The sequence below is a fragment of the Chitinophaga niastensis genome, assembly GCF_003014755.1.
Lineage (GTDB): Bacteria > Bacteroidota > Bacteroidia > Chitinophagales > Chitinophagaceae > Chitinophaga > Chitinophaga niastensis.
In genome coordinates, this window is sequence record NZ_PYAW01000004.1 from 1 (window position 1) to 57,671 (window position 57,671).

Annotated in this window: 54 protein-coding genes (1 of these 54 running past the window's edge); 37 read left to right on the forward strand and 17 right to left on the reverse strand. The window is 43.3% G+C overall.

Going from position 1 to position 57,671, the window contains the following annotated elements; genetic code table 11:
• From CLV51_RS18890 to CLV51_RS18915, 6 genes are all read left to right on the forward strand, one after another.
• Positions 1–1,070 (forward strand): RHS repeat domain-containing protein (locus CLV51_RS18890; protein ID WP_146151320.1); only part of this gene is annotated, 1,070 nt, incomplete at its 5' end.
• A gap of 29 nt (positions 1,071–1,099) precedes the next feature.
• Positions 1,100–1,600 carry a hypothetical protein gene (locus CLV51_RS18895; RefSeq protein WP_106529647.1) on the forward strand — a complete coding sequence of 167 codons (501 nt, stop codon included), beginning with the start codon at positions 1,100–1,102 and terminating at the stop codon, positions 1,598–1,600.
• A 552-nt stretch (positions 1,601–2,152) separates the two neighbouring features.
• On the forward strand, positions 2,153–2,860 hold the full coding sequence (locus CLV51_RS18900; protein ID WP_106529648.1) for a hypothetical protein: 708 nt from the start codon (positions 2,153–2,155) through the stop codon (positions 2,858–2,860).
• Between the two features lie 8 nt (positions 2,861–2,868).
• On the forward strand, positions 2,869–3,195 hold the full coding sequence (locus CLV51_RS18905; RefSeq protein WP_106529649.1) for a hypothetical protein: 327 nt from the start codon (positions 2,869–2,871) through the stop codon (positions 3,193–3,195).
• A 240-nt stretch (positions 3,196–3,435) separates the two neighbouring features.
• The gene (locus tag CLV51_RS18910) at positions 3,436–3,720 is read left to right on the forward strand and encodes a hypothetical protein (protein ID WP_106529650.1); all 285 of its coding nucleotides are present in this window, start codon (positions 3,436–3,438) and stop codon (positions 3,718–3,720) included.
• Positions 3,701–4,075: a hypothetical protein gene (locus CLV51_RS18915; protein ID WP_106529651.1), complete on the forward strand. Its 375-nt coding sequence runs from the start codon at positions 3,701–3,703 to the stop codon at positions 4,073–4,075. Before CLV51_RS18910 ends, CLV51_RS18915 begins: the two co-directional genes overlap by 20 nt.
• 260 nt (positions 4,076–4,335) lie before the next feature.
• Here the strand turns inward: CLV51_RS18915 and CLV51_RS18925 are convergent, their stop codons facing one another.
• Both CLV51_RS18925 and CLV51_RS18930 read right to left on the reverse strand, forming a co-directional pair.
• Positions 4,336–4,848, reverse strand: coding sequence for a DinB family protein (locus CLV51_RS18925; protein WP_106529653.1), 513 nt, complete (start codon positions 4,846–4,848; stop codon positions 4,336–4,338).
• 3 nt (positions 4,849–4,851) lie between these two features.
• Positions 4,852–5,280, reverse strand: a complete 429-nt coding sequence (locus CLV51_RS18930; protein WP_106529654.1) for a PaaI family thioesterase — start codon at positions 5,278–5,280, stop codon at positions 4,852–4,854.
• Positions 5,281–5,740: 460 nt separating this feature from the next.
• Between CLV51_RS18930 and CLV51_RS18935 the strand changes: the two genes are divergently transcribed.
• On the forward strand, positions 5,741–6,004 hold the full coding sequence (locus tag CLV51_RS18935; protein ID WP_106529655.1) for a hypothetical protein: 264 nt from the start codon (positions 5,741–5,743) through the stop codon (positions 6,002–6,004).
• A gap of 74 nt (positions 6,005–6,078) precedes the next feature.
• Here CLV51_RS18935 and CLV51_RS29625 read toward each other — a convergent pair whose 3' ends face one another.
• Positions 6,079–6,210 carry a DUF1349 domain-containing protein gene (locus CLV51_RS29625; protein ID WP_245898844.1) on the reverse strand — a complete coding sequence of 44 codons (132 nt, stop codon included), beginning with the start codon at positions 6,208–6,210 and terminating at the stop codon, positions 6,079–6,081.
• A 16-nt stretch (positions 6,211–6,226) separates the two neighbouring features.
• Positions 6,227–6,544, reverse strand: coding sequence for a DUF1349 domain-containing protein (locus tag CLV51_RS29630; protein WP_245898846.1), 318 nt, complete (start codon positions 6,542–6,544; stop codon positions 6,227–6,229).
• A 209-nt stretch (positions 6,545–6,753) separates the two neighbouring features.
• On the opposite strand from CLV51_RS29630, the gene CLV51_RS18945 reads away from it, so the two are divergent.
• The 5 genes from CLV51_RS18945 (at position 6,754) to CLV51_RS18965 (ending at position 11,145) form a co-directional block, all read left to right on the forward strand.
• The gene (locus CLV51_RS18945) at positions 6,754–7,413 is read left to right on the forward strand and encodes a PIG-L family deacetylase (protein WP_106529656.1); all 660 of its coding nucleotides are present in this window, start codon (positions 6,754–6,756) and stop codon (positions 7,411–7,413) included.
• Positions 7,410–8,552: a glycosyltransferase family 4 protein gene (locus CLV51_RS18950; RefSeq protein ID WP_106529657.1), complete on the forward strand. Its 1,143-nt coding sequence runs from the start codon at positions 7,410–7,412 to the stop codon at positions 8,550–8,552. The genes CLV51_RS18945 and CLV51_RS18950 overlap by 4 nt, the downstream gene beginning before the upstream one ends.
• A 9-nt stretch (positions 8,553–8,561) precedes the next feature.
• Positions 8,562–9,737, forward strand: a complete 1,176-nt coding sequence (locus tag CLV51_RS18955; protein ID WP_211302056.1) for a glycoside hydrolase 100 family protein — start codon at positions 8,562–8,564, stop codon at positions 9,735–9,737.
• A 92-nt stretch (positions 9,738–9,829) separates the two neighbouring features.
• Complete coding sequence (locus CLV51_RS18960) at positions 9,830–10,483, forward strand: hypothetical protein (protein WP_106529658.1); 654 nt, start codon at positions 9,830–9,832, stop codon at positions 10,481–10,483.
• 110 nt (positions 10,484–10,593) lie between these two features.
• Positions 10,594–11,145: a GNAT family N-acetyltransferase gene (locus CLV51_RS18965; protein ID WP_106529659.1), complete on the forward strand. Its 552-nt coding sequence runs from the start codon at positions 10,594–10,596 to the stop codon at positions 11,143–11,145.
• Between the two features lie 220 nt (positions 11,146–11,365).
• Here the strand turns inward: CLV51_RS18965 and CLV51_RS29180 are convergent, their stop codons facing one another.
• Entirely contained in the window at positions 11,366–11,707 is a 342-nt protein-coding gene (locus tag CLV51_RS29180; RefSeq protein WP_158267062.1) for a histone, read from the reverse strand.
• 191 nt (positions 11,708–11,898) lie between these two features.
• Between CLV51_RS29180 and CLV51_RS18975 the strand changes: the two genes are divergently transcribed.
• The 12 genes from CLV51_RS18975 to CLV51_RS19030 all read left to right on the forward strand — a co-directional run bounded on the left by CLV51_RS18975 (position 11,899) and on the right by CLV51_RS19030 (position 25,340).
• Positions 11,899–13,038, forward strand: a complete 1,140-nt coding sequence (locus CLV51_RS18975) for an NAD(P)/FAD-dependent oxidoreductase (RefSeq protein WP_106529661.1) — start codon at positions 11,899–11,901, stop codon at positions 13,036–13,038.
• Positions 13,029–13,742 (forward strand): methyltransferase domain-containing protein, encoded by a 714-nt coding sequence (locus tag CLV51_RS18980; RefSeq protein WP_106529662.1) that lies wholly within the window; start codon positions 13,029–13,031, stop codon positions 13,740–13,742. Before CLV51_RS18975 ends, CLV51_RS18980 begins: the two co-directional genes overlap by 10 nt.
• The gene (locus CLV51_RS18985; protein WP_106529663.1) at positions 13,739–14,791 is read left to right on the forward strand and encodes a type III polyketide synthase; all 1,053 of its coding nucleotides are present in this window, start codon (positions 13,739–13,741) and stop codon (positions 14,789–14,791) included. The genes CLV51_RS18980 and CLV51_RS18985 overlap by 4 nt, the downstream gene beginning before the upstream one ends.
• The gene (locus tag CLV51_RS18990; protein WP_106529664.1) at positions 14,785–15,582 is read left to right on the forward strand and encodes an SDR family oxidoreductase; all 798 of its coding nucleotides are present in this window, start codon (positions 14,785–14,787) and stop codon (positions 15,580–15,582) included. Before CLV51_RS18985 ends, CLV51_RS18990 begins: the two co-directional genes overlap by 7 nt.
• Positions 15,583–15,585: 3 nt before the next feature.
• The gene (locus CLV51_RS18995) at positions 15,586–16,032 is read left to right on the forward strand and encodes a 3-hydroxyacyl-ACP dehydratase FabZ family protein (protein ID WP_106529665.1); all 447 of its coding nucleotides are present in this window, start codon (positions 15,586–15,588) and stop codon (positions 16,030–16,032) included.
• Positions 16,025–17,302 (forward strand): beta-ketoacyl-[acyl-carrier-protein] synthase family protein, encoded by a 1,278-nt coding sequence (locus CLV51_RS19000; RefSeq protein ID WP_106529666.1) that lies wholly within the window; start codon positions 16,025–16,027, stop codon positions 17,300–17,302. The genes CLV51_RS18995 and CLV51_RS19000 overlap by 8 nt, the downstream gene beginning before the upstream one ends.
• A 10-nt stretch (positions 17,303–17,312) precedes the next feature.
• Entirely contained in the window at positions 17,313–17,567 is a 255-nt protein-coding gene (locus CLV51_RS19005) for an acyl carrier protein (protein ID WP_106529667.1), read from the forward strand.
• Positions 17,564–18,124, forward strand: coding sequence for a 4'-phosphopantetheinyl transferase family protein (locus CLV51_RS19010; RefSeq protein ID WP_106529668.1), 561 nt, complete (start codon positions 17,564–17,566; stop codon positions 18,122–18,124). The genes CLV51_RS19005 and CLV51_RS19010 overlap by 4 nt, the downstream gene beginning before the upstream one ends.
• Positions 18,125–18,348: 224 nt before the next feature.
• Positions 18,349–20,667, forward strand: coding sequence for a PSD1 and planctomycete cytochrome C domain-containing protein (locus CLV51_RS19015; protein ID WP_106529669.1), 2,319 nt, complete (start codon positions 18,349–18,351; stop codon positions 20,665–20,667).
• 2 nt (positions 20,668–20,669) lie between these two features.
• Positions 20,670–22,124 (forward strand): DUF1501 domain-containing protein, encoded by a 1,455-nt coding sequence (locus tag CLV51_RS19020; protein ID WP_106529670.1) that lies wholly within the window; start codon positions 20,670–20,672, stop codon positions 22,122–22,124.
• A gap of 19 nt (positions 22,125–22,143) precedes the next feature.
• Positions 22,144–23,169, forward strand: coding sequence for an NHL repeat-containing protein (locus CLV51_RS19025; protein WP_106529671.1), 1,026 nt, complete (start codon positions 22,144–22,146; stop codon positions 23,167–23,169).
• Complete coding sequence (locus CLV51_RS19030) at positions 23,169–25,340, forward strand: c-type cytochrome domain-containing protein (protein ID WP_106529672.1); 2,172 nt, start codon at positions 23,169–23,171, stop codon at positions 25,338–25,340. The genes CLV51_RS19025 and CLV51_RS19030 overlap by 1 nt, the downstream gene beginning before the upstream one ends.
• A 79-nt stretch (positions 25,341–25,419) precedes the next feature.
• Here CLV51_RS19030 and CLV51_RS19035 read toward each other — a convergent pair whose 3' ends face one another.
• The 3 genes from CLV51_RS19035 to CLV51_RS19045 form a co-directional block, all read right to left on the reverse strand.
• The gene (locus CLV51_RS19035; RefSeq protein WP_106529673.1) at positions 25,420–26,001 is read right to left on the reverse strand and encodes a hypothetical protein; all 582 of its coding nucleotides are present in this window, start codon (positions 25,999–26,001) and stop codon (positions 25,420–25,422) included.
• Positions 26,002–26,538: 537 nt separating this feature from the next.
• A complete protein-coding gene (locus CLV51_RS19040; RefSeq protein ID WP_106529674.1) occupies positions 26,539–27,891 on the reverse strand; it encodes a sigma-54-dependent transcriptional regulator in 1,353 nt (450 codons plus the stop codon).
• Positions 27,892–27,908: 17 nt separating this feature from the next.
• Positions 27,909–29,174: a histidine kinase dimerization/phospho-acceptor domain-containing protein gene (locus tag CLV51_RS19045; protein ID WP_106529675.1), complete on the reverse strand. Its 1,266-nt coding sequence runs from the start codon at positions 29,172–29,174 to the stop codon at positions 27,909–27,911.
• 255 nt (positions 29,175–29,429) lie between these two features.
• Here CLV51_RS19045 and CLV51_RS19050 point away from each other — a divergent pair, with 255 nt between their 5' ends.
• Together CLV51_RS19050 and CLV51_RS19055 are read left to right on the forward strand one after the other, a co-directional pair.
• Entirely contained in the window at positions 29,430–30,644 is a 1,215-nt protein-coding gene (locus CLV51_RS19050; RefSeq protein ID WP_106529676.1) for a low temperature requirement protein A, read from the forward strand.
• On the forward strand, positions 30,637–31,035 hold the full coding sequence (locus CLV51_RS19055) for a type II toxin-antitoxin system VapC family toxin (RefSeq protein WP_158267063.1): 399 nt from the start codon (positions 30,637–30,639) through the stop codon (positions 31,033–31,035). Before CLV51_RS19050 ends, CLV51_RS19055 begins: the two co-directional genes overlap by 8 nt.
• 157 nt (positions 31,036–31,192) lie before the next feature.
• Here the strand turns inward: CLV51_RS19055 and CLV51_RS19060 are convergent, their stop codons facing one another.
• The 6 genes from CLV51_RS19060 to CLV51_RS19085 all read right to left on the reverse strand — a co-directional run bounded on the left by CLV51_RS19060 (position 31,193) and on the right by CLV51_RS19085 (position 40,611).
• Positions 31,193–32,185 (reverse strand): c-type cytochrome, encoded by a 993-nt coding sequence (locus tag CLV51_RS19060; protein ID WP_106529678.1) that lies wholly within the window; start codon positions 32,183–32,185, stop codon positions 31,193–31,195.
• Between the two features lie 26 nt (positions 32,186–32,211).
• Positions 32,212–33,651 carry an aryl-sulfate sulfotransferase gene (locus CLV51_RS19065; protein WP_158267064.1) on the reverse strand — a complete coding sequence of 480 codons (1,440 nt, stop codon included), beginning with the start codon at positions 33,649–33,651 and terminating at the stop codon, positions 32,212–32,214.
• A gap of 39 nt (positions 33,652–33,690) precedes the next feature.
• Positions 33,691–35,220 (reverse strand): RagB/SusD family nutrient uptake outer membrane protein, encoded by a 1,530-nt coding sequence (locus CLV51_RS19070; RefSeq protein WP_106529680.1) that lies wholly within the window; start codon positions 35,218–35,220, stop codon positions 33,691–33,693.
• A gap of 19 nt (positions 35,221–35,239) precedes the next feature.
• The gene (locus CLV51_RS19075) at positions 35,240–38,593 is read right to left on the reverse strand and encodes a TonB-dependent receptor (RefSeq protein WP_106529681.1); all 3,354 of its coding nucleotides are present in this window, start codon (positions 38,591–38,593) and stop codon (positions 35,240–35,242) included.
• 147 nt (positions 38,594–38,740) lie between these two features.
• A complete protein-coding gene (locus CLV51_RS19080; RefSeq protein ID WP_146151321.1) occupies positions 38,741–39,946 on the reverse strand; it encodes a FecR family protein in 1,206 nt (401 codons plus the stop codon).
• A gap of 53 nt (positions 39,947–39,999) precedes the next feature.
• Positions 40,000–40,611, reverse strand: coding sequence for an RNA polymerase sigma factor (locus CLV51_RS19085; protein WP_106529683.1), 612 nt, complete (start codon positions 40,609–40,611; stop codon positions 40,000–40,002).
• 171 nt (positions 40,612–40,782) lie between these two features.
• Here CLV51_RS19085 and CLV51_RS19090 point away from each other — a divergent pair, with 171 nt between their 5' ends.
• The 3 genes from CLV51_RS19090 to CLV51_RS19100 all read left to right on the forward strand — a co-directional run bounded on the left by CLV51_RS19090 (position 40,783) and on the right by CLV51_RS19100 (position 43,193).
• Entirely contained in the window at positions 40,783–41,355 is a 573-nt protein-coding gene (locus tag CLV51_RS19090; RefSeq protein WP_106529684.1) for an NADPH-dependent FMN reductase, read from the forward strand.
• Positions 41,356–41,493: 138 nt separating this feature from the next.
• Positions 41,494–42,399 (forward strand): LytTR family DNA-binding domain-containing protein, encoded by a 906-nt coding sequence (locus tag CLV51_RS19095; RefSeq protein WP_106529685.1) that lies wholly within the window; start codon positions 41,494–41,496, stop codon positions 42,397–42,399.
• A gap of 131 nt (positions 42,400–42,530) precedes the next feature.
• On the forward strand, positions 42,531–43,193 hold the full coding sequence (locus CLV51_RS19100) for a DUF2306 domain-containing protein (protein ID WP_106529686.1): 663 nt from the start codon (positions 42,531–42,533) through the stop codon (positions 43,191–43,193).
• 36 nt (positions 43,194–43,229) lie between these two features.
• Here CLV51_RS19100 and CLV51_RS19105 read toward each other — a convergent pair whose 3' ends face one another.
• The 3 genes from CLV51_RS19105 to CLV51_RS19115 form a co-directional block, all read right to left on the reverse strand.
• Positions 43,230–45,188, reverse strand: a complete 1,959-nt coding sequence (locus CLV51_RS19105) for a sialate O-acetylesterase (protein WP_106529687.1) — start codon at positions 45,186–45,188, stop codon at positions 43,230–43,232.
• 216 nt (positions 45,189–45,404) lie between these two features.
• Positions 45,405–46,571: a hypothetical protein gene (locus tag CLV51_RS19110; protein WP_146151322.1), complete on the reverse strand. Its 1,167-nt coding sequence runs from the start codon at positions 46,569–46,571 to the stop codon at positions 45,405–45,407.
• Between the two features lie 262 nt (positions 46,572–46,833).
• Positions 46,834–47,619 carry a heparin lyase I family protein gene (locus tag CLV51_RS19115; RefSeq protein ID WP_106529689.1) on the reverse strand — a complete coding sequence of 262 codons (786 nt, stop codon included), beginning with the start codon at positions 47,617–47,619 and terminating at the stop codon, positions 46,834–46,836.
• Positions 47,620–47,814: 195 nt separating this feature from the next.
• Between CLV51_RS19115 and CLV51_RS19120 the strand changes: the two genes are divergently transcribed.
• The 8 genes from CLV51_RS19120 to CLV51_RS19155 form a co-directional block, all read left to right on the forward strand.
• Complete coding sequence (locus tag CLV51_RS19120) at positions 47,815–48,402, forward strand: AraC family transcriptional regulator (RefSeq protein ID WP_106529690.1); 588 nt, start codon at positions 47,815–47,817, stop codon at positions 48,400–48,402.
• Between the two features lie 94 nt (positions 48,403–48,496).
• Entirely contained in the window at positions 48,497–49,762 is a 1,266-nt protein-coding gene (locus tag CLV51_RS19125; RefSeq protein ID WP_106529691.1) for a hypothetical protein, read from the forward strand.
• A gap of 145 nt (positions 49,763–49,907) precedes the next feature.
• The gene (locus CLV51_RS19130; protein WP_211302057.1) at positions 49,908–52,181 is read left to right on the forward strand and encodes a heavy metal translocating P-type ATPase; all 2,274 of its coding nucleotides are present in this window, start codon (positions 49,908–49,910) and stop codon (positions 52,179–52,181) included.
• Between the two features lie 28 nt (positions 52,182–52,209).
• A complete protein-coding gene (locus tag CLV51_RS19135; protein WP_106529692.1) occupies positions 52,210–53,262 on the forward strand; it encodes a ferredoxin--NADP reductase in 1,053 nt (350 codons plus the stop codon).
• Positions 53,263–53,374: 112 nt separating this feature from the next.
• Positions 53,375–53,587 (forward strand): heavy-metal-associated domain-containing protein, encoded by a 213-nt coding sequence (locus CLV51_RS19140; RefSeq protein WP_106529693.1) that lies wholly within the window; start codon positions 53,375–53,377, stop codon positions 53,585–53,587.
• A 40-nt stretch (positions 53,588–53,627) separates the two neighbouring features.
• On the forward strand, positions 53,628–54,128 hold the full coding sequence (locus tag CLV51_RS19145; RefSeq protein ID WP_106529694.1) for a DUF3347 domain-containing protein: 501 nt from the start codon (positions 53,628–53,630) through the stop codon (positions 54,126–54,128).
• A 16-nt stretch (positions 54,129–54,144) separates the two neighbouring features.
• Positions 54,145–56,367: a multicopper oxidase domain-containing protein gene (locus tag CLV51_RS19150; RefSeq protein ID WP_106529695.1), complete on the forward strand. Its 2,223-nt coding sequence runs from the start codon at positions 54,145–54,147 to the stop codon at positions 56,365–56,367.
• A 191-nt stretch (positions 56,368–56,558) separates the two neighbouring features.
• On the forward strand, positions 56,559–57,671 hold the 5' portion of the coding sequence (locus tag CLV51_RS19155) for an ATP-binding response regulator (protein WP_158267065.1). The gene runs 585 nt beyond the window's last position; the window shows 1,113 of its 1,698 coding nt (coding positions 1–1,113); it begins with the start codon at positions 56,559–56,561; its stop codon lies off the right edge, out of view.

The following is a 57,671-nucleotide window of genomic DNA, read 5'->3' on the forward strand; positions in this document are numbered from 1 at the left end:
ACCTTGGGAATATAATGGCCACTATCTCCGATCAACAGGGAGCACAAAATGCAACGCTGTATTCGGCATCGGATTATGCGCCGTTTGGGATGCAGATGGTGGGGAGGAAGTGGAATTTGGCGGGTGTTTATCGTTACGGATTTAATGGAAAGGAGAATGATAATGAGGTGAAGGGAGAAGGGAATCAGCAGGATTATGGGATGAGGATTTATGATCCGAGAATAGGACGGTTTTTGAGTGTGGATCCGTTGATGAAATCATATCCGATGCTGACACCTTATCAGTTTGCAAGTAATAGCCCTATAGCAGGGATAGATCGGGATGGTTTGGAATTTGAGTGGTTTCAGAAAACCTGGAATAAATTGAAAAATTCAACTTATATTTTGTCTTCGGGGGGAAATAGTGCTGCAGGCCTTGGATATGGCGTCAACGCCGGACTTAGAGTAGGGACTGCATATGATGTGATTGGTAAAACTCAATTTCTTCTTACAACTGCCATCGGTTTTTGGAATCAAGACTTAAGCGATGGAAGTACAAATCCAACAGCGGTTATTGGAGTTGAGGCTGGAGTTGATGTAAGTGCTCAACTAGTTATGAAGCCAACGTTTGGCGAGGCAATGAATTCACTGTCAATGTCATCAGCTAGTTTTGATGGGAAGATTTCAATAGGGGCCGGAGGAGGACTTTCTATTGGTGAAGATAACATTGGTGTATCAGGTATATTCGGGGTTGGCGTTACGTTTAAGTCAGGAAATCAAACAGTTGTTCATACCTCAATATCTATCACGGATAAGGAGGTCAAAAATAAGACGACTGGAGCTGGTGAGTGGACTGTGGGTAATATTCTTCCTATGAAGGATGAGAATGGGAAAACCGTAGGGTTTATGGGTGAGTTGTTTGAGAAGTCAAGTAAGCCCGATAAATTAAGTATCCCCAAGAATACAGGTATTCGGGTTATGTCGGACCCTATATCAGTAAAGACGGAAGACAGTAAGGAGGTGGTAGTTCCTCTGCGTAATTGGAAGAGTTTTGATTATAAAGTTGAAGAGGAGAAAATTAATGATAGATAGAATTTTTATTTTAAAGCTTGATTATATATATGTTAACAGAACGACAGTTTAAGATATTGTTTGGTTCAATGCTGGTAATAGTGGTCTTATGGGTTGTATTGGGCCCTTTGTATTTTTTTTATTTGCGTTTTGATGGTAAGAGAATGTATGAACGCGTGAAAGATCACAAACAGATATATGTTCATGAAACCTATAGTGGAGCGATCAATCCTGTTATGTATGTTACTAGGGATAGTGACACCAGTGCATTGATTAAATTTTATTCAATAGAAGAATTGGGAGCCGGAGGAGGTATAATTAACTTTCCTATCAGAATGTTGCCATATAATGCAGTTTGTTATCTGATTAATGATACAGCACTGAATAATGGCTCTAAAGTAGTGGAGGTGGTACGTTTTAACACGGCATCCAAGACTAGAGATTACACAAGAGGATTGGTTTATAAAGGTACTGTGCATCTAAAGCCGCCGAGTGATAGCCTATTGAAAAAAGATAGTCTTATTAAAGCCCAGCATCCAAATATATGGTAAAGCTTGGATAAATAGGTGGATGAACCAGAGTTTTTTAGATATGAGAACATTCTTCGACGGTTTAAGAATGAATTGTAATATCGATTGTAAAGGTTTATATTATATCGCAAAGAATCGTACAACAAAAACGTAAATACAGGCGGGCATCCGGTGTACGCAAATTTTAGAGCAAGAAATAATTAATCACGTGAATGGTTTTAGTGCGTTATGACATTACACTAAAGCCATTTATTTTATTCCTATGATGAGGTGAATAGCTTTTTCGTTTATTTGATTTCATAATTGGATATGGTTTAATGCTATGATTATCGTTATGGATTTAATGGGCAAGAGAAGAGTGATGAGATAAAGGGAGAGGGAAATAGTTATACAGCTCAGTTTTGGGGGTATGATCCGAGGATAGGAAGGAGATGGAATCTTGATCCGAAACCAACAATTGGTATAAGCCAGTATTCAGCCTTTAATAATAGCCCAATTGGTATTAGTGACCCTTTAGGTGATACGTCGAGTGCAGGGACTAGGATTTTTGGAGGATTAAAAACAGTCGGCGGATTGGCTGAAGGTGCGGTAGGAGCAGCTGTTGGAGTATTCACAAGTTGGACAGGAGTAGGTGCAGTTGTTGGTGGTGCTGTGGTAGTGCATGGAGCGGATGTTGCATCACATGGTCTAACGGAACTTATAACAGGAGAAGACGCTGCGACTTATACTCAGCAAGGCATAAGTATGGGGCTACGGAGTGTTGGCGTTTCGCCACAAGTTGCAAATACTGCTGCCGGATATACCGATGCACTTATTAGTTTGGGACTATCTATGGGAGCAGGTATTAAAACTATGCCAAAGGTGCCCTTTACCTCACAGGCTGCTGCAGATGGCTCTACTGCAAAGTCAGCCACCTTTGCCCAGTTGACAAAGGCTGAGATGAGAGCGATTACTGGAGAATCGAAAGTACCACTACCTCTTCAACCAGCTAGTGCAAAAGAAATTGAATTTGGTTGCGAGAAGGTTGCCAGAACTATACAAAAAGCTATTGGTGGAGAATTTTTACAAGTGACACCTAAGTTTGGAAATCAGTTGGGACCAGTTAATTATGCAGCAGGAGCAGGTCCTGCATGGTATCGTCATGTTGCAGTGCTTAAAGAAGGAATGGTTTACGATATGATGACAGGTTCAGAAGGGATGGATTTAAATAAGTATAAACAGATGTTTGAGTATGCTGATGATTTACTTTTCCAAACAGTTCCCAAAATAACAGTTAAATAAGTTTTGTTATGGATATAACGAATAAGGTTTTAGGATGGATAGATGTAATGAAGAGGCGTCCGTTGATGATATTATCAGATGAAACGTTGTCATCTTTAAAAAGTTATATAGAAGGATTTACCGATGGGCTAGGGCATATTTATGATAATGGAAAACTTAGGTTGGAAATTAGCTTATGGTTCCAAAATAAAATCAATGCTCAATCAGATATGCTTTGGACAAATCAGATTTTATCCTATTATAGCGATAAGACAGAGGAGGAACTTAAAATTATAATGCTACAGTCGCTTGAAGATTATTTTAAAGAAAATCCAGAGTGGTATAAAAAGAGATAATGTTCGGTGAACATTCTAGGTTTCAATAAAGGAGAGAACCCAGCCAACGGCTGGGTTCTCTCCTTTATTGAAACCTAGAATTATTTATAAACTGTTTGGTAAATTTAAATTTAATCGTAATCAAAACTGATAAGTTACAAGAGCAATCCGAGTTCTGCTGGGGGCGTTGCGAAAAATGGTGCAATTGAAACAGGAGGAGGAACTGTAAAAACGATTGGATATAATAATGTAGAAAAACACTTGAATAAAAGGATTGCCCAAGGATATAAGTTTGGTAATGCCGAAGATTTAGTACAGTATGGTAAGAGTTTTTTTAAGAGGAAAGGTAGTAGTATTCAACAGTTTACTGATGAAAAAGGCTTTATACATAGAATAGATAAGCTAACCCAAGAATATGGGGTTGTAGAGCCTAATGGGAATATAATGACTGTATTTAAAATAGAGCCTAAGCCTAATTCGAGTTATTCAAATGCGTCAGAATATTTACAAGAACAATTAGTAAAGTATGGATCAAAGAAAGAATAGATATTGTTATGTATGTGGTTTTGATTTACGTAATGATCAAGACTTATATGTGAAATTTGGGACAACTTGTCCTTGCTGTGTGTATGAGTATGGCATCGATGATACTGTATATGGAGAGAACAGCTTTATGGAATATAGGAAAGAGTGGATTGAAAAGGGGATGCCGTATAATAATATTCTTATAGATAATGGACTATGGAATTTGGAAGTAGCGTTAATGCAATTTCCTAATTTAGAATATGTTAATATCAATGATTATTTTTTGGCATCTACAATTAAAGAGAATTATACCTGGACTCCTAAAATTAACAGAGTAGAGGTTGTAGCGTTTTGGAAACGTAATCATAATGATTAAAATAGCTTTGTCATAAATAATAAAACCGGTCAGCGACCGGTTTTATTATTTATGAATTTTTCAATGTGCATATGCTCGCCTGGCCTTAGCATCGCGGATGTATGTATCGGGTTGCTGGCGAAAAGAAAAGTAGCATTAGGCAAAAGACTTTTTAGCCTTAGAGAAATTAGCACTGATAGCAATTATATTGTAATAAAGATCATCTCTGATGAATATACCTATCACTCGCAGATTAACCCAGCCCCAAATAAAACTATTTTCTAAATAGCCGGCAGCATTACACTTCTACTAACCACTTCCTCCGACGTCAGACCAAAGATAGGCGGAGTGCTCACTCCCAGCATCCCCAGGTATACATATATTTGCCCTCTGTGATGGATTTCATGCTCCACCATGGCACGCATCCATTTCCAGGTAGACATAGTAGCATTGCCCGGTGTAGTGCATTTCTTTTTCAGGTCCTCATCAGTCAGACTGCTGAATATCTCCAGCGACTGCCGGTGTAATTCATTGAAAAAATTTATTACGTTCTCATAGCCATCGGCGAGGTCTTTACCGCAACCCTGGTAGGCACTTAGGCGCCCGGCTATCGTTTCAGCATACATATACCGCTCTATGGTGGATATATGCCTGATGTGATCACCGATAGTGAATTTTCCGGGCCGGTAAGTCCATTCCAGTAAATCAGGTGGAACTACCTGGATAAGTTTGTTCGTACGCGTTCTGATTTTGTCGTAGTATTCAAGAAACGTGGTTACAGAAGTTATTTCCATTATTTAAGTATTTGCTTTCATTAAAGTTACAATAGCAGTGGCTACATGTTTTTCAATATGATCATCTTCGGTAAAGACATCCGTTTGCGCAATAGTAAGTGTTTTACCACCTTTCAGTATCCTGGCTTTTGCTATCAGCTGTTCACCTTTTGCCTGATTAAGAAAATTGATCTTGAATTCTATGGTGAGAAATGATGCATCTGCTGTATGTAAGGTACCGGCAGCATACCCGGCAGCAGTATCAGCTATTGCTGCTATCACGCCTCCATGGAAGATACCGGATGTCCGTAGCAGGAAATCCTTTGGCGGTACGGTGATGGCCATATAACCATGTGCTACTCCTGTAACGGTTGCTCCATAAGCAGTCATTAATTTTTGCCGTGCGAAACTTTCGAGTATCCTTTTTTCAATGTGTGGTGCCAGTGGGTCCATAAAACAATGTTATAAATGCTAATTACACATATCTATTGAAATAACCAAGTGGAGTAATAGAACACGTGTCCCAATAGTTCAACACTATCTCTAATTTGAGTTCTCTTTACTATAACCGGTACTATATTAACAAATATCCTTACCAGAAGGATAGGTCCGGGATAGCACTATGACAGACGAATGTCAGAAATCAGGTGGACGGGTTAATATAATATTAATATGGTAGGAAGATGTTATGAATGCAGATCGAATTATATAATAACTCCTATTTAAAGATAAGCTAAATATAGTTTTAGTGAAATAGTTTTGTGCTTTCCATTTGAATTCTACGTGTATATATTATTTTGCACTCCGTTAATGTAGCATAATACCCTTACCAGCTTAAGCCCTAATATCATTTATTATAGTAAATAAAAAATATTGTAATCATACAATCAGGAAAACTTTATTACCCATACCTATGAAAAAGATTTCATCCCTTATACTAAATAAATCGATTGATGAAATTTCAATGGATGATTTTCTTTATTGTGCCGGGATTGTAAAAGGAAATGGAGATGTTTTTATTTTAAAAATTGATGGGGCGAGAGAGGTGAATCACTATACCGTTATTATTTCTTTTCCTACTATTGAGGCTGAGATGATTCGTGCTGATGATAAGTCTATGAAAATAGCTTTATTCAAAGTCTTAGAAGCATATATTTTAGTTAGAAAAGAAAGTTAAATTTATTAGATCACATTCTGTAAAGACCAGCCATTCGGCCGGTCTTTACAGAATGCGCCATCCGGCTGCTACTTTTACTTTTCCACCACCACCGGCACTACCTTAAAATCTTCAAAAGTAACCAGGAAACTTTGCTTTCCCGGCGCTGCAGCTACCGGCCCTATCTGCACTTTCACCTGTGGTGGAAAATAAGCGAGGCGAAGCATCTTGAAATATTTATTATCATTTGATCCAGTTTTTATCATTTGTACGGATCATGAGCCCTGCCTGGTGAAACAGCTCCTTATACTGACCGGTAATTTTTACGGTGGCGGTAAAATCGCCTTCCTGTTCCTGGTAATAAAAGGGGCCGTTGTCGCGGATAAAGCCATAATGTGTTACCTGCCAGTAATCTGTGCCGGGGTCAACAGTTACCGCGATCTTATTGTTATCTGCCGACCATTTCTTTGGTTCATTATACCATTTCATAGCAGTAGTGGTTTGTGCTTTAAGTCCTATGCTAAGTGCGATACAGGCGGTAATGGCTACAAGTCTTTTCATGATGTTTTAAATCGGTAGGTTAAATCTTATGTAAGATTAACAATAATATGCTGATTCCGGTATTTCGACAGATTTTATGGTAAGCAATAGTGCCGCGGAAGACTGAATAAGTTTCAGTAACTTCATAGCACTATCAGAAATTTCTACACGTATACTTACCCCATTGGTTTACTTCACATTGTTTGATTAATCTATTTAATACAGCATTTATGACAGTAGACAATCCTACAGAGAAAGCCGTTAAATCAGTCGCCGTTATAGTCGCGCATCCCGACGATGAAACATTGTGGGTAGGCGGTACGATCCTGTATCATTCGCAGTGGGACTGGTTTGTAGTGAGCGTGTGCAGGGCCGGTGATAAAGACCGGGCGCCTAAATTTTTTAAAGTATTACAGGCACTGGGCGCTGATGGTGCTATGGGAGATCTGGATGATGGTCCGGAGCAAACACCGCTACCCGAAGAAACAGTAGAACAGGCCATCCTGAAACTATTGCCGGCCAAACATTACGATCTTATTATTACGCATCATCCCAGCGGCGAATATACCAGGCATCTGCGCCATGAAGAAGTGAGTAGAGCCGTGATAAGCTTGTGGCATGCACATCAGATCACGACAGATGAATTGTGGGTCTTTGCCTACGAAGACGGAGAACAGGCGTATTACCCCGAAGCAATAGATAATGCTACCATCTATCATGTACTGGAAAAAGATATATGGCAACAGAAATATACATTGATGACCAACACCTATGGTTTTAAGGAAGATAGCTGGGAAGCACAAACCACGCCCGCCTCAGAATCATTCTGGTGCTTCGATGATCCGGAAGAGGCATATAAATGGCTTAACAATAAAGGCATCACATTATGAAAGTACTGGTGTTGTACGATTATCCGCCATCACCCGGAGGACTCGCCACGCAGGGCGATCTGTTATATAAAGGGCTGCTGGAAATAGGGGTGGAGGCATACCCGGCTCATTTCGATTCCCCGCAGGAAAAGGAATGGTATTATCGCTGGTTTAAACCGGATGTAGTAGTGGGCGTAGGCTACTGGGGACATACCCCCCAGGTGATTATGCACCCGCAGAAATTTAACGTACAGCCGGTGCCGTGGCTGGTAGCCGATGGATATATTGCCAACTACCAAAACATACTGAATGCATTGCCTTTGATACTGGTAACCTCCAATTGGGTAAAGGAAATGTATATGCGTGATGGCATCGACGGTACCAAGATTGAAGTATTGCCGGTAGGTTGTAATACAGATAGTTTTATTCCATATCCTACAAATCACCCTAAAGTACAGGCAGTACGTGCTTCATTGGGTGTATCATCGGAGCAGCTGCTGATCCTTACTGTTGGCGGCGATGGCTGCTCCAAAGGTGCCCGCGAAGTAATGCAGGCGCTGGCCCGCATAGGGAATAAGGCGCCCGATTGGAAATATGTCTGCAAGGTATGGCCACAGCCCCGTACAAGGCTGCAAAACGAAGCAGACCTTGAACTGGCGGTGCAGCTGGGCATCGATCAAAAAGTACTGTATGCTACTAATACCGTGTCGAGAAATTATATGCCCTACCTGGTAAATGCCTGTGATATTTACGCCGCACCATCGCGACTGGAAGGTTTTGGTATGCCGCAGGTAGAAGCAGGCGCCTGTGAAAAACCGGTGATCGGCATCAGCGCCATGGGCATGCTGGATACACTGGTACATAAAGAAACCGCACTGCTGGCAGATGTGGGGGAAGAGATTGTGCTGAATGAAGTGATGCTTGGTGTGGAATCCGGTTTTGAAACAAATCATAAAGTGGTATTTGGTACACCACGAACGGTAGATTACCGCGCCGATATCAATGACATAGGAGAATACTTATTGCGGCTGATGACAGATGCTGCTTACAGGGATAAGCTGGGAAAGGCTGCCAGGAAGCGGGTGGTAGAACAATTCGATTACCGGCTGGTAGCCAAACGTTTTGTGCAGATTGTCAATGAAAAATTGAACATCCATTAAATTGTTTCAATGATGCAAACTTCCACCTGGTTAGAAATAAACGAAGCAAGAAATGCTGCATTGGGGGTATTGCTACATAATGCGAATGGTCCTTTTCATGGCCTGCCACGCACAGCCGGTTGGGGCTACCCGGAGCCATATACAAGAGATCTGCTCCTGTCCATTTTGGGCATCGGCGTAACCGGCAATGAGGTGCTGCTTAAAAGCATTAAGCGGGTGCTGGAAACATTGGCCGCCAACCAAACAACACACGGACATATTACTTCGCTGGTACATGATAAAGACGACCGGGGGGCAAGCGATAGCACCCCATTGTTTTTGCTGGCAGCAGGTATTTTCAGAAAGCTCACCAATAATCCTGATTTCCTGAAAGAGGCGGTGGACAAATCACTGAAATGGATGGAGTATCAAAGTCCTTCAGACCGGCACCTCGTAGCACAACAACCTACCAGCGACTGGCGCGATGAGCAGTGGGTATTAGGTTACGGGCTGTTTGTAAATACTTTGGTATATAGTTATCTGCGCATCCTCGGGCATCATGAGCGGGCAGATAAGGTGCGGCAGGAGATGGGCCGCTTTACGATCACCGGTGGAGTACAGCATCGTCATGTACACGAAGGACTGGTAGTGAAATACAAACCTTATTATGCCATGTGGTCCTATAAAGTATTGAGCAGTGAGCGGTTTGATTTGCTGGGTAACAGTCTCGCTATTCTTTCCGGCATCGCTTCACCTACACGGGCATCGGAAATGGTGTCGTGGATTGAAGAGGAGTGCGCCGACTTAATAAAAAACGGAGAGCTGGCCGTAAACCTGCCGCCTAATTTTTTTCCGTATGTGCAACCTAAGGATAACGACTGGCACGAGCGTTATGCGATCTATAACAAGCCCGGAGAATACCACAATGGCGGTATCTGGCCTTTTATCTGTGGCTTTTATGTGGCTGCGCTGGTAGCCGCAAAGAAGTATAAACTGGCAGAAGAAAAACTCATTGAGCTTACCCGTGTGATCAAAATTTCCAACAGCGGTACATTAGATTTTGGATTCAATGAATGGCTGAAAGCCCAGGATGGCCTGCCCAAAGGACAGGAATGGCAAACCTGGAGTGCCGCGCTTTACCTTTATGCTGCAAAATGTGTGGAAGAAAGAAAGACACCCTTTTTTGAGGAAATGAGAAATGCATAGTATTCATCAGTCGCTTTTTTGTGCTGTAAAGATCAAAAATTCGTTTACTTTTGGCCCCGCGTTACCTAATGAACTGAATAAATCCCCATACAATGAAGTCCTGTACTATTACATTATTATCTGTTGCTTTAGCTACCACATTGTTTTCCTGTAGTATGGAAATGGCTGTTGCACCACAACAACCGGTCAATCAAGGCCCCGGCCAACCCACTGGTCCCACAACAGGGAGCGTGGAGGGCAACTGGAATTTTGTAGGTATGAAGGTATACACCAAAAGTATTATTACAACCAGTGGTGCCGGTGGTCCGGATAAAACGATCACGATCAGTGATTATGAAACCATTAATAACGCAGGAACAATTACCTTCAATAACGGCAAAGCCATTACAGAAGGTCTGACCTATGAAGTAAATACCATCCTTAAAGCAGAAGCCTTTATGGGCGGCATCTCAACGGGCCCTATGCAGATGCCATTTGCATTTACGCTTCCACCTATGGGGAGCTCCGCAACTTACAAGTTGATTGGCAGCGACTCCCTTTATTTTGATCAGGGATTTGTGGGCGTTCCGGGCAGCAATGGTATCCCCGCAGCTACCACCGCCAGCGGCAGCCATATCTCATGGTCCGGCGATACACTGCTGTTGAGTGGAACTGAAAGCCTTACACACACCGAAGATGTAAGCGGTGTTACCATGACTATAAACGATACCGGTAGTCAAACCGTAAAGCTGCTGAAGAAAAAATAAGCTGTAATTATCTTGTTAAGATATAAAGAACGGGTGGGCTAATTTAGCTTACCCGTTCTTTGTTTGTAATACATCCGGTATATTTAGGACCTAAACACCCAGCCTTAGAGATGACTGAATTATTAGCAACATTCCCCGTATTGCATACACAACGACTGGACCTCATTGAAATAAATGAGCACCATCAGCCGGATTTATTTAACCTGTTTACCGATCAGCGGGTAACGGCGTTTTACCATGTAATACCGTTAAAGGAAGTGGCTGATGTACAAAAAGTAGTGGCTTTCCTCCGGCAGCGCTTCAACGATAAGCTGGGTGTACGATGGGGAATTGCCCTCAAAGGGCAGCAGGAAATTATTGGGACAATAGGGTTCAATAGTTTCACACATGGGCACAAAGGTGTAATGGTATTTGCATTGATGCCGGAATACTGGCGTAAAGGCTACATAACGGAAGCCATGCAGGAAGTAATACAATATGGCTTATCAGCACTCGCATTAAAAAGGATAGAGGCAGAAGTATTGCCGGGCAATATTGCCTCAGAAAAAGTGTTGGAGAAGAGTGGTTTCAAACAGGAAGGGCTGCTGAGGGAATGGATGGTATGGAATGGGGAAAGTTATGATATCAATATGTACGCTTTATTAAAAAGGGATCTTCCGTAATAGTAAGTGTCATTATACAAATACGCGTTAATCATCTGCCTATAAAAAACAGTTTTATGGGCAGATGATTTTTTTATGTCAGATATCTTCCGATACTTCTTTTATGTCAATACAATCACGCCCGGCTGGAAAAGCAGTTGTCATCCGGGGTAAGCCTATATGAGGGAGTTACAGGGTGGTTAATTGGTAGGATATAGTAGCAGGTCGTTCGAAAGCGGTTTTATTTGATAGCTGCATTCTGTGTTTTGGCTGCTGTCTTTGCTGTAGCTTTTTTAGTCGCTGCTTTTTTCGGTGCTGCTTTTTTGGCAACGGCTTTTTTAGCAATCGCTTTTTTGGCGGCGCTTTTTTTCGGTGCGGCGTTTTTAGCTTTTGCGGGAGCGGCAGTCGTTTTATCTGTCAGCCCGGCTATCATTGCTTTGCTGGCCTTTTTAATGTTGCGGAAAAATTTCTTTTCACCCAGGCTTTCTTTTAAATCTCCCAGTGCTGACGCTAAGGCTGCAGCCACTTTCAAACCAGCTTCTTTTTTAAAATGTTTGCCGGTCGTTTTCTTGGTCTCGGTCATGGATAATAATTTATTTAAACATCAATAATAGCAAATTTAACAATTATATAATATTGACAATGTTAAGTTTTATATTCCCCTGATTCCCATCTGGGTGTGCTGAGAGATTATTATATATATTTCCTGCATCACTATCCGCCATATTTCCTTATCTTGAGAAGAGAAGTTGTTATAGTATTAACCGTTCGGTTATGGGATCAACAGATGTAATCATTATCGGAGGTGGACTTTCAGGCCTGACCAGTGCCATTCACTTATCCAGGGCCGGCCTGCATGTGACCGTAATAGAAAAGAATAAATATCCTGCACATAAGGTTTGCGGAGAATATATCTCCAATGAAGTATTACCATATCTGCAATCAATCGGAGCAGACCCGGCTGTACTCCATCCCTCCCGGATTAACCGGCTTATCATTTCAGATCATTTTGGAAAAGTATTGGAAACACCACTCCCGCTTGGCGGTTTTGGCGTAAGCAGATATACCCTGGATCAATTCATGATGCAGCATGCGCTGACATGCGGTTGCGAAATCATTGAAGATACCGTTACGAATGTGGTATTTGAAAATGACCGGTTTTTTATTGATACCAGTGGCCATGGCGTATTTTCTGCACCTGTGGTATTAGGTGCCTATGGCAAACGTGCCGCACTGGATCAGAAATTATCGCGGGATTTTTTTAATGAGAAATCCCCCTGGCTGGCGGTGAAAGCACATTACCGCGGACATTTCCCGGATGACATGGTAGGACTGCATAACTTTGATGGTGGCTATTGCGGCGTATCTAAAGTGGAAGATGATATCCTCAATATCTGCTACCTGGTTAGCTACGACAGTTTTAAAAATTGTAAAAATATTGATACACACCGGGAACAGGTGTTGTATCGTAATCTGCACCTGAAAGAGATCTTTGAAAGCAGTGAGCTGTTATTTGATAAACCTTTAACGATTAGCCAGGTATCTTTTTCGGAAAAAGATAAAGTGGTGAATCATATTTTAATGATAGGAGATACTGCCGGTCTTATTCATCCGCTTTGCGGCAACGGCATGGCCATGGCTATACAGAGCGCGCAGATAGCTGCTGAAAACGTATTGCAGTATTTTGCCAATGGCCAGCAGGACAGGCCGGCACTGGAGCATCATTATACCAAAGCGTGGAATAAAATGTTCAGTGGACGTATGCGTACCGGCCGCATTTTATCAATGCTGTTCCGCAATGAAAAACTCTCCGCGACCATGATGAAAGGACTCATTATATTCCCGGGTCTGTTACCCGGCATCATCAGGCGTACCCATGGTAAACCATTAAAAGCAGCAGTGGAATGCGTGTAAACACCCGGCATCGTAGCCTTGCTCCTGAAATGATGGACGACTTCTGCATGGAGGGCGAACTGCTGATAGAAACATTGAATAAAATTGCGCAAATCAACCGTACCCTGGGTGGTAATAGTATTACTGTGAAAGGCGTGGCAGCACTCATTAAAAATATACCTGCCGATAAGGAAATTACAATAGCGGATATAGGCTGCGGCAACGGAGATATGCTGCGACAGCTGGCAGACTTCGGGAAAAAGAATAACCGGCAACTGCAACTGATTGGAGTGGATGCAAATAGTGCTACGGTAACGCATGCACGTGAATTGTCAGAACAATATCCGTCTATCCGTTATCATTGCCAGGATATTATGCAGCCACCTTTTCAGGCAAGTAATTATGATATTATTTTATGTACACTTACGCTGCATCATTTTAAACAGGAGGAGATCCGTAAGCTGATGGCCATGTTCCGGAAACAGGCAAAAATCGGTATTGTGATTAATGATCTTCACCGGAGTGTATTGGCTTACCGCCTGTTTCAACTGATCTGTTTTGTATTCAGGTTGAATAAGATGGTAAAACAAGATGGACAGGTATCTATTCTCCGCGGATTTAAGAAAAAAGAATTACATCATTTGTCGAAAGAGCTAAATATTGGCCGGTACTCCCTTCAATGGAAATGGGCTTTCCGGTATCAATGGATAATTAATAATTTATGAGCGTTAGAATACAGACTGTTGCTAAAGCATTACCTCCCTACACCAGATCAACTGCAGAAATATTACCTTTTTTAGATGTCTGGCTAACGGGCCAGGACGATCGTTTTGTCAGAAAAGTAAAGAAGATTTTTGAAAACGCCGGTGTTGACAATCGTTATTCTATTATGGGTCCGGAAGAGGTGTTTACCAAAACATCTTTTGAAGAGAAGAATAATATTTACATGCGCGAATCCATTGTGTTAGGGCGTACTTGTCTACAAAGCGCACTGGATAAAGCAAATTTAAAAGGCAGCGACCTGGATTATATCATCACGGTTAGTTGCACCGGTATTATGATTCCTTCGCTGGATGCTTATCTGATTAATGAATTACAATTACGGCAGGATATTGTGCGGCTCCCGGTTACTGAAATGGGCTGTGCTGCAGGCGTATCGGGTATCATCTATGCAAAAAAAATGCTGGAAGCTAATCCCGGTAAACGCGCGGCAGTTATTGCGGTAGAATCACCTACGGCTACGTTTCAGTTAGATGATTTTTCCATGGCCAATGTGGTGAGCGCCGCCATTTTTGGTGATGGCGCTGCCTGCGTAATTTTATCATCTCATGAGCAGGACGAGGGCCCGGAAATTATAGCCGAAGAAATGTATCACTTCTACGATGCCGATTACCTGATGGGATTTCATCTCTCTAATACCGGCCTGAAAATGGTGTTGGATATTGATGTTCCCGCAAAAATAGAATCACATTTCGGCGATATCGTGCACCCTTTCTTAGCCAGAAATAATATGACCATACAGGAAGTGGATCATCTTATCTTCCATCCGGGAGGTAAAAAAATTATTCAGCTGGTAGAAGAGCTGTTTAGCGCCATGGGAAAGAAACTGGACGATACCAAAGAAATATTGCGTTTATATGGCAACATGTCCAGCGCAACGGTGTTATATGTGTTAGAACGATTTATGGAACAGCAATTACCCAAAGGTGATAAAGGGTTGATGTTGAGTTTTGGTCCCGGGTTTTCTGCACAGCGAATTTTATTACAATGGTAAAAACTTTTGAAGCAAAAAATTACTGGGCACTAATACTGGGTGGCAGCACAGGTCTCGGGCTGGCAGCTGCGCATAAGCTGGCTGCACATGGCATGAACATCTGTATTGTACATCGTAACACCCGGGTGGAAATGGATAATATCCAGCTTGCTTTTGGCACTATCAAAGCCCACGGTGTTCAATTTATTTCCTTTAACGCAGATGTGTTGAGCAAAGAAAAGCGTTCCGACGTTTTGTTACAGTTGAAAACATTGATGGGGGAGGAAGGCCGTATCCGCTGCCTGTTACACAGCATTGCCAAAGGTAATCTTAAAGCCATGACCACCGAAAACGGTCCTGCTTTGGAAACAGAAGACTTCCGCATCACCATCGATAATATGGCCATCAGTGTATACGATTGGGCTACAGATATATTGCAGAGGCAACTGTTTGCTACAGATGCACGTATCCTTTCTTTTACAAGCGACGGTAGTTATAAAGCCTTGCGGCATTATGCCGCGGTGTCTGCCGCCAAAGCAGCATTGGAAGCAATTACGCGCAGCATGGCCCTGGAGTTCGCTCCTTATGGCGTTCGGGCCAATTGTATCCGGGCAGGCGTAACAGATACAGCATCTCTGCAAAAAATTCCCGGTAACAAAACATTGATGGAATACAGTAAAAACAACAACCCGTTTCAACGGCTCACTACACCATCCGATGTGGCGAATGTGGTATACCTGTTATGTAAAGACGAAGCAGCCTGGATCAACGGGGCTATCATTCCTGTTGATGGAGGAGCACATATTCACTAGTTTATGACAAAAGAAGAAATCCTGCAACGCTTACCTTATACGCCCCCTTTTTTGTTTGTAGATGCATTGGAATATATTGATGAAGAAAAGGTGATAGGATCTTACACTTTTGATGCACAAATGCCCTGTTATAAAGGACATTTTTCAGATTATCCGGTTACGCCCGGCGTATTGTTAACGGAAGTAATGGCGCAAACGGGACTGGTTTGTTTAGGTATATATCTGCTAAGGGATACACTTACGGCGCATACACCGCGGGTAGCCATGACGGCCACGTACATCGATTTTTATTTATCCGTGTTTCCCGGCGAGACAGTCACCGTTCACGCAGAAAAAGTATATTTCAGGTTTGGAAAATTAAAGTGCAGCGTGGTTTTAAAAAATGCATCCGGTGAAGATATTTGCGGAGGCACCATTGAAGGTATGATCATTAATAAACCCAATGAGTAACAGAGTAGTCATAACAGGATTAGGCGTTGTCGCCCCTAATGGCGTGGGGATACCGGCTTTCAGAGATGCCATTAAAAATGGCGTGTCGGGCATCCGGCATGATGAACAACTGGAAGCACTGAAATTCTCCTGTCAGATCATGGGCATACCTGAAGTCTCCGATGCATTAAAACTAACCTGTTTTGATGAGCTGGAATTAAAGCAGCTCAGTAGCACCGGCATCGTATACGGTGTTATCGCCGGTATGCAGGCATGGGCAGATGCAGGACTGTCCGTTGCTCCGGAAGAAGCACCTGATTGGGACAGCGGCACTGTTTTTGGCACCGGCAGCTCCGGCGTCGATAAATTCCGCGAAGCGATTTATAAAGTAGATGAACTACAGGTACGCAGACTGGGTAGCACCGCGGTTACACAAACCATGGCCAGCGGCATCAGTGCCTTTTTAGGCGGCAAGCTGGGCCTGGGTAACCAGGTTACTACTAATTCATCTGCCTGTACCACTGGTGCAGAAAGTGTATTGATGGCCTATGAACGTATTAAAAATGGTCACGCTAAACGCATGCTGGCCGGCAGTACCAGCGATAGTGGTCCGTATATCTGGGGTGGCTTTGATGCCATGAAGGTGTCTACCTTTAAGCACAACGACAATCCCGCAGCAGGTTCCAGGCCTATGAGTGCGAGCGCCAGCGGCATTGTGCCGGGAAGCGGGGCGGGTGCCTTACTACTGGAATCGCTGGAGAGTGCGTTGCAGCGTAAGGCCACCATCTATGCAGAAGTGCTGGGTGGTAATATTAATTCCGGCGGTCAGCGTAACGGCGGCAGCATGACAGCCCCCAACAGTGCGGCAGTACAGCGTTGTATCAAAGATGCTTTAGAACAGGCAGGGGTATCTGCGTCCGGCATCGATCATATTAACGGCCACTTAACCGCCACCGGCAAGGATGCGGAAGAAATACGGAACTGGAGTGCTGCCCTTAACAGGAGCGGCGCCGACTTCCCTTATATCAATGCGTTAAAGTCGCTGGTAGGCCATTGCCTGAGTGCTTCCGGCAGTATTGAATTAGTGGCTGCGGTATTACAGCTGCAGGAAGGCTTTTTATTTCCTAACATTAATTGTGAAGACCTGCACCCGGAAATCCTTGCCGTAATTGATAGCGAAAGAATTCCGCAGCAACTATTGTATAAAGACATAAATTTAGTTGCGAAAGCAAGCTTCGGTTTTGGTGATGTAAACGCTTGCATCATCCTGAAGAAATACCGTCACCAGTAAATGATCTAACATGGATAAAGAAACATTCATTGCGCAGTTAAGAGAAATAGTCAGGCCCTACGCAAAAAATCAGGAAGCCCTGGAACAGATCAGCGCATCCACAGATTTCATTCAGGATCTTAAAATCAATTCTGCCAATCTGGTAGATGTGGTGCTGGATGTAGAAGAGAAATATGATATCGTTATTCAGAACGAGGAAATGGAACGCATGTTAAATGTGCAGGCAGCCATGGATATTGTAACATCCAAGCTGAAAGAAAAATGATAGGCAACGATATAGTTGACCTTTACCTGGCGGAAAAAGAAAGCCGCTGCCACCGGAAAGGATTTCTGGACAAGCTTTTTACACCCGCCGAAAAAAGCATCATTGAAAACGCCACAGCACCACTCACGATGATATGGTTGCTGTGGAGTTGCAAAGAAGCCGCCTATAAAATTGTGCATCGTGCCACACGGCACAGAACCTACGCTCCCCAAAAATTTGAATGCCACCTAACAAACGTATCCGGCAACCAGGCCACCGGCACCGTTATACATGATCTTCAACCATATTATTTCCTGAGTACGGGTATCGGCTCCTGCATTCATACACGCGCTGCCGTTAGTCATACTTTGCTGCAACAAACAGCCGCTTATACCTTGTACCATCGCACACCGGATTATGCGGCGCTATTGCACACACAGGGGATATTACAACCCGGTCAGTTATTTTGGAAAGATGCAGATGGTATTCCGTATATCCGTGATAGTTATAGCCGTGATGTACCGGTTTCGGTGAGCCATCATGGGAAGTATGTGGGAATGGTGATGAGCACGGAATAGACTTCTTCTTATCTTGATGATTATTTGTTCATACATACTTCCCTTATAAGAACAAAATAAAGCCAGCATACAATAATATAGTATTAGTTTTCTCTATTTGAATAGCCGACCTTTAATCTCAGTACAACCAATAACAAACAGCTATAGTAATATTTTACCTGGAACCATACAGTGTGGCCACAATGAAAATTTAATTAGTACAGCACGCATTTAATATAAGAAATATGTTCCTACGTTATGGCAGACTTACCATCTGCTTCCTTGCATTTATTGCAGCGTGTAATAATGACGGCGCACCCGGACAACAAGAGGAAAAGTTGCCGGAAATTGTAGACTACAATTTTAATATTCGTCCCATTTTATCGGACAGATGTTATGCGTGTCATGGTCCCGATGCCAATAAGCGGGAAGCTGGTCTACGACTCGATATTGCAGATAGTGCCTATAAAGCACTGAAGGAATCACCAGGCGCACATGCCCTGGTACCGGGCAACCCTATGGCATCCGTATTGTACCAACGCATCAGCTCCACTGATACTTCCCTTAGGATGCCACCGCCATCCTCTAACATGACATTGACCGCTTTTGAAATTAAGCTGATAGAGAAATGGATCAAACAAGGTGCACAATATAAACCACACTGGGCGTTTGTAGCGCCGGTGGCACCAGCCATGCCGGCCGTAACTGATAAGAAATGGTCGCGCAATGAAATAGATCATTTTGTATTGGCGCGCATGGAAAATAAAGGGCTAACACCTAATCCCCTGGCAGACCACGAAAGATTGCTGAAGCGTCTGAGCCTGGACCTTACCGGCTTGCCCCCATCAGCAGAAAGAATGGACCGTTTTGGAAAAGATACCAGCGATGCCGGTTATGAGAAAATGGTAGATGAACTATTGCAGGATACTGCGTATGGGGAAAAAATGGCCATTCACTGGATGGATGTAGCCAGGTACGCGGACTCACACGGATACCAGGATGATAACTATCGCAGTATGTGGCCCTGGCGCGATTGGGTGATACATGCCTTCAATGAAAATTTACCATACAACCAGTTTATTACCTGGCAACTGGCTGGCGATATGATGCCCAATGCTACCCGCGAACAGCTGCTGGCATCTGGCTATAACCGCAACCATAAAATAACGGAAGAAGGAGGGGTAATAGATGAAGAATACCGGGTTGAATATGTTACCGATCGTACCAACGCTTTTGGTAAGAGTTTACTGGGGATTACTATAGAATGCGCCCACTGTCACGATCATAAATATGATCCGTTTTCCCAGAAAGAATATTATGAACTCTTCGCATTTTTTAATAATGTAAAAGAGATAGGATTGGAATCAACCGTAGGCGGTCCTGAAACCTACGCGAAGAAACCGTACATGGAAATCACCAAAGAAGACCTGAACGGTGTATTACATTTTATCAACAAACAAGACACCAACAAACTGATCGTATCCGTAATGGGCGATCGCGATACCCTGAGAAAAACGTATATCCTTGGCCGTGGGAACTATGATAATCACACTTTGGAAGTACAGCCCGAAACACCGCATGCTGTATTACCTTTTGATAATAAACAATATCCGGCCAACAGGTTAGGGTTGGCAGAGTGGTTGTTTGATAAGCGCAATCCACTCACCGCAAGGGTTTTCGTAAATCAGCAATGGCAGGAAATTTTTGGCAGGGGCATCGTGAAAAGCACAGGCGATTTTGGTATGCAGGGCGATCTGCCTACTAATCCGCAGTTGCTGGACTGGCTGGCTACCGACTTTATGCAACATGGCTGGAATATTAAACGGCTCGTAAAGCAAATGGTGATGTCGGCCACATACCGGCAGTCAGCCGTGGTATCCAGGGAAAAGCTGCGGGCAGATCCTGATAATATTTATCTCTCCCGTGGCCCGCGTTTCCGCTTGCCGGCGGAGTTGGTACGTGACCTGGTATTGCAGAGCAGTGGTTTATTAGTACATACCATCGGTGGCCCCAGCGTAAAACCTTATCAGCCTAAAGGCTTGTGGGAAATGGCTACTTCCGGCAGAGGCATTCTTGCGAGCTATAAACAGGATCATGGTGAAAGCCTGTACCGCAGAGGCTTGTATACGTTTATTAAACGTACGGTGCCACCGCCTTCCATGATGATCTTTGATGCGAGCAACCGGGATCAGTGTGAAGTGAAACGTTCCACCACCAACACGCCTTTACAGGCATTGATCATGCTCAACGATCCTACTGTGCTGGAAGCATCACGGGTACTGGCTGCGCAGCTGCTGCAAAAAGATAATAATATCCCTCATAATATTCAGCAGGCCTTCCGGTTAATTGTTTGCAGAACTCCGCAACAGCAAGAGGTGGCGGTATTGCAAAAGTATTATGAACAGCAGCAACAGCTATATAAACAACATCCGGCCAGTGCCGCAAAATTGCTGCAGCAGGGTGAGTATCCGATGGCTGCCAACATGGAGCCTTCCGCCTGGGCAGCAATGATGCAGGTGATCACCACCATTTATAACCTGGAAGAAACCCTTTCAAAAACATGACCATGAAAAACGAGTTCATAGAGCGTCACCTGAATATGAATCGCCGGAAGTTCTTATCACAACTAAGTTTGGGCGTGGGCAGCCTGGCATTGGGTTCTTTACTGATACCTGATATTTTTGGTAAAGGCGCTGCGGCAGAAGATGCCGCTTTTATACCAGGGATGCCGCATTTTGCGCCAAAAGCTAAAAGGATCATTTATCTTTTTCAGAATGGTGCGCCTTCGCAGCTGGAGACCTTTGACTATAAGCCCAAGCTGCGGCAAATGATGGGGCAGGAGCTGCCGGCTTCTATCCGCATGGGGCAACGATTAACGGGCATGACTTCGGCGCAGACATCTTTTCCGCTGGTAGGCTCTTACTATGATTTTAAGCAGTACGGCGAATCACGCGCCTGGGTGAGTGACCTGTTTCCGCATACCGCTAAAGTGGTGGATGATATCTGCATCGTAAAATCTATGTTTACCGAAGCCATTAATCATGATCCAGCCCTGACCTTTTTTCAGACAGGAGCACAGCAGGGAAACCGCGCCAGTTTTGGTTCCTGGATGAGTTATGGATTAGGAAGTGAAAATAAAAATCTGCCTGCCTTTTGTGTATTGCTTTCGCGTGGTAAAGGAAACGGGCAAGGGGTGTATTCCAAATTATGGTCCAATGGTTTTTTAGATAGCATTCACCAGGGCGTACAATTCAGTAGTGGAGAGAATCCGGTATTATACCTGAATAACCCGGAAGGCATTGATATGGCCAATCGCCGGCAGATGCTGGATCAATTGGCTGCGTTAAATGATCAGTCGTACAAAGAATTTGGAGATCCGGAAATCAATACTAAAATACAGCAGTATGAAATGGCGTATCGCATGCAAACGGCTGTACCGGAGTTGACAGATCTTTCTAAAGAATCAGATGATATCATTAAATTATATGGCCCTAACTGCCTGGTGCCAGGCACTTTTGCGGCTAATTGCCTGTTGGCCAGAAAACTCTCTGAAAGCGGTGTACGCTTCATACAGTTGTATCACCAGGGATGGGATCAGCATGGCAACCTGCCAAATGAAATGGCCGGACAAGCCAGGGATGTAGACCAGGCATCAGCGGCACTGATCACTGATCTGAAACAACGTGGTTTGCTGGATGAAACACTGGTGATATGGGGCGGCGAATTTGGCAGAACTAATTTTTGCCAGGGCAAAATGACTGCCGACAACTACGGCCGTGATCACCATCCCCGCTGCTTTTCTATCTGGATGGCCGGCGGTGGCGTGAAGCCAGGTGTTTATGGAGAAACAGATGAATTCGGATATAATATTATTAAAGATCCCGTGCATGTACATGATTTTCATGCTACCGTTTTACATCTCATGGGACTGGATCACGAAAAACTAACATTCAAGCACCAGGGCCGCCGATACCGGCTCACAGACGTTGCCGGCAAAGTAATTCCCGGATTGATGGCCTGATAAAAACATACAAGACAACATGGAAAGAAGAAAATTCATACAGACGTCGGCGTTAGTAACTGCCTCTTTTTATATTTCACGCGATCTTTTTGCAAAGCCTAAAGGACCGGTGTATGGCCATAACAATATGCGTTATGCCCTGGATACCAAATGGGGCACACTGGACAGCAGCCGGTACCCGGTGAAAGACTGTCATGAAATGGTGCAGGATAAACATGGTCGTATCCTCTTGCTGACCAATGAAACAAAAAACAACATACTCATCTACAATAAATCCGGTAAACTGCTGGATAGCTGGGGGCATGAGTTTCCGGGTGCGCATGGGCTTACGCTGACCAATGAAAACGGCACAGAGTTTTTATTTATTACCGATACAGAAAAACACCAGGTATATAAAACAACGATGGATGGTAAGATATTAATGACCATCGATTATCCCGCTGAAACAGGCGTGTATAAAAAGAAAGAAGATTTTGTACCTACCGAAACAGCAGTAGCAGACAATGGTGATTTTTATATTGCAGATGGTTATGGATCGCAGTATGTGATGCGCTACGACCGTAATGGTAAGCTGCTGGGATTCTTTGGTGGCAGGGGAAATGGTGATGAGCACCTGGATAACGCCCATGGTGTTTGTGTGGATCGCCGGAAAGGAACACCTACGTTGCTGATAACTGACAGAACACGCAATTGTTTCAAACGCTTTACCATGGAAGGTAAATTGCTGGAGGTAATATCATTGCCAGGCGCCTGTGTTTGCCGGCCTGTTATAAAAGGTGATCATCTCTATACAGCTGTATTACGTTCTCCCAATCTGGATGCTAATGGCACCGGCTTTGTATCCATATTGGATAAAGATAACAAGGTAATATCCAACATTGGCGGCACCGCGCCAACATACAGCAACGGACAGTTGCAGCCGATGCTACAGGCAGAAAAAATATTTGTACATCCGCATGATGTGTGTGTAGATAATGATGAGAATTTATATGTAGCACAATGGAATGCGGGTAAAGTGTATCCCTATAAACTCAGGAGGGTGTAATGGCAGAACGGAACAGTAACAAGTGGAAAAGTATTGGAGGAAACACCTTATTTACATTAAATATTTTTATCCTTTTTTTATTACTATCCGGTAGTAGGGTGGTATTGCCGCCATGGTTGCAGGTATTGGGGCGTATGCATCCGTTGGTGCTGCACTTCCCGATTGTACTGATCATCGTTGCCAGTGTGCTTACGTTTATCCGTTTACGTGAGGAAACGGCGGATGTATGGAAGCAGCAGTTATCATCTGTCTTATTTTTGCTTGGAGCGCTCAGTGCAGCCATTACGGTTATTATGGGCTTATTTCTTTCGAGAGAAGAAGGCTACAACGGCGATGCCCTGCAATGGCATAAGTGGGGCGGGGTGAGCATGTTGTGGCTGGCATCCGGTTTATACTGGCTCGGACAATCCGGTATTCGCAAGCCGCTTTTGCAGAAATACGGTGCTGTTATTACCGTAGTGATTTTAATCATTACGGGCCATTTGGGCGCAGATATTACCCATGGTAATAACTTTGTACTGGCGCCGGTAATGCCGGCCGGGAAACGGCCCGTTATTCCATTTGAGCAGGCATTAGTGTATGAGCATCTGGTGAAGCCGGTGTTACAGGAAAAATGTATGACCTGTCATAATGCAGGCAAAGCAAAAGGAGAACTGGCCATGGACCTGCCACGGCAGCTGCTGAAAGGAGGAAAGAGCGGTAAACTGTTTGTAGCAGGGAAACCGGAGCTGAGCTTATTGCTGGAAAGACTCCACCTGCCGCTGGATACAAAGAAGCATATGCCGCCCGCAGGTAAACCGCAACTCACCCCGGAAGAAATGGAACTATTGTATTACTGGGTAAAAAGCGGGGCTGATTTTAAAATGAAAGCGGCCTCTTTACCAGTAACAGATACTTTGCGGATGCTGGCCACTACTATGTTACAGCCGGCTGAAAAGACAACGCCGGTATACGATTTTTCGGCAGCCGACGAAAAACTGGTACAAAAGCTGAATAATAATTATCGCGTTATCTACCCCATTGCTTTGCATGCGGCACCGCTGATCGTGAATTGTTATAACAAAGATCAGTATAGCCCTAAATCATTGGAAGAGCTGCTGCCATTGAAGAAGCAGATCATCGAAATACATTTGCAGAAGATGCCGGTGCAGGATGCCGATCTGAACATCTTATCACAATTTGAGCAGCTGCGTGTACTCAACCTGAGCTTCACTAACGTAAAGGGACAAACGTTATCCGTGCTGGCAAAACTGCCACACCTGGAAAGCCTGTCGCTTTCCGGCACTGCCGTTACCTGGTCGCAGTTGCAGGTGTTAAAATCATCTAAATCCTTAAAGGAGCTATATCTCTGGAACACTGCCCTCACAGCAGCCGACCTGGATCAGGCACAAAAAGTATTGAAGCAGGTAGCGGTGATCAAAGGTTTCAGTAATGAGGGGCAGCCGCTGCTGAAACTGAATCAGCCTGTCATGCTGAATACGGCATTTGTTTTCAAAAACAGCACGCAACTGCATCTGAAGCATCCCATTAAAGGCGTGGAAATACACTACACCACAGATGGAACAATGCCTGATAGTGTGCAGTCGCCTGTATTTAAGGATAGTGTACTATTACAGGACAATGCCACCATCCGTGCCATTGCCTGTAAAAAAGGCTGGTTAGCCAGCGATCCCATACTGTATCATTTTTCCAAAACCACGTATATTCCTGACAGTGTGATCCTGATTACATTGCCTGATGGTCAGTATACAGGTGAAGGCGGCAAAACACTTATTGACGGGAAAAAAGGGGAGACAGACCAGGGCAACGGTAAATGGCTGGGCTACAATAAAACTGATTTACAGGCCATGTTGTTGTTTGTGAAACCTGTAGCAGTAAAAACAATTTCGATAGGCATCTTAAGAAATATTAACGGATATATTTTCCCTCCTTCCAAAGTAGAAGTATGGGGCGGTGCAGATGCACATCATCTTAAACTATTAAAACGCATCATCCCGGCTGCCGGACAAAAAAATGATCCTGCTGCCGCAATGAATATTGATTGTAATTTTCCATTAACCACCGTTTCCTGTGTGAAAATTGTAATGGTGCCGGTGCTGCATTTACCAGTATGGCATCCCGGAAAGGGCCAGCGGGCATGGGTGTTTGCAGATGAGGTGCTGGTGAATTGATAAGGTGTTTATATTATGAGGGTGAATTTAAAGCAAACCCGTTCGTGCAGCTGATGCAGTACGAACGGGTTTTTTAATGTCATTTTTTTTCAGTCAGCAGCCATTCCAGTTTATACATCTCATGAAAACGGTCATACGCCATCAGTTCATCATCCCTTTTAAACAAGGCATCTACCTGGTCGGCCAGGGTGGTATTATCCGGGAAAGCTTTCTTAATGTTCCAGGCTGTCAGCTCCTTCATGGTATTATCCTGATCCGTTGAAAAATAATATTTGAATTTTCCGGATGGAAATTCTTTTGGAGAAGCAGGTATTTTTCTTTTGTACAGCAGCAGGTGCGGACCTTTGTTTAAAAGCTGATAAGCGTTGCTGCCGGCAAGTCTGTATACCTCACCGTTAGTCAGTTGATAAGCAAAAAACTGATCCTTGTTCAGGTGGATGTTGTTGCCGTTATATTGTATGCTTACATAGTCCCGCGGCGCTAAAGTATGTAAGGTTATTCTTGGTATCTCCTGGCTGCTGTCTTTGCTGTAAGACAAATGATTTTCCCGGTAATCGTTCATTGTTTTGTAGATACCGGCCATTTTATGTTGTGCGGCTACAGAGATACTCATACACATCATTAATACTATGGTGCAGATAGTATTGTTTATCCTTTTCATGGGTCATTGGTTTTAATAACAATGGTGCAATTGCAGTACCTGAATTTTATTCATAGCTTCAAATAACACCAAACTGTTCACTATAGCGGATTTCCCGCCTGATCTCTTTATTCTTTTTAATTTATCGGTTTCCGGTAACCATGTCAAAATGAGAATTATTGATCAATTTAATATAGTTGGCTGGTATAGCCGATAATTTCATAAAAATGTATGTCATTTTGATATACTTTTTCATTTTGACGAAATCAAGGTAGCAATTTATTCGATATAAACAATAACGGGGTATTTGATATAACATATACTGGTGGTGTGTTATGAGGGACTGGCATCAGCCGGGGTATAGTGGGGCACAAAATTGGATATTTTGGTAACGGGTTTAGTAAAGCATAAATAAAGAATCATCCATGCTTTACTTATCCGGCACACATAGGTATCAGTTTATTACTAATGTGGATTTGATAATAAGATTTAGTTTGATTTTTAATATAGGTTAAATGATAACTGCCGGTAATTCTTTACCAGGCAGTTTTTTATATGTTATAATTTCATACTGTATTCTTCCATTTTCCGGTATAGGGTAGACAGGCCGATATTGAGTAACCGTGCAGCTTTCGACTTATTGTTATTGGTGTAAGCGATAACCCATTGAATATGCATTTTTTCGATGCCGGCCAGATCGAATGTCCCGTTTTTTTGCCGGGAGCCGGCCTTTTGCAGCTTCATTTCAAAAGGCAGGGATTCCAGTGATAGGATAGACTGATTGGATACTATCACGGCACGTTCTATCACATTTTTAAGTTCGCGGATATTGCCTCTCCATTCATGTAGTTTGAGGTGTTCTGTAAATTCCCGGCTCATGCCTGTAATCTGCCGGTTGCTTTTGGCTGCAAAAACGTCCAGGAAATGTTGTGCGAAGAGAGGGATATCTTCTTTACGTTCCCGAAGGGAGGGTAGTTGTATGGTAAATACATTGAGGCGATAATACAAATCCTCCCGGAAGCGCCCCTGTTCTATTTCCCTGGTGAGATCACGATTGGTAGCTGCTATAATTCGTATATCCACTTTCGTTACCTTGGTGTCGCCCACCTTAATGAATTCGCTGGTTTCCAGCACACGTAATAATTTGGCTTGCAGGTCAACCGGCATTTCGCCTATTTCATCCAGGAATAGGGTGCCCTGGTTGGCTTCTTCGATCAGGCCTTTTTTATTTTTAATAGCCCCGGTAAAGGCTCCCGCTTTATACCCGAATATTTCACTTTCGAGGATATCTTTGCCGAGAGCACTGCAGTTGATAGCCACGAAATCTTTGCCTGCACGTTCACTGGCACTGTGTATGGCCTGCGCAAATATTTCTTTGCCTGAGCCGGTTTCGCCTAGTAGTAATACCGCAGCTTTGCTGGGGGCGGCTTTCCGGGCTAGCTCTTTAGCTTCATTGATGCCGGTGGAGTTGCCCAGCAAGTGATCAAACGTAGCATATTGATTGCCTATGCGCGTTTCCAGATGCTCAATACGTTTTTGCAATTGCACTTTTTCGAGCGCACGGTATAACGACGGGATTATTTTAGCGTTGTCGTTGCCTTTGGTGATATAATCAAACGCGCCGTTTTTAATAGCGCGTACACTGTCGGGGATATTGCCATAGGCAGTAAGCAACACAATTTCTGTAGGCAACTGCATTTGACGTATGCTGGACACCAGGTCGATACCATTACCATCCGGCAACATAATATCAGAAAGTACCACATCAACGGGAGTGGTTTCCAGTATTCTCATGGCCGTTTTAATATTGGCACATTCGTGTATCTGAAAACCTTCCAGCGAAATGATCCGCTTTAATAAATGACGAAGTTTATCTTCATCTTCTACCAATAAAATTGTGCCCGTTGTCATGATTAGTATAATTAAGATCAAACTGTTTTAATATCATCTGCTTCGATAACCGGATAGGTTTCATGGGCAAATGTTTCTTCCTGTGCCATGTCCAGCAGTTCGCTGCTGATCTTCAGCATACGTTCCACATCTTCTCCAATGCTTTCGAGCAGCTCCTGTTGTTCCGATTGTAAGGTACCTACTCTGTCATCATTCAATAAACTTAAGCTCATTTTCATGGCGGAGATGGGTGTTTTCAGTTCATGCGAAATAGTAGCGATGAATTGAGTTTTTGCCGCTGCCAGCTCCTGAAACGCCGTGATATCGCGGAGCACCATCACTTCCCCGATAACATCCTGGTTATTGGTAACCGTAATTATATCTTTCATATAAAAACCGGTTTGGCCATCACTGTTTATTTTTAATTGTTTATGAGCAGGGTGTTCCAATATCATTTTGAGGAGAGGATGTTGTTCCAGTGTACCGGATATATTATTTATCAATGGTTGTTCATCTATCCCAAAAAAACGCGCTGCTACGGCATTCATAAACAGGATATTCCTTTGTTCATCAAAACCGATAATACCATCTTTCATCTGATTAATGATGGCTTCTATACGCGTTTTTTCAAACCTTATCCGGGCCAGATTGCCATGTTCGTATTCGTGTAATTTGCCAGCCATCATATTAAAAACGGCCGCCAGTTCTCCAAATTCATCATGTTGGGTAAGATGTATACGGGTGTTGTAATTTTTATTGGAAATTTCGCGGATGCCCATGGATAATAGTTGTATGGGATGTGTAATGATGCGCGGAAAACTGATTATAAATACAATAGAAACGATGGTAAGCAACAGCAGAATGATGGATAGGGATACGATGGCATTGGCTGCTGTGGCGGCTGCTATGCGGTTCTTAAGAATGATCGCCTGTTGATTGATTTGAACGATCTGTAAAATATCCTGACGTAATGCTGTCATCCGGGCATTGTCGCCGGGATGCTGCTGTAATAGTTTAAAATGATTTCTTGCCGCTGCGGTAACCGCCCCTTCACCGGCTTCCGTTACATTTTTTTCCTGGAGGACCAGATTTTTTTCCAGCGCAGCCAGCTTTGCGGGCTGTTCTTCCAGGGCCTGTAGCATATTATTGGAATAGACCTGGGAGTTGTGGTTTTGGTCCAATATTAGCCGCGCATTGCTGCTCAGCCTATAAATGTGAAAGATCCCCAATGTTCCAAAAGCAAATATGATGATGAATAAAAAGACCAACCCAAGGGTGAATTTTGTTTTTAGCCTGATGGACATGGAAGTTGCGTGTTAATTGATGACGGAGATTACCAAACCAATGCCACTTCGCTACTACTGGCATTTATAGCAGGGAATTCGTACTCATCACAGATTTAAGTATCTTTATTTATTTAATATATTAGCGGAAGATGTTGGTACCATACCAAAATGGGAAGCTTTTTTTCAAAACGGAAGGGTAGTAACTAATTTTCGGTACATTTCTATAGTCATGGAAGTTACCTGCTAAAAGACCATTTATAAAATCAATCAGGCATGTCACGTCATACCACAAGCATTTGGTGGGGAGCCCCCAAGAAATTTTTCAACTGGCAAAGTGAAAGGAAGATCAGCTGGCTGGAATTATTTTTTGACCTGGTGTATGTGGGAGCTATCGCCCAACTGACGGAACACCTGAGCAAGGAGCCCAACTGGATGGGGGGCTTGAATTTCTTTTTCTTCTTTTTATTTATCTTCTGGTCGTGGACAGATGGTAGTTTATATCATGATATCCACGGCAGCGAAGGTGTGCGGACACGATCTTTTACTTTACTGCAAATGATGGCAGTATCTGCGGTGGCTATTAATTTTCATGATGTTTTTGAAGGTAATCATCGGGGACTGGCTATTTCGTTATCCTTAATACAACTGATTATTCATTACCTGTGGTGGAGCGTGGGTTATTGGGAACCGGAACACCGGCGACTGAATACATACTACCGGATCACTTATCCAATCAGCGCCGTATTGCTCATCATATCCGTTTTTACAGATTTTCCCACGGCAAAAATATTGTGGGGCCTGGCACTGGTATGTAATTACAGCGCCAGCTTATTATCTGGATTGATACTGGGATCACACAATAAGAATATACCGGTTTTTACCCTGTCTGATTCCATGGTAGAACGTTTTGGACTTTTTACCATTATTGTTTTATGTGAAGCATTAACCGGAATTGTACGCGGCATGTCCGTTATACAGCATAAATCATTGATCGTATGGACACTGTTTGTATTGAGCATGCTGATCGTATTTTTGTTATGGTGGATCTATTTTGATATGCTGGGCGACCGGAAAATAAAACCGGGCTATAGTCCCTATTTATCATTTATTTACCTGAATATTCCTTTGCAGGCTTCTATAGCAGCTATGGGAGCACTGATCAGCATCGTGTTATCAGATACTGACGGGCAAAATGGTGAGGTCAGGCAATTGTTTTTAGTAGCCATTGCTATCATATTGTTATCCATAATGGCTTTATCGCTGGTGAATAAATGGGAAAAAGAGGCTGCAAATATTTTGAAGTCACTATTGAGATTTATGCTGTTGGCGGTTGTGGGCATACTAGGTATTGCAACAATCAGCAGTTACATCAGTACCATTGTTTTCTTAGGTTTGATAGCAGCCATACTGCTGGTTATTGTTGTCGTGATTACCCGGATCTGGTTTAAGCATAAATTGTTTAAAGAAGCGACAAAGCGAATTGTATAAGAAGATAGAAGCTAATGAGAAACTGACTGAGCAAGATTGCTTACCAATTATTTCCGTAGTTTCATATGGCGAAATTTTATCCTTTGCTCAACAACATAATTGGGGAGGTAAAAAAAAGCAAGAGGTTCAGAAATTTATCACAAAGATCATAGTTATTGACATTAACTCCAGTGATGCAAGTCTGTTGGATGCTTATGCAACTATTGACGCTTATAGTAAGGGGAATCTTCCAGAGAATCCTTTGGCAGGATCGGCTATAAAAATGGGTAAGAATGATCTTTGGATTGCTGCTACCGCTAAAATTGCTAATGCAAAATTACTCACTATTGATGGGGATTTCGATCATTTGAATCGAAAATTTATAGAAGTAGTCAAGTACAAACATGTATAATTTGGGAGTGAGATTCCCTTACTTAAAGGATTTACCAAGTTCATAGCATATTATTAACTGAATAGAGAAGAGAATTATAGAACGCTGGTTCCTAATTCGCAATAACAATAAAGACAGTGCCTTTCCCAGGAACATCCTGAGAAAGGCACTGTCTTTATTAATAAATAGCTTTTAATCCTTTCTCTTTCCAGTAGCTGATAATAGGTTGATAAGGACCAAATTTATGTTGTGCTACAGAGAAGGTATCTACAAACGGACCCTTATCATAGTCGATCGCTTTTTCTGCTAGCTGTGGATAGTCAAAGCTTTTAGGATTGGGCCTTTCATGGATCTTATCATTATTCACGAATGCCGCAATATCCAGTGCTTCTGCATCGGTGAGGAAAGTTTTACCAGGACTCACTTTATCATAAGGCATATTATTTTTCAGCCATTCTGCCTGTTTAATTACACGGTGCATGCTGGAACCAGGTTGATAGGCACTGCTACCCCACAGTGGCGGATACACGTAGGTGGTTTTGTCGGCATTCCATTGTCCTTCTCCGGTATGACCATGACAACGGGAGCAGTTTTCCTGGTAAAGCACCTGTCCGTGTTCAGGATTGGCGGCAACAGCAGGAAAGCTCACATGGAGGTTTTTGGCGCCTTTGAATGATTTGCCTTTGGGCGCAAAACTGTTGATCCATTTAAAATAAGAAAGGAAAGCCACCATTTCTTTGCTGTCCAGCGGAAGTGGCTTACCATTGTGTGGGCGCATCACACAGTTATTTACCCTTTCGGCCAGGGTAAGCACTTTACCTTCTCTGCCCCTGTATTGGGGATAGTTATCGTGAGATGACATCAGGTTAAAGGAGAATGCTTTGGTACCTGCATCCTGGTGACAATTGGTGCAGTTCATTTTGTTGCCCAGGTATTTTCCGCGGGTGCCATCAGGGCCAATATAATGAGCGGTGTTTAACATCAGTTCCCTGCCATAACGTACCGCTTCTCCGAATTGATCGTTGGGGATCAGGGAAGTATCTGCGGTGATAAAACTTTCGGTGGGTATAACTGTTGCTGTTGTTGTTTTTCCGTTTACAGATGATCCACAGGAAGAAATAATAACCACTCCCCATATCCCGATCAAACTAATCACTATTAAGCTTCTCATGCGTTGTTTTTTTATTGTGTGAACAGTTAGTGTTCATAGCCTGGTTGGGCTATATAAGGCGCCAGTTTTTCTGCCGGGATAAATGCTGCCCGGTAAGACGACATGCCTGTTTTAAGCAGCCACAGGAACCTTCCCTGTAAATTGGTGAGTATAACGGTATTGCGTTTGGTAGCGCATTGCAGCAAAGTGGTATCATTGATTAAATAGCTGCTCCCCATTCTCTCGTTATAATTTTCCGGCGGTAATTTTGTGTTGATGACCAGCTGTGCTTTTTTTTCGTTTTCATTTATTTTAAACGAAAGCGTTCTGGATATTTTTTTACTCACACCGTTATCAAAAAACATAAGGTCACCTTTGTCATTGATATGAATGCCATGCGCCTGATCAAATATTGCTTCCACGGGCATATCAAAGTCGCCGGATTTTCCCAGTGTCCACAGGCGTTTGCCGGTATGAGCATCTATCTTCCAGATTTGTCCGTTGTTGTAAAAAGAGATGAGGTAATTGCCGTCTTTATCAAACGTAACGCAGTTGGCGTGCATCCAGTCTTTTTTTTCTTTTAAGATATTTTTATCATCCAAAGGATTCAGTGCATCAAACACGGTCCATTTCCATACCTGTTTGCCTTGTCTGTTCAATACCAGGATACCGTCTCCTTTTACGGTATCTTTCTTAGTGCCACCTTTGCTGCTCAGGTCTACTATTCTTTCTTCCACACAGAGGGTGACCAGCTCATTTTTCGGATTCAGTAAAATTTCGTGATGGATAGTTTGTTTAAAATCCTGTTGTCCTTTTTTGAGATCCAGTAAAGTATCGCCGGTTAAAGACAACTCCAGTATTTCATCTCCATAGCTGGTTTCGTAAGAAGGGCCACCCAGCAGGGTAAGAAAGGTATTGTTGTCAGTAAAACGGGCTACCTTAAAACCGGTGCCCTGTACCTGGTGATACCAGACGATGTTGCCTTTTGCATTGATTAAAACAAGTACTCCCGGATCTTCGCGGCGGGATACCATTACATATCCTTTTTTAAAACTGGCCGGCAATACGCTGCTGTCCGGGCAAATCACGCTGAACATATCCTTCATCCACATTGGGAAGTCGGATGTATTAAAGGAATAGACCTTGCTTTTGGAAAGATCATTACCATGACCTGTGAGCACGCGGTACTCGTAGCTTTGCGTGGGCAGCAGGTTGGTAAGGATGATGGAATGACTGAGCCGGTGTTTTGATAACGGGGTAGTGTAGCGCTGTTGTTCATGACCTTTCTGCCAGTATTCTACCGCGGCATCCACCGTATCAGTGCATTGTATGTCTGCCCTTACTTTCAGTGCATTTTGTCCGGGAGAAGTAAGCCGGATTTCAGTAATATTTCCTTCGTTATTCCCGCATGCCTGCAATAACAACAACAGCGCTGCTGCCATTGAAACCAATGGCAGCAAGCTTTGTACACAATTCAATCTTTTCATTTCCGGTATTGAAAAATTAGAAAAAGACATATTTACCTGTTAATGACGGCGGTCATTATTACTGATCTTTGGATTCATATCTATCTGTGCCTGCGGATAAGAAAAATATTTATCTGTGGCCAATTTGATGGTCGGCGTTTTTCCGACTGCAGTAAGATAAGTATTTACTACGCTCTCATATTTACCCATGCGGATCAGGTCCTGTCTGCGTTTGCATTCAAAGAAAAACTCCCAGCCGCGTTCCTGCAGGATGGCATCACGCAGGGCATCTTTTGAAAAAGTGGCTGCAGCTCCCAGTTCCGTAGCATGTGAGCGGTCTTTTACCTGGTTGATCAGACCAATGGCTTCCGTAGTGGGGCCGTTCAGTTCATTCAACGCTTCCGCTCTGCACATCAGGATATCTGCATAACGAAGGATCGGGAAAACGTGTCCGTCGTAATAGGTAGTAGAACCATGAGGGTCTGCAAATTTGGTGGTAGCTACATCCGGCATGTAGTAAAATCCGGCAGGCGGATTTATTTGTCCGGCAGGCGCCTGTACGTAATGCAAACCATCCGTGCCTATGTAGTCGTAATAGAACATTTGTTTACGGTCATCGGTGGCCGCATAGGTGTTCCAGAAATACCAGGTTACGGCGAAGTACTGCCATCTGTCTGTTACCTGCGGATTGTTGATGGGACCAAAGTGGTTCATGATTTCTACTGCATCATTCAAAGGATCTGCCAATGCGCTGAAGATATTCTCCTGGCACCATTTGTTTTTTTCGGCAAACAGGCCGGCATAGGTAGGATACAGGCCATAGCCCAGTTTCATGATCTCTGTGGTGAGGTCGAGCGCCTTTTGCCACTCATGTTCCCGCATATACAGTTTGCACAATAAAGACATCGCAGCACCTTTGGTAGCACGTCCTATATCATTGGTGCTGTAGATAGCATTGTTTAAATAGTTCTGTGGTAAATTCTGTGCAGCAAATTCAAGGTCACTGATGATGAGTTTATTTATGTCTGCTACAGGTGTTACCGGTAACTGTGCTTCGTAATTAGGTGTGAGATTATTTTGTGCTACCGTTTGATCTGTTACCAGGACTACAGGGCCGAAGGCATCTGTTAAATCTATATACCCCAGTGCACGCAGGAATTTCAGCTCTGCTTCAAACTGATTTTTTTGTGCATCGGTGATAGTGGTCATGGTAGGTATATGGAATAATGCTCTGTTGGCATCCGTCACCAGTTTGTATTGATGCTGCCATGCAAAGGCCAGGTAGGTATTATTGCCTGTCCACTGGCAATCAGACATCAACCCTACATCTCCACCGGAACTGGCATGGCCTATATCGGTAGTGAGATCAGAGATGGTTACCTGGAATCCGGCATAATACATCCAGGCATCCGACCTGCCGCTGGGTTGTTTTAATCTGGAATACACGCCGTTTACAGCCGCTTTTGCATCGCTGAGGGTGAGGAAGGCGTTGGCATCTGTGAGATAACTATATACTTTAGGTTCCACCAGCTTTTTACACGAAGTAGTGCTGAGGAGTAGAGCGGTTAGTGCTAAATATGCGTATTTCATACGTTCCGAAATTTACAGGTTAGAAATTTAATTTAAGACCCATTGTGTAAGACCGGTAAGCGGGGAATGCTGTGTAATCCAAACCGGATGAGAGGTTGGCGTTACTTCCGCTGCTGTTCAGGTTAGTGTTTACTTCGGGGTCTGATCCTGTATATTTAGTGATGGTGAATAAATTTTGTACGGAGCCATATACTTTAACGCCTCTCAGCGATTTCAAAAATGTATGGGCTATTGGAATATTGTATCCCAGTGTAATCATTTTGCAACGCAGATAAGAAGCATTTTCTATAAAGCGGGAGTTGACAAAACCGCCATATGGTGTGGAATAGCCATCTCTTGGAATATCTGTGTTATCGTTGGTGGCAGTCCACCTGTTCAATGCCGCTTTGCCAGGACCGGATTCCAGCACCAGCGCGGTAGCATTGTATAAACTGTAATCCAGTGCTCCCTGCAGGAAGATGCTCAGTTCAAAACCCTTGTAAGCGAAATTATTACTGATGCCATAAATGTAATGCGGGTTGGCATGACCCAGATAGGTGCGGTCATTGGCATCTATGATACCATCCGGTTTTCCGTTTGGCCCGCTGATATCCTTGTATTTTGGATCTCCCGGTTTGGCATTCGGCTGGGCAGGATGTGCTTCTCCTGCTTTGATCACACCATCATATTCATAACCGTAAAAGGTGCTCAGTTCCTGTCCCGGTGCCAGTTTGGTGAAGTCTACACCACGACCGCCATACGGGTTGGCTGTTTGTGTAATCACATACGGCCGGCCACCCAGGTCCAGACAGGTTTGTTTGTTATAGGCAATATTCAGCGTGGTATTCCATGTTAAACCATGGTTGATGATATTTTCTGTGGTGATAGATAATTCTATCCCTTTGTTTTCAATACTTCCGGCATTAACTGTTTGTGTGCTAAAGCCGTTCCAGTCTCCGATGGGAAGATCAAATATCAGGCTGTTTGTTTTCTTCCTGTAATAATCAACGGTGGCAGCAATACGGTTGTTGAGGAATCCCATGTCCACGCCCAGATCCATCTGTGCAGTGCTCTCCCAGCGAAGGCTTTCATTGGGGAGACGGGTAATTACAGTACCGCCGTAACTGGAGCTGCCTTGTCCCAGTGATACGTTGGTAGGTCCGTAAAGTGCCATGTAGATGTAATCACCGATCCTGTCGTTACCGGTAAGGCCATAACCACCTCTGAATTTCAGGTTGGAAAAGACATGCAGGTTTTTGATGAATTCTTCTTCACTGGCTCTCCAGGCGAGGGAGCCGGAGGGGAAGTTACCAAAGCGGTAGTTACTACCAAAACGGGATGATCCATCCCGGCGCAGTGTGAAAGTAGCCAGGTATTTATCTTTCAGTGAATAGTTGAGGCGTCCGTAAGCAGAAGCCATCTTCACAGGTATTGTCAAACTGGTACTGGAAAGTCTTTCTGTACCGGCATCCAGGTTGTGATAAAGGAATGCATCGGTACTGAACCGCTGTACCTGTGAGTAGTGCCTGTCACTCAGATCCGATTGATAGGAAACACCCGCTACTACATTGATGGAATGGATTTTATTAAATAACTTTTTGTAAGTGAAATAAGTTTCTACCAGGTTACGGGTAACGGCAAGATCATTTATGCTGGCTTTTCCACCTACTTTTTCACCGTCTACCAGATCTCTCGGAAGATAAGTCCCTTCCTTGGTAGTAGTATATTCCGTTCCTCCGTTTACACGGAAATTAAGTCCGTCCATGATCAGGTAGTCGGCATAGGCATTGATATTGATCTTGTTTTCAAATCTTTCATTGGTAGGCGCCATCAGCCATGCCAGCGGATTATCTCTTCCTTTGAACCTCGCGTAAGTGCCGTCGTCATTATACACCGGCAGGGCAGGAGAGGCGGTTAAAACGCCGTACATCACATTGGAGGGTACGATGTTACCATCATAGGTTTTGAAATTGGTAAAGGAATGGGAGCCGTATACGTTGGCGCCCACTTTGAAGCGGGAGCTGAACTGTTTATCATAGTTCAGTCTTACAGAGTACCTTTCAAAATTGGTATTTTTCAATGCGCCTTCCTGTTTGAAATAGTTGGCAGACAAGGCTACCTTGCTGTCATCTGTACCACCGCTTACGCTGAGGCTATGGCTCTGCACTGTGGCAGGCCGGGTGGCTAATTTAAACCAGTCGTTATTCCGGCCACTGGCCAGATCGGCAGCGGTATAATAGGCAGGCTGGCCTTTTTCAATGGCCTTGGCATTGGTTACCTGCATATTTTCCAGGCCATTCATTTTATCATATTCCTTAATGATCTTTTGCGTACCGTAGTAACCATCATATTGAATGCTGGGTTTACCGGTCTTTCCTCTTTTGGTGGTAATCATTACCACGCCGTTGGCGCCACGGGCGCCATAGATGGCGGTGGAAGAGGCATCCTTGAGGATCTGTATATCATCAATATCATTAGGGTTGATGTCTTTTCCTGTTTCAGAAGGGAAACCATCTACTACATACAGTGGTTCGTTGGTAGATTTGATGGAGTTGCCGCCGCGGATACGTACGATGGTTTGTCCGCCCGGAGCTGCGTTCGACTGGCTTACCTGTACCCCTGCTGCACGTCCCTGTATGGCCTGTGCTGCGTTGGAAGTTACGCCGCCGATGTTCATCTGATCGCTGGAAATGGAGCTGACAGAACCGGTCAGGTCTTTTTTCTTAGTGGTACCGTAACCTACTACCACTATATCTGTGAGGTTGGAAACATCTGCCTCCAGCACTACTTTGAAGGTAGTTGTTTTACCATCCAGTTTTACAGACCATGGTTTAAAACCTACCATAGAAAACTCCAGTGTTTCACCGGCGTTGGCGTTGATAGCAAAGCTGCCGTCTACTTTGGTAACGGTGCCCTGTCTGGTGCCTTTTACGGTTACCGTGGCGCCGGGTAATGGCTGGCCTTTATCGCTGGTAACAATACCATGTATTTCTATTGGTGGTGGCGGTGTACTGGCAGGTTGCGCTTCGGTCTTTGTTTTCACAATAATGGCACCGCCTTCAATCGTGTAGGTCAGTGGTTGATTACGCATGTAAATGTTCAGTGCATCGCTTACAGGCATATTATTTACCACGAGGTTGGCCTTACCGGTTTTTTCCAGCAACGCTTCATCTGCCAGGATATTAAGACCTGTTTGTTTATTGATCTCACGGAATACTTGTTTGGCAGTTGCATTCTTAAAAGACAGGCTGACAACCTGGTCCGGGATTCTTGCTGCGCTCACCTGTACGCCGGTGGCGAGGAAGAGCAGGGTCAGTAATTTCCTGACCCTTGCATGTTTCGTTGGACGCCGGTTTCTATTATACCGGGTACAGGCAATAGTACTTAATTGCATACTTCTGCTGAATTTAGATTTAGGTGAATGGTTTGGTTACTATCTTCTTCTGTAGTAATTAATACGCCGGCTTACAGGCCTTCTTTGGTTGATATTATTGTTCACATTACGTGTTACTTCCTTACTATGCTTATTTTCTGTTCACTGTTAGTCTCCCTGAACAATCAGTTTTTTACCTTCTATTCTGAATAAAATATCATTGGCATTCAGCATTTTTAATACATTCAGCAGGGTGCTGTTACGGCTTATCATACCAAAGAATTTTCTTGGTTTGATATGGCCTTCGTATACAATTTCCACATCATACCAATGTGAAAACTGCCTCAGCACAGCCGTCAGGTCTGTGCTCTCAAACTGGAAATAGCCTTCTTTCCAGGCTACTATTTCTTCTGTGTTGATACCTGATACTCTTTTTAAGTTGCCATTGGGGCTTACCTGCGATTGCTCTCCGGGAGCAAGTTGTATACTGCCCTTATCACTGTTTATTTTTACGGCTCCTTCCAGCAAAGTGGTATTGATGGTGGCCTCATCTGCATAGGAGTTGATATTAAAATGGGTGCCCAGCACTTCCACAGTCATATTATTCACCTGAATACGAAAGGGTTTATGTGCATCGTGGGCGATTTCAAAATAAGCTTCGCCTTTGAGTTCAATTTTCCGTTCATTGCCTGCAAAAGCAGCAGGGAAGCGGATGGAGGAAGCGGCATTCAGCCATATTTTACTTCCATCGGCCAGTACCAAAGGATAGGTTTCGCCAGGGGCGGTGGTGAGGGTGTTATACAGGGGAGTGGCGGTTTCCCCGTTTGTTTTTACATATACGAGCTGTCCGCCTTTATTTATGACGCTACTGTTGCCCTGTTGAGCCAGTTGCTGCATGGCGGCGCTGTCCAGCACAATCTGTTGCCCGTTTGCCAGGGTAAGTACCGCTTTGTTTTTACCCGGGGCTACATCCGTTTTTACGGGTGTTTTCACAGTTGTAGCGGCCAGCTTTTTGTGCTGATGATTTGCCATAAACAGGTAACCTACCGGGATGCTTATCCCCAAAATGGCTACAGCAGCAGCCAGCCTGAATTTGCCAATATTTTTCCCGCGTTGGTTTATATGGATAACAGGAGATGCCTGTATATGCTTTAACAGCTCTTTTCTGACCCTGTCTCCCGGTTCGCCGGATTCCAATGTGGTAACGGGCGTAACCTGCCGGAATGCCTGCTGCATTTCGTTTAACAGCGTACGGTTGGCGGCATCCTGCCGGAGGTAGTCCATCAGCTCAATAGCTTCCTGCGGACTGCATCTCCGTTGTTGCCAGCGTTGCAGCAATTGTTGGTAATAGGCTTCGTTCCTTTCTATTGGCATATATATACTATCCAAAAAGAAAGAAGTAGGGTGGGTCCTTTTAAAAATATTTTTTAGTCGGTGATACGATCCAGTACCAGCGTAGAGAAAATGAGCAGGGGAAGAATCCCGTCGGTATTCGTATAAAAGAAATATTTTATGCTTTTCATGGCCAGCACCATATGCTCCTTTACGGTATTGCGGGAGATGCCTAATTCCAGTGCTACTTCTTCATAGCTTTTACTTTCTTCCCGGCATAATTTAAACACTTTTTGTCGCTGTGGGGGCAATTGTCCGATTGCTTCGTGCAATAATGATTCATATTCTTTCCATAACAGCCGGGTGTCTGCATCGTTGGTTTCATGATGCAGTTGCTGCATTACCTGCACGCGGAGGGCCTCATCAGCAGTTATTTTCTTTAGTAACTTAAATACATGATTACGGGTAATGCGGTACAGGTAACCGCTGAAAGACAGTGCAGGATTGATCCGCTCCCTTATCTCCCATATCTTTATAAACACTTCCTGCAGTGCATCTTCCGCTAATTCAGGGACATTAATAAAGTGAAGGATATAGGTGTAAAGGGAAGGGTAGTAATGATTATATAATGTTATATAAGCATCTGCATCCCCTTGTTGCAGCTTCCGCAACAGAGCAGCTTCTTCATTGCACACTGAATTCTCCATTTGACAACTAAAATAAGAATTTATTGAAACTTAATGCTGTCTTTTTTGGATTTTATCTTATCTCCGGGATAGCCATCCATCAGCCTCAAACGTATCATTATACTATTATCAGCATAAAGTTCACCTGCAATCAAGTAATTTTATTGCTGGTAACATTATACTTGTTTCATCATGACAGACAAAATAAAAATACTGGCCATTTCAGGAAGTACGAGAAAATCTTCTTCCAATCATCTCCTCATCAAGGCTATTGCGGATCTGGCAGCGGATAAATTTGAAGTGAGCCTTTTTGAAGGACTAACAGACATCCCTCATTTTAATCCCGATCTGGATAATGGCAATGCACCCGCACAAGTAGTGGATTTTCGTAAACAATTGGATGCAGCAGATGCTATATTGATTTGTACACCGGAATATGCTATTGGCGTGCCTGGTACTTTAAAAAATGCAGTTGACTGGACCGTTTCCTCTATGCAGTTTTCTAAGAAACCGGTAGCGCTGGTAACAGCGGGTACATCAGGTTTTAAAGCGCATCAATCGCTTTTAGGAACGCTGTTAATTATAGAAGCTAAAATAACAAATGAAACGCAGTTGGTTATTTCCGGTGTTAAAACAAAAATGAATGAGCAGGGGATAATCACTAATGAAGAAACATTGGATGGTGTAAATAAACTGATAGCATCTCTCGCCGGCATCGTTGACAATAGTGTTACGGAGCTGCTGCCTGCACCTACACTTTTTTAGGTAGCTGCTGATGTTTTGTTTGAAGACAGTTTGTTGAATACAATACAAAATCCGGTACGGCTGTATACCGGATTTTGTATTTTTAAATGTATCCGGCTGTATGTAACAGTCCCTGAAAAGTTGTATTTTCAATAGTAAATGTTTAAGCAGCTAGAGCAACCTTACCCCACTATTACTAATAACCGTTACCGGTTATTAGTGTCGCTTGCATTTGGTGTATTCATAGCGCTGTTTTTACTGGTATTTACTCCTTTTGGTCTTTCTGGTTTTGATGACCGGAGACTGCTCATTTCCTGTGCCGTTTTTGGCATCATTACCACCACACTTATATTTATTTGTTCCTGGGCACTACCGCGTCTTTGGCCTGGTACTTTCGGGGAGGAGAACAATACAGTGGGCGCAGAAATAGGGATGCTCCTGATTACCATATTTATAATAGGATTGGGCAACCAGCTCTTTGCTCATTTTTACCTGCATGCTTCATTTTCCATAATAAGTATTTTGTGGTACCAGATGGCTACGCTGGTGGTAAGCGTATTACCTCTTACTATACTGGTAATGCGTTCTCAGTTGCGCTTGCAAAAGAAATACGCAGCTGCAGCCAACATGCTCAACACAGCGGTGCAGGGATGGCCTGAGAACGGATCCGCAACATCAGACAGCAACTTACCGGAACAAAATATCCGTATAGCTGCTGAGCAGACCAAAGACGACCTGTTGTTGAGAGCAGGGGAGCTAATCTATATTGTAGCGGCAGATAATTACATCCGGGTATATTACCGGTTGGGGAATAAGGTGCAATCGGTAGTGCTGCGTAGTACACTTAAGAAAGCCGCAGCAGGACTGCAGGCATATCCCCATTTTTTACGCTGTCACCGTACCTATCTTGTAAACATGGATAAGGTGATTCATGTAAGTGGCAATGCACAGGGCTACAAACTGCACCTGGGTGATGTTTCTGAAGAGATACCAGTATCCCGCCACCTGAATAAAACGATCACTGCATTATTGATGAAGAGCAAATCAGTAATAAATAACCCATAAACACTTCCCATTCACCCCCTGGTCTTCCCGTTGGCCACTTTGTTTGCATTTAACCCCATATTGCTTGCTGGTAGTCCCTTTCGTCAGATAGGTACTATAGTCTTTCCCATCTTTGCATGAAATACTTTTTTATGCAAAACTTCTTTTCTGCAGTGTTGGCGATACATATTGCCGGTGGCACACTGTCTTTAATTACCGGCATGCTGGCGATTACTACACAAAAGGGCGGACGGCATCACCGCATTAATGGTAAACTTTATTGTGCCGGTATGACCATTATTTTTATCACGGCCATTGCCATGGCGCTGATCAAAGAACTGACCTTTTTGTTGATGGTGAGCTTTTTTAGCTATCATCAACTGGTAAGAGGCTACCGTGCGTTATACCTGAAAAAATTGCATAAGGGGCAACGGATGACATGGGTGGATGTATTGATCAACAGCATTGCGGCCGTGTTTATGATCTGTTTGCTGGCATGGGGACTTACAGGCGATTGGAGTTTGCTGCGTATTGTTGCCATTGTTTTTGGTTTGTCGGGTATACTGGTTGTTACATTGGACGTACGTAAATTTTATGTACGACCGGTAGAAAAGCAGCATTGGTTTTACAGCCATATCAGTGGCATGGGTGGAGCATACATTGCTACAATTACTGCCTTCCTGGTGGTAAATGTACGTTTCCTGCCAGGTTGGATAGTATGGCTGGGACCTTTAACGGTAGGACTGGTGATCATTAATATTACCATTGCGCGGTATAAAAGAAAATTTAAGAAAGTTTTACAGGAGGCTGTTTAATTTTTATTTAAACAGCCTCCTGGTGTCAGCTATTATTTACTGAATTGAATACGTTGCATTTTCAGTGATACTTTTCCATTTATCCGTCCGGAAAGGAGCTGCCGGGAATCCTTCTTTATTAAAAAGATTATCTTCCAGGTTATCATCTGCCCATCCGTAACGCACTGCTACAGGGCTGTTTACTTCATCGGCATAAACAATGATTTTGTTGCCTTCCACATATGCTTTTGCATAATGAAATTGCTGATCGGCGCCTGCTATTTCAAAGCCTTTGATATAGCCGTATTTATCTTTTACCACTAAGCCGCTACCAGTACCGGAGAAGCTGATGGTAGCCTTGTTACCGGTTATTTGCATGGACTGGTACACAGGGCCGCTAAACACAATATCTTTTCCGTAGGTGTTATGCAGTGCTGCGGCAGCGAGCCTTTTGCCTACATCCTGTTTGTTTTTAGGATGAATATCTTTGGACTCACCAATATCAGTAATCACCGCCATACCGGTGTTAGGAAGCGATAGGGTAAGTGTTTGTGCTTCGCGTAATTCTGCCCAGGTGCTGCCCGTTTTGCTGTTGCCATTAGAGGCACTGTAGCTGGCCAGTTGTACAAAATAAAAAGGGAAATCGCCCTGGTGCCACAGTCTGCGCCAGTCGCTGATCATGAGCGGGAATGCTTTTCTGTATTGGTAAGCACGATCTGCATTGCTTTCGCCCTGGTACCAGATAGCACCTTTAATAGCAAAGGGCAGTATAGGGTTGATCATGGCGTTATATAACAGTGATGGGTAACTGTTAGGGCTCACACCTGTTGATGCGGGGGCCGTTGCTTCTATATGGAAAGCCCATGCACCGGCGAGTGATTCCTTTTTGTTATCGATCGTGATATATAAATTGTCGGCTTCGCCGTAAAACCCGCCGCCACCGCCGGTATCTTCTACTCTTACGGCTATCACGTTGTTACCTTCTTTTAAGATCCCCGCCGGAATTTTATAGGTGCGTACAACATTGTACTGCGAGCTGCTGCCTACCTGTATGCCATTTACATAAGTGATATCGTTGTCGTCCATAGTACCCAAATTTAGCACAGCAGGTTTGCCCGCGTTGGGGGCAGTTACCCGGATATTTTTCCGGAACCATACCGTACCATCAAAATCGGGTAATTGTTGTTGTTCCCAGTAGCCCGGTACCTGCATGGTAGGCCATGCCTCATCATTGGCTGTTACACCTTTCCAGGTGGCAACAGTGGCGGCGTCCGGGAGACTGCCCTGTAGCGCTTTTACTGTTTTTAATAATTTGGTGTTGTGCTGAATGGCAAAGGAGTCGAGGTTCAGCACCGGTGTATTTTTCATCAGCGCGCTAAATTCTTCGCTGCTGGCAAGTCCTTCCCGGCTGATCCATGTTTCTACATTAGTACCGCCCCAGGAGGTATGTATAAGCCCGATAGGGATGTGCAATTGCTCATGGAGCGTTTGTGCGAAAAAATAACCTACTGCGGTGAAATCGCCGGTATTGGCGGGTGTGGCGGGTTTCCAGCTACCGGGCAGGATGTCATCTTTAGGTTTATCTGAAATATCTTTGGGCAGATAGAAATGCCGTATAGCGGGATAGTTGGCCTGTGCTATTTCCTGGTTGGCCTGTAATACACCGTTTACAGGATATTCCATATTCGATTGCCCGGAGCATACCCATACATCACCCAACAGGATATCGTTTAAGGTAATGGTGTTTTTCCCTTTTATCAATAAATTATAAGGTCCGCCAGCTTGTTCAGGTTGCAGTAATATTTTCCATTTGCCGTCTTTATCTGCCTTTGTTGTTTTTATCTGCTGATGAAATTGTACGGTAATCTTTTCGTTCTTATCTGCCCAACCCCATATAGGAATGGGTTTGTCACGCTGCAGTACCATGCTGTCTCCAAATATTTTAGGTAAACGAACAGTGGCAGATGCAATGGAATTAATCATTGACACCGCAATGAATAAAAGCGCTTTTTTCATAATTGTCATGTTACTTGGCTATATGCGTAATAGTGAAGGGGAGTACCCCGTGGAATCGTCATGCAATCATAAATGTAATAAAGACATTCTTCATTTTATAGTCAGGGGTGTAAATATTTGTGGGCAGTAGGATTAATAAGAAACGGGGCTAACCTATTTGGTTAGCCCCGTTTCTTGTTGTTGGTACAAGCTCTTCAGCCTTGTTGCGTATAATAATTATTGATTGATACTGATAACAGGTATACCGTTGCTGATCCGGTAATTGTATGTCTGGGTAAAATGGTATCCGTTATTATGCAGCGGCTTTATTTCCAGCTGGTAGGTAGTATCCTTTTGTACATTGAATTCGCTATAAGGCATACTGATATAAAAGCTATCGGCGCCAATAATACTGGAAGTCCATACGGCGGATTTATAGTCACCGTTAGCATTTAATCCAACTGTACCCGGATTGTTGTAAAAGTTAATGTAATTAATAGTGCCGGTAGAGTTGGTGCTGATCCGTCCGGATACCACCAGGTTGCCATTGTCGTAACCGGCGTGTATATGGCTCACTGTTGCACTGGCATTGTTGTACCAGTCGCTGCGTGTACTATTGAATGCCTGGCAGTTGTTCAGGATAGCGCAGGATGCTTTGGTAAGATAGGTGGGTGATTTGCCGTAGGTGTAATTACCTGCACCCATTAAAGAAGTGCCATACTGCGCATTCACTGATTTCAGGCCTCCATCGTGCGGCATGCCAAGCGCATGGCCCAGTTCGTGCATCATGCCGCCAATCCATTTGGTGGCTCTGTTGCCCAGCGTTGTAGATTGACCCAGGTAGCTGGTATCCATATCAGGGTAATCCAGTGCAAAACACGTGTGGCCCATACCATAGAATGGAACGCCGCCCGGATCTCCGTCAGCCGCATAGGTACTGGCAGGCAGTATCACCAGGGTATGCTCACTCATTTTTTCAGCCGGATGGGCGGCAAAGTAAGTGTTCAGTTCTTTGATGATGATGTTTCCGCCACCGTTATAAGGGTATTGGTCTTTGGTCAGGAGCCCTTTTACCAGCGTGATCTTCACTTTGCCGGTATTGTCGGAAGCAAGACCGAAGGTTTTGTTACCGAATCCGAACTGCATCATCCATTGCGCATAAAAGTGCTGCCCGCGCAGTAATACACCGTTTAGCCGTTCCCGGTAGTACAGCAGGGTGTCAGCATCCGAAGGCAAAAAATAGACTACATTCAGATTATACGTTCCCGTTATAGCAGTACTGCCTGTAGGCTTAGATGTAGGAGTGGGTGCCTCCGTTTTTTTACAGGCAGTTACGGTCAGGAACAACGCAAAAAGTAATAGTGACGATAAATGCTGCTGGTGTAGCAGGTGCGGTTTTTTCATGTTCATGTTCTTCAAAGCGGATGTGATAAATTTCTTATAGTGAAGCTAATCCGATGATCTTTTATTGATTAGCAACTGATTTTTTTTGATGGTGCGTCAGATTTAATTTCACGAATGTAATATTTCCATACATATGAGGGATTAAAATCTGATTAGTAGATATCTGGTTGATACTTGCTTAGCACTATACAAAGAAAGTAAGGCTAAAAACAGGTAAGGGGCTAACTTTTGGGTCAGCCCCTTATTCTTGTACTAAGAAAAATTATTGCTGCGGCGCTGCGGCAGCATAAGTAGTGGCAATGCGCAATTCGGCTACATAATTCGTACAGGCGTCACCGTCATCACCATAAATGCCCCATTTGGGATCACAGTTATCACCGTCGAGCGTCCGGCAAATAACCCTGGTGCCGCCATTATTAAATGTTTGCTGCACCCCGTTATACCAGAATTCGATGAATCCCTTTGTAATGTCTTTAGATACTTTTATCCTTACTACGTAACGATTCCAGACACCTGTAACAAGTGGAACAGACCAATCCGTATGTGGAACGTCACCAGGACTATAATCCCGGAAAACGAGGCTGCCGTTGGTTGTTCTGAGCATAATGGGGTGATTCTGTGTTTGTGTATTTCCGTAGGCTTTCCACTGGAATACCGCAAAGGTAGAAGCAGATTGGGGCATGATTAATTTGGAGCGCCAGCCAATATAAATATCATCTCCCTCTACCGCCGTAAAACCTTGTGCGCCGTGGCCTTCTGTACGATGGCTACCTGCAGGCTTATAAAATTTCCAATCCTTTCCACCCAATGGGTCGGTTACTGCAGTAACCGTGCCGGTGCCTTCAATGTTTATGTTACTCCATACGCTGGAAGAGCTTTTTGTAGCGTTTCCGTCCCAAAGCAGTGCTGTGGCCAGGTTGGTTGTACCATTTGCCGTTAGGAGATGAGGGCTGGAGTTACCGGTGGGTGCATTGTCCATCCCTTTTTTACAGTTGGAGAATAGCATGCAATTGCTGAGCAGCAAAGCAGTGATGAGTTGTTTTTTCATACGGGTTGTTTTAGGTTATTCTGATTTTGTGAGGACTGCCTATCATTTATGCAATCGTTTGCATGAATATAGTGAAAATATGAATGCATAGGGAGGAATTTACCGGTATTATAATTTTATAACTGTTCTCCTTAATTGTATAACAATATCTCTTTATCATCCCTCAACTTTGCATAGATTCAAATAAGTGTTTTTATGCAGCATAGTTATAAAATCTTAATCAAAGGGATGGTCTGCGACAGATGCATTCTTACTATCCGCCAGCTGTTTCATGAGCTGGAAATACCTTTTTCAAATATAAGTCTGGGGGAAGTTACAACAGTGGCTGCCTTATCATTGCCAGACATGACAATATTAGAAGAAAGACTTCGTCCATTGGGCTTTACCCTGCTGGAAGATAAAAAAAAGAAGCTGATAAGAGAGGTGAAAGCATTGGTAGAACTGGTTTATAGCGGATCATACGATTTTCCGGATGACTTTCGCTTTTCTGATATAGTGGTGGCTAATCTAAACAAGGACTATAATGTTGTCAGCACCATTTTTTCTGCAGAGGAAGGCATTACATTGGAAAAATACCTGATTGAATACCGGATAGAAAAAGTAAAAGAACTCCTGGTATATACAGCCGATACCCTGCCGGACATTGCTTTTAAATTAGGTTTCAGCAGCGCACCGCATTTATCCAGGCAGTTTAAAGCGCAAACCGGACTTAATCCTTCCTACTTTAAAGAGATCCGTAAATCCAAGCTATCCTATACGCAGAAAGAAGGTAATACTGATTAAAATTCCAGCCTCCTGTACTGTCTGTATATTTCTACATTCATAGTAATTAGTGTAAATTACTATTACCTATTTGCTAAGTACTAATCTTCCTGCTATGAAACAGCACTATGATGCCACCCAATCAGATAAACGTTCCAGTAAAGCTGTTGCAGAAAATAATGCAGGAACAGGTATATCCAGACCAGCTGTACAGCCAGTTTTCTCCCCACAGCAACAGGCATCCGCCATTCAAAGAATGTATAATAAGAAATCAGATCTGGCTGATGTGGAAATAGTTGAACTAAAGAAGCAGTTAATAGAATTTGGGCTAAGCCAATTGGAGGACGCTGATTCTGCTATGACGAAGCAGTTCAATGAACTGATGAGGGATAAAGCGCGTAATTATAGTGAGGTGTCGGACATCTTTGATAGACTGGAAAAGGTTACTGAACCGCAGGAAAAAGAAGGCGGAAAAATAGAAAAGCCGCTTCCGGAAGAAAAACATACCACCGCGGACTTGAAGAAAGAAAAGAAATCAGCCCATGAAAGCGATGATGAAGAGTATGAGGAAGATGAAGAGGACGAATATAACTATGAAGATGATTATTATGATGATGAGACATTTGACACAGCGCAAAAAAGTGATAATGAGGACGATAAAAATATAACGGAAGATTTAAAAGGTGTAAAAGCAGTGGTGGTGGTAATAGGGGGAAAGATGAAAGCTTCACAAATGGAATTGGTAAAAAAGGTTTATAATGGATTGGAAAAAAAACCTACGGATACAGAAGAACTGGCTATTGCTATTTATAATACCATGGAGGAAGCAACAGCCAGAGGAGCTTATATTTACCCGAGTATTATTCAACAGACCATTGATCAGGAGATAATTCACTTAGATATTGCAGCATTAGCTTCAAAAAAATTAACCAGTTTAGGCGCTATCGTTCAGTTATACCGGCCACCGGACAGCCTGTTGATCTCACCTGTTCCCGGTGAGTTGAGCGGCAGTTTTATTGCTTATGCCCCGGGGCTGGAAAATGTAGCTCAGTTTATAAGTACCAGCGAACGTACAATTGTAGTAACCATTGGCCATGGTGGAGATACAGGAGGGGTAAATTTTCCCGGAATAGCCGGCAGTGTATTCCCGCACGATATTGGTGGAAGATTAGGATTATTAGGGCGCAATGCAAATTCATTCCTATACGTTCCGCTCCAATGTTATCCTCAACAAGCTGTTAGAAAAGCACGGGCACTTCAATGGCATTCAGTCAGTATTGTAAATGAAGACAAATCGGATGACGGGGAGCTGCAACGCTGGGTAAAAGGAAACCTGAAAACTGAATCAAAAGAATGGGCGCAGAAAACAAAGGGTAAATGATGCTTTTAGCCCGTCTGGATGCCCTTCTCCTCCATTTATATGACGCTCTTTAAAACATAAACCATTGAAATTATATACAATTTATAGTAAATAGTGTAACACCCAGGCCCCCCGCACGAAGTAGCTTTGTATAAAATTAGAAAATATGTCATCAGCTATATCCGTGCAACCAGCACCCACCATTACAAAGCAACAAAAGACAGGCATCACCAAAGAAAGCTTTCCCGTATTGGAAATGACCTGCGCAGCCTGTGCTATCAGTGTAGAATCCATGCTAAAGTCAGTTCCCGGCGTTACAGATGCCGGCGTAAACTTCGCCAACCAAACGGCCTGGGTACAATATGATCACGCTACCGTTACTCCTGAGATATTACAAAACACCGTTCGTTCTATAGGCTACGACCTGCTGATTGATAAAGAAAACCAGGATGAAGTAAAAGAAGAAGCGCAGCAACGACGCTATAGAGCCGTAAAACAAAGAACAATATGGGCTTCTGTATTATCACTCCCTATCGTCATTATTGGTATGTTCTTTATGGATTTGCCTTATGGTAACTACATTATGATGGCACTGGCTACACCAGTGGTATTTTTCCTGGGCCGTAGCTTTTTTGTCAATGCATGGAAACAGGCCAGTCATCGTAAAGCCAATATGGATACCCTGGTGGCCTTAAGTACCGGTATTGCCTGGTTGTTCAGTGCCTTTAATACCATATACCCTGAGTTCTGGCACCAGCGCGGATTACATGCCCACGTATATTTTGAAGCAGCCGCTGTGGTGATTGCCTTTATATCTCTCGGAAAATTACTGGAAGAAAAAGCAAAATCAAATACTTCCTCCGCTATAAAAAAACTGATTGGCCTGCAACCCAAAACAGTATTGCTTGTTGATGCATCAGGCAACACACAGGAAATTCCTATTGCCAGCGTAAAAGTAAACGATCTGTTGATGGTAAAACCGGGAGAAAAAATTCCGGTAGATGGTAAAGTAGCCAACGGTACCTCTTATGTAGATGAAAGCATGATTACCGGTGAACCCGTACCGGTGGCTAAAAAGACCGGTGATGGCGTTTTCGCAGGTACTATCAATCAGAAAGGCAGTTTTCAGTTCAGGGCCGAAAAGGTAGGAGCAGATACACTGTTAGCACAGATCATCAAAATGGTGCAGGAAGCACAAGGCAGTAAAGCACCGGTGCAAAAGCTGGTAGATAAAATTGCAGGCATCTTTGTACCGGTAGTAATAGGAATTGCCATATTAACCTTTGTTTCATGGATGATATTTGGCGGCGATAATGCCTTTACACATGCACTGCTTACTTCGGTTACGGTACTGGTAATTGCTTGTCCCTGTGCACTCGGACTGGCCACCCCGACAGCTATCATGGTAGGTGTAGGTAAAGGTGCTGAAAATAACATACTGATTAAAGATGCGGAAAGCCTGGAGCTGGCACATAAAGTAAATGTTATTATCCTGGATAAAACCGGTACTATCACTGAAGGTAAACCAGTGGTAACCGACATCATATGGAATACACAAGCGCAGGAACACGATGCACAACAGGCTATTCTTTATTCACTGGAACATCAGTCAGAACACCCGTTAGCGGAAGCCGTGATCACACACCTGAAACAAACCGGTGTAAAAGCGGTACCGTTGCAGCACTTTGAAAGCCTTACCGGACAAGGTGTTAAAGGAACATACGAAGGTCAACACTATTTTGTAGGCAACAGCAAATTAATGAACGCAAATAGTATCCTTATTGATGCCGCTTTATCAGCTCAGGCCGGTGCTTTACAGGCAGCCGCTAAAACAGTGGTGTACTTTGCTGCCAATAAAAAACTCCTCGCTGTGATTGCCATTGCCGATAAAATAAAGGCTACCTCAAAAGAAGCCATTGAAGCGTTACAGCGGGATGGTATTGAAGTATACATGCTTACCGGTGATAATGCCCATACAGCGGCTGCAGTGGCACAACAGGTAGGCATAAAATCTTATAAGGCAGAAGTATTACCCGCATATAAAGCAGCATTTGTAAAAGAATTACAACAGGCAGGAAAAGTGGTAGCTATGGTAGGCGATGGTATTAATGATTCACAGGCGCTGGCCCAGGCAGATGTAAGCATCGCAATGGGCAAGGGTTCAGACATTGCAATGGATGTGGCAAAAATGACACTGATCACTTCTGACCTGAACAGTATTCCCAAAGCATTAAAACTTTCCCGTAAAACTGTCAGCACCATTAAACAAAACCTTTTCTGGGCATTCATTTATAATATCATCGGTATTCCCATTGCAGCAGGCGTTTTATTTCCGATCAACGGATTTTTATTAGATCCGATGATTGCAGGAGCTGCTATGGCATTGAGTTCTGTAAGTGTTGTGAGTAATAGTCTCCGCTTAAAAGCTGCAAGATTATAATGTTTAAGCGTTTAAATTTATTTGTAGCATGAGCAACACGCATATTTGGAAAACCGCCGGTATCATAAGGGAAACACCCGAAACCATCACAATAATATTTGATACCGGCGGCGTACCTTTTATCTATAAACCCGGACAATTCATCCAACTTACTTTATCTATCGAAGGAGTGCCGGTAACAAGATCATATTCTTTAAGTTCATCACCGGATGAAGCAGAAAATCCGGCCATCACCGTTAAAAAAGTAGCCGGTGGTATCATGAGCAATTTTATTGTGAATGAAGTGGCACATATCCGCCAATGGAAGGTAGAAGGGCCATATGGATCCTTCACCCCGGCTGCGGATATCTTTGAAAAAACAAAACATGTAGTATTATTGGCAGGTGGCAGCGGCATCACACCGTTATTCTCCATTGCCCGTTCTATCATTAGCCGGTCAGCAGATATGCAGGTGACCATTATCTATGCCAGCCGCTCGCACGAAGAAATTATATTCCGGCAGTCTATAGCCGACTGGCAACAAAGACATAGTGATCGTTTAAATATCCACCATGCATTATCCGCTCCGGATAATACCACCAGCGGTACTTTTATCAATGGCAGGCTCAATAAACTGATCACCAGGAAGCTGATTAAACAGGGAATGACAGCTCCCCACCAGGACGCGCATTATTTTCTTTGTGGCCCTGTGGGCCTGATGAAAATGCACCAGGAGATGCTGGAGGCATGGCAGGTACCGGCAGGTAACGTTTTTATGGAGTGGTTCTTGCCGGAAAAAACAGAAACGCCGGATGCCTTATCCTTACAGGCGCAGGAAGTATTGCTGCATTTTTATGAACAATCGAATTTATTGGAAGTACCCGCAGGCAAATCAATTTTAGCTGCTGCGCTGGAAGATAGAATTTCCCTGCCATATTCCTGTAAGGCGGGTACATGCGGTATTTGCGCCGCTAAACTTACCGCAGGAAAAGTAAATATGCTGCAAAATTATGCATTACAAAAAACGGACCTGGACGAAGGCATGATACTGCTTTGCCAGAGCTATCCACTGAGTAATGATGTAACCGTAGAAATAGGATAGTTGTTTTAATAATTATATAAAACGTATTGGTAATTGTATAACAATAACGCAATCGGTTCAACGTAATTTTACATCATCAAACAAACAATCATCATCTTAAAAAAATAAAAAAATGAACACAATACAGTTTAAAACCAATATTAAATGTTCCGGTTGTATCGCTACAGTAACCCCGGTATTAAATGAAGTAGCAGGAGCCGATAACTGGGAAGTGGATTTGTTAAGCCCGGATAAAGTATTAACCGTATCAACAGAACAGGCCAGCAAAAGCGATATTAAAAGTGCGATAGAAAAAGCTGGTTATAAAGCAGAAGCAGTAGCTTAATAAATAGGGTATCAATCTATCAAATATTAAATCTACAAACATGAAAAAGATATTATCTATTGCAACAGTTTTTATGGCATCATTAGGACTGCCCGCTATGGCGCAGGACAAAACAAATGTACCCGCATTATCTCCTTTACTGACACAATACTACGATATTAAAGATGCGTTAATAGGTGGCAACGCCGGCGCTGCTGCGGCTAAGGCAGGTGAGTTTGTAAAAACTGTCAGCGGAGTAGATATGAAATCTTTACCCGCAGCAGTACATCATGTATTTATGCCTTTGGAAGAAAAACTGATCGCAGATGCAAAATTTATAGCTGGTAGTACAGATATCAGTCAGCAGCGGGAACATTTCAAAACATTCTCTGATAATTTTTATTTGTTGGCCAAAGGTGTTTCTCTTACCCGGCAACCTGTTTACCAGGAGTATTGCCCTATGAAAAAAGCGTATTGGTTAAGCAGCAGTTCAGCTATTAAAAACCCTTACTATGGCAGCCAGATGCTTACCTGCGGAAAAGTAAGCGACACCATTAAGTAGTTTCTTATATTCAATTATGAAAGCAATATTTCTCTATATTACATTCATGGCATTGTGCGGCTTTGTAGCTGCACAAGCCCCCATGAACCAGCCATCAGGTGCGGGTCTTCAAAAAACAACAACCATCCGGTATGATCTGTATGTCGGAGATACCACTGTAAATTATTCCGGTAAAACAAAACACGCTTTAGCGATTAATGGCAGTATTCCCGGTCCCACCTTATATTTCACAGAAGGAGATACCGCCGAAATATATGTACACAATACCCTGAACGAAGAAACTTCTATTCACTGGCACGGTATTATTTTGCCTAATCAATACGATGGTGTTTCTTATCTGACAACCCAACCCATTAAAGCCGGCCAGACACATTTGTTTAAATTCCCCATCGTACAAAACGGTACTTACTGGTATCATAGTCATACCATGTTCCAGGAACAAAGCGGTATGTACGGTGCACTTGTTTTTTATAAAAGAAATGAAAAACCGGCTAAGGAATATACCATGGTGCTGAGCGACTGGACAGACATGCATCCGCATACGGTGAACCGTTACCTGCATAATGCGAGTGATTGGTTTGCCATCAAAAAAGGAGCTGTGCAGAGTTACAGTGAAGCCATCAGCAAAGGATATTTTAATACTAAAATTACCAATGAATGGAAACGTATGAATGCCATGGATGTAAGCGATGTTTATTATGAACGTTTCTTAACCAATGGTAAACCGGTAGATGAACAACCACAATTTAAAGCAGGGGATAAGGTGCGGTTGAGGGTTATCAACGGCAGCTCTTCCACTTACTTCTGGTTAAATTATGCCGGCAGCAAAATAACCGTAATGGCTAATGATGGCGCAGCAGTAGTACCGGTAGAAGTAGACAGGCTACTGGTAGGCGTATCAGAAACATATGATGTTATGGTTACTGTTCCTGCGGATATGAGCTATGAATTTTTAGCTACTGCAGAAGATCGTACCCGGTCCACTTCTTTATGGTTAGGTAGTGGCATGAAAATGCCCGTTACGCCGTTGCCCCGCCTGAAATATTTTGAAGGCATGAAGATGATGAATGGGATGATGAAGATGAATGGTGATCTGGATACGAGTGGCGGCATGGAAATGACCAATCAGCAGATGGACATGAACACCGTGATGTATCCTGAAATGACAGGCGATGCAGATACTTCCAAAAAACACGATATGCCTGGCATGCAGATGGGTAACACCTCTTCAGATATTGTTACCCTGAATTACGGCATGCTGCGGGCACCTGAAAAAACAACATTGCCGGACGCTCCGGTAAAGCTGTTGAAATTTGAACTCACAGGAAATATGAACCGTTATGTTTGGAGCATCAATAATAAAACTGTTTCTGAAACGGATAAGATCCTGATTAAGAAAGGGGAGAACGTACGGATCATACTGTACAATAATACCATGATGCGGCACCCTATGCACCTGCACGGCCACTTTTTCCGGGTATTAAACGGACAGGGAGCATACTCCCCGCTTAAAACGGTGCTGGATATAATGCCCATGGAAACGGATACCATTGAATTTGCAGCCACTGAAAGCGGCGACTGGTTCTTTCACTGCCATATTTTATACCACATGATGAGCGGAATGGGCAGGGTATTCAGTTATGAAAATTCACCTCCCAATCCGGAAGTACCGGACCCGGCAATGGCTTATAAAATGCTAAAACGCGACGACAGGATGTTGCATACCATGGCCAGAGTGGGATTAGAAAGCACCGGCAGCGATGGTGAGATAATGGTGGCTAACACGCGCTACCGCTTATCTACTGAATGGCGTATTGGGTTGAATGATCACCATGGATATGAAAGTGAAAGCCATTTTGGAAGATACATAGGTAAAATGCAATGGTTGTTCCCTTACATTGGCTGGGACTTCCGCTATCGTAAAATGGAAGAAACTGAGAAGAACCTCTTCGGACAAAAGAATACCAAAGATTTCAGACAAGTATTTCATGTGGGCCTGCAATACACTTTACCAATGCTGATTGTAGCAGACGCTTCATTGGATACAGAAGGTAAACTGCGTTTCCAATTGATGAGAGAAGATGTTCCGGTAACCAAACGCTTACGGTTCAGCTTTATGGTTAATACTGACAAGGAATATATGGCAGGTTTCAGATATATAGTAACAAAGAATTTCGCGTTATCAACACATTATGATAGTGATATGGGTCTTGGCGCAGGGATTACATTGAGTTATTAATATTGCATTTTAAAAAATGCGGAAATATAGTGCCCTCCTGGTCAGGAGGGCTTTTTTAATTCTAAATATTGCTTAAATTGCAACTGAAAAAACATGAGATTGTTTTTTGTGAATTAATGTGAATTAACATATGAATAGTTTACCTTGAAATCTCTTAGACCCTGCAACTGCCTCTCAAAATGATAACCAAAATGGATTTAAAATATATACTCCATGCTATAATAAATACAGGTTCACTCCTCCAGGATGATGAACAAAAGAAGGTGACTAAAATGGTCAATACCTTTTCCATCATTACTATTACGCTTTGTTTCCTTTTTGGTATTATTATTTATGCAGCTACCGGCAAAATGGGTTTGTTGTTACCGGCTTTTATTGAAGGGATCACTTTTACCAGTGTAATTTTCTTAAATAGTATTCGTAAGCCCGTAATGGCCAGCATTGCATTTATAGCAATAAACAATGTTGCTATCGTTTATTTCAGTGCTGTATTAGGAATGATAACAGAGGTACACCTACTGTTTATATTTTTGCTGGGAGCTTCGCTGATGTTATTCAAAACCCGGCCACTGATTATTGCCAGTGTCATTATCGCGTTTTTATCACTGATTGCATGTGAAGTAAATTATTACTACACATTCGTAGATCCTACTATAAAAGGTCATGACCAGCAGTTTATTATTCGCTGGATTACCATACCGGCTATTTTATTCCTCGATATTGCCACTGTTTTCTTATATGTAAAGAAATTAAGGGTACTCAATAAGAAACTGGAAAAGGCAACAAACGAAAAAACAATATTTGTTCGTGAAACAAGCCACGAAATCCGTAACCCGTTGAATGCTATTTATGGCATCAGCCAGGATTTAATGATGAGAGTGCATAAGGAAGAAAAATACAGCGACATTAAACAGGAAATAGAACACCTGTATTCTGCTACGCACAACGTATTGCAGATTATTAATAACATATTGGCGATATCTAAAATAGAAGAAGGCGCCTCCCATGATATTCAAAATGAAGCATTCAATGTAAGAGAATTGATGGCCGATAAAATAATCGTTTATCAATATATCGCAGATATCCGGGGCGTAAAAATAAAACTGGATATTCATGAAGGGATGCCCGCAGATATTATTGCGGATAAAGGAAAACTGACACAGGTATTAAATAACCTGTTGTTCAATGCTATTAAATTCACAAAAACCAATAGTATCATCACCATTTCGCTTGCCAGGGATAATGACCAGTGGCAGGTGCTGGTAAGAGACCAGGGCGCTGGTATCGGACAAAAACAGCTGCTC

Bases quoted from the DNA above. Each gene is read 5' to 3' on its own strand.
- CLV51_RS18995 (WP_106529665.1), top strand. From the start codon at position 15,586: ATGACAAAAGAAGAAATCCTGCAACGCTTACCTTATACGCCCCCTTTT.
- CLV51_RS18905 (WP_106529649.1), top strand. From the start codon at position 2,869: ATGGATATAACGAATAAGGTTTTAGGATGGATAGATGTAATGAAGAGG.
- CLV51_RS18985 (WP_106529663.1), top strand. From the start codon at position 13,739: ATGAGCGTTAGAATACAGACTGTTGCTAAAGCATTACCTCCCTACACC.
- CLV51_RS19105 (WP_106529687.1), bottom strand. From the start codon at position 45,188: ATGAAAAAAGCGCTTTTATTCATTGCGGTGTCAATGATTAATTCCATT.
- CLV51_RS19145 (WP_106529694.1), top strand. From the start codon at position 53,628: ATGAAAAAGATATTATCTATTGCAACAGTTTTTATGGCATCATTAGGA.
- CLV51_RS19060 (WP_106529678.1), bottom strand. From the start codon at position 32,185: ATGAGAAGCTTAATAGTGATTAGTTTGATCGGGATATGGGGAGTGGTT.
- CLV51_RS18930 (WP_106529654.1), bottom strand. From the start codon at position 5,280: ATGGACCCACTGGCACCACACATTGAAAAAAGGATACTCGAAAGTTTC.
- CLV51_RS29630 (WP_245898846.1), bottom strand. From the start codon at position 6,544: ATGAAAAGACTTGTAGCCATTACCGCCTGTATCGCACTTAGCATAGGA.
- CLV51_RS19050 (WP_106529676.1), top strand. From the start codon at position 29,430: ATGTCACGTCATACCACAAGCATTTGGTGGGGAGCCCCCAAGAAATTT.
- CLV51_RS19040 (WP_106529674.1), bottom strand. From the start codon at position 27,891: ATGACAACGGGCACAATTTTATTGGTAGAAGATGAAGATAAACTTCGT.
- CLV51_RS19120 (WP_106529690.1), top strand. From the start codon at position 47,815: ATGCAGCATAGTTATAAAATCTTAATCAAAGGGATGGTCTGCGACAGA.
- CLV51_RS18975 (WP_106529661.1), top strand. From the start codon at position 11,899: ATGGGATCAACAGATGTAATCATTATCGGAGGTGGACTTTCAGGCCTG.
- CLV51_RS18990 (WP_106529664.1), top strand. From the start codon at position 14,785: ATGGTAAAAACTTTTGAAGCAAAAAATTACTGGGCACTAATACTGGGT.
- CLV51_RS19095 (WP_106529685.1), top strand. From the start codon at position 41,494: ATGTTTAAGCAGCTAGAGCAACCTTACCCCACTATTACTAATAACCGT.
- CLV51_RS19005 (WP_106529667.1), top strand. From the start codon at position 17,313: ATGGATAAAGAAACATTCATTGCGCAGTTAAGAGAAATAGTCAGGCCC.
- CLV51_RS18935 (WP_106529655.1), top strand. From the start codon at position 5,741: ATGAAAAAGATTTCATCCCTTATACTAAATAAATCGATTGATGAAATT.
- CLV51_RS19125 (WP_106529691.1), top strand. From the start codon at position 48,497: ATGAAACAGCACTATGATGCCACCCAATCAGATAAACGTTCCAGTAAA.
- CLV51_RS19010 (WP_106529668.1), top strand. From the start codon at position 17,564: ATGATAGGCAACGATATAGTTGACCTTTACCTGGCGGAAAAAGAAAGC.
- CLV51_RS19100 (WP_106529686.1), top strand. From the start codon at position 42,531: ATGCAAAACTTCTTTTCTGCAGTGTTGGCGATACATATTGCCGGTGGC.
- CLV51_RS19035 (WP_106529673.1), bottom strand. From the start codon at position 26,001: ATGAAAAGGATAAACAATACTATCTGCACCATAGTATTAATGATGTGT.
- CLV51_RS19065 (WP_158267064.1), bottom strand. From the start codon at position 33,651: ATGAAAAGATTGAATTGTGTACAAAGCTTGCTGCCATTGGTTTCAATG.
- CLV51_RS18960 (WP_106529658.1), top strand. From the start codon at position 9,830: ATGAAGTCCTGTACTATTACATTATTATCTGTTGCTTTAGCTACCACA.
- CLV51_RS19070 (WP_106529680.1), bottom strand. From the start codon at position 35,220: ATGAAATACGCATATTTAGCACTAACCGCTCTACTCCTCAGCACTACT.
- CLV51_RS19020 (WP_106529670.1), top strand. From the start codon at position 20,670: ATGAAAAACGAGTTCATAGAGCGTCACCTGAATATGAATCGCCGGAAG.
- CLV51_RS29625 (WP_245898844.1), bottom strand. From the start codon at position 6,210: ATGCTTCGCCTCGCTTATTTTCCACCACAGGTGAAAGTGCAGATAGGG.
- CLV51_RS19045 (WP_106529675.1), bottom strand. From the start codon at position 29,174: ATGTCCATCAGGCTAAAAACAAAATTCACCCTTGGGTTGGTCTTTTTA.
- CLV51_RS18925 (WP_106529653.1), bottom strand. From the start codon at position 4,848: ATGGAAATAACTTCTGTAACCACGTTTCTTGAATACTACGACAAAATC.
- CLV51_RS19025 (WP_106529671.1), top strand. From the start codon at position 22,144: ATGGAAAGAAGAAAATTCATACAGACGTCGGCGTTAGTAACTGCCTCT.
- CLV51_RS19150 (WP_106529695.1), top strand. From the start codon at position 54,145: ATGAAAGCAATATTTCTCTATATTACATTCATGGCATTGTGCGGCTTT.
- CLV51_RS19130 (WP_211302057.1), top strand. From the start codon at position 49,908: ATGTCATCAGCTATATCCGTGCAACCAGCACCCACCATTACAAAGCAA.
- CLV51_RS18965 (WP_106529659.1), top strand. From the start codon at position 10,594: ATGACTGAATTATTAGCAACATTCCCCGTATTGCATACACAACGACTG.
- CLV51_RS19090 (WP_106529684.1), top strand. From the start codon at position 40,783: ATGACAGACAAAATAAAAATACTGGCCATTTCAGGAAGTACGAGAAAA.
- CLV51_RS19075 (WP_106529681.1), bottom strand. From the start codon at position 38,593: ATGCAATTAAGTACTATTGCCTGTACCCGGTATAATAGAAACCGGCGT.
- CLV51_RS19015 (WP_106529669.1), top strand. From the start codon at position 18,349: ATGTTCCTACGTTATGGCAGACTTACCATCTGCTTCCTTGCATTTATT.
- CLV51_RS19030 (WP_106529672.1), top strand. From the start codon at position 23,169: ATGGCAGAACGGAACAGTAACAAGTGGAAAAGTATTGGAGGAAACACC.
- CLV51_RS19140 (WP_106529693.1), top strand. From the start codon at position 53,375: ATGAACACAATACAGTTTAAAACCAATATTAAATGTTCCGGTTGTATC.
- CLV51_RS18955 (WP_211302056.1), top strand. From the start codon at position 8,562: ATGATGCAAACTTCCACCTGGTTAGAAATAAACGAAGCAAGAAATGCT.
- CLV51_RS19115 (WP_106529689.1), bottom strand. From the start codon at position 47,619: ATGAAAAAACAACTCATCACTGCTTTGCTGCTCAGCAATTGCATGCTA.
- CLV51_RS18895 (WP_106529647.1), top strand. From the start codon at position 1,100: ATGTTAACAGAACGACAGTTTAAGATATTGTTTGGTTCAATGCTGGTA.
- CLV51_RS19110 (WP_146151322.1), bottom strand. From the start codon at position 46,571: ATGAAAAAACCGCACCTGCTACACCAGCAGCATTTATCGTCACTATTA.
- CLV51_RS19080 (WP_146151321.1), bottom strand. From the start codon at position 39,946: ATGCCAATAGAAAGGAACGAAGCCTATTACCAACAATTGCTGCAACGC.
- CLV51_RS18950 (WP_106529657.1), top strand. From the start codon at position 7,410: ATGAAAGTACTGGTGTTGTACGATTATCCGCCATCACCCGGAGGACTC.
- CLV51_RS19135 (WP_106529692.1), top strand. From the start codon at position 52,210: ATGAGCAACACGCATATTTGGAAAACCGCCGGTATCATAAGGGAAACA.
- CLV51_RS19000 (WP_106529666.1), top strand. From the start codon at position 16,025: ATGAGTAACAGAGTAGTCATAACAGGATTAGGCGTTGTCGCCCCTAAT.
- CLV51_RS29180 (WP_158267062.1), bottom strand. From the start codon at position 11,707: ATGACCGAGACCAAGAAAACGACCGGCAAACATTTTAAAAAAGAAGCT.
- CLV51_RS18915 (WP_106529651.1), top strand. From the start codon at position 3,701: ATGGATCAAAGAAAGAATAGATATTGTTATGTATGTGGTTTTGATTTA.
- CLV51_RS18945 (WP_106529656.1), top strand. From the start codon at position 6,754: ATGACAGTAGACAATCCTACAGAGAAAGCCGTTAAATCAGTCGCCGTT.
- CLV51_RS18980 (WP_106529662.1), top strand. From the start codon at position 13,029: ATGCGTGTAAACACCCGGCATCGTAGCCTTGCTCCTGAAATGATGGAC.
- CLV51_RS19085 (WP_106529683.1), bottom strand. From the start codon at position 40,611: ATGGAGAATTCAGTGTGCAATGAAGAAGCTGCTCTGTTGCGGAAGCTG.